Origin of the sequence: Alteromonas sp. ALT199 (genome assembly GCF_018619335.1) — a bacterium.
In the GTDB taxonomy this organism is placed as follows: domain Bacteria; phylum Pseudomonadota; class Gammaproteobacteria; order Enterobacterales; family Alteromonadaceae; genus Alteromonas.
Window position 1 is genome coordinate 1 of record NZ_JAHHDX010000034.1, and the last position, 57,671, is coordinate 57,671.

Sequence of the window (57,671 nt, forward strand, 5' to 3'; positions counted from 1 at the left end):
GAAATAGGCTGGAGTTGATTATTCAACTTCTGACTGAAAGTTTCGGTAAGAATAAGATTGTTTATTGCATTCTTGGACTTATAGAAATTTAGTGAAGCAAATCTTCACTAGCAGATTTTCAGTCCCCTTCGTCTAGAGGCCTAGGACACCGCCCTTTCACGGCGGTAACAGGGGTTCGAATCCCCTAGGGGACGCCATATCGAAAAAACCAGTCATCCGGCTGGTTTTTTTGTTTTTGTCTCCGGAAACTTTGTGGACAGACACTTCTATATTTCCTTAATCACCAACCACTCTTAACTGCCAGTGGACAGACACTCACATTTTCTTCCGCAACAAATAACTATCTAAGTATTACTAAGTAAACCTTTCATTCTTATTCTAGCGTGAACTAATCTTTTGCAAAGGTAAGCCAACATGCCATTGAACAAGTAACTTTTTAGGATACGAAGCGTAAAGATCCTATGTCACAGCTGTCGATTAATCTCTTGTAAAGTAGATACGTAAGCTTACTGAGCTGTTATGATTTCTTAAATACATAAGAGGTGTTATATGCAGAATTATCCAATTGGGACTCCGGGTGAGCCATGGAGCGAGAAAGAGAAATCGCAGTGGAAATCTCAACAGACTGTGAAAAGAAGTTACCAAGAAGAAGTACTCGATAAACTTTTCAATATTATTCCTGAAGGCTTTGAACTAAAGCAGTATGGTTCTCTTCCATACGATTCTGAGCGCTATCCGTTATATGCAGTAGTTCCAAATAACTTTGATACTAAAAAGACTACAGCGCTTGTTACGGGTGGAGTTCACGGTTATGAAACGAGTGGCGTGCAAGGCGCGCTTCAGTTCATTGACACAAAGTTGTCACAGTATGCAGGGCAAGTAAACGTTGTAGTTGTCCCATGTGTAAGCCCTTGGGGATACGAGACGATAAATCGATGGAATCCAATGGCACTAGATCCAAATCGTTCGTTTTATAGCGACTCTCCGGCACCAGAGTCCGCTCAGCTTATGAAGCTAGTGTCTGTCCTAGGGTTGTCGTTAACGCTTCATATCGATTTACACGAAACTACCGATACAGATAACACTGAATTCAGACCAGCGCTGGCAGCACGGGATGGCGTTACCCATGATAATTGGAATATACCCGACGGTTTCTATACGGTCGCAAACACGCCAAATCCACAAATAGAGTTTCAAAAGGCTGTGATCAACGCTGTGAAAAAAGTAACGCATATCGCTCCTGCAGATGAGAACGGCAAGATTATTGGAGCGGATGTGGTAAGTGAAGGTGTTATCTGCTATGACAAAAAGGCTTTGTACCTATGTGGCGGTATGACAGAAGCCAAATACGTTACAACAACGGAAGTTTATCCCGATAGTGATAACGCGACACCTGAAAATTGTAACGATGCTCAAGTAACTGCAATTTGCGCAGCACTCGATTATTTAAAATAGACGCTTGAACGTTTAGACGTCTAGATGTATATTGAAGCCTCTTTCAAAGGAGGCTTTTTGTGTTTACTTATTCTGCGGTTATTTACGACGGTAAAAAACAAAATTTAGTGCGATATGAATGCGGGACAGACACTGAGTTTGCTTCATATCTTGAATCGCGTTTTGGTTGCCACGTTTGTTTATGGTCAAATAAAGAACTGTCGGAAAACACAATGGCGGCTATTGCTGCTTCGCATGCACAAAGTAAAAATGAAGGTTTAGATAAAACAGAAGCTTTATGAACTCAACATCTCCGTGTATCGCCTTGTGTAAATTAAATGAAGATGAAATTTGCGTTGGATGCAAACGTACTATTGATGAAATCGTAAAATGGCGGACATACACTGATAATCAAAAGCTGGCCGTTCTCGCCCGCCTAGAGAGTATAGAGAAGAATACTACTTCCCAATAATGTGATAATGATGAGCTAAAATTTGACGTTGTAACCCAAGTAAGAAACCGTTTTACAACAACCTCCTTTTTAGTGGACAGACACTCAAGCTTTAACTCATCGCTTTAGCCGAAAATCCACATACTCACAGATAGGCTCACAGATAGGCTCATGGACAGACACTTACTCATCATTAGTACAATTCCCTTCAGCAGTGCCGTTAGTCGATTAAAGCGGACAGTCACAAAGTTTATAAACTAAGCAGCAAAACCTGGCTGATATAAACGCTTTTTGCTAAACTCCCGCGCCAATTTTGTGTTCTATTAATCTGAGACGTTTGTAATGAAAGTAATGCTTGCCCCTATGGAGGGCGTTGTTGATCACTTAATGAGAGATATGCTTACTCGCGTGGGTGGTTTCGATCAGTGCGTTACTGAATTTGTTAGGGTAGTTGATCAAAAGTTACCGAAGAAAACGTTTTATAGACTTTGTCCTGAACTCCACAACGGCGGCAAAACTCCATCAGGCGTACCAGTTCGAGTTCAACTATTAGGGCAACATCCACAATGGCTTGCGGAGAATGCACAAACAGCTATAGAACTGGGCTCTCCAGGTGTTGATCTGAACTTTGGTTGCCCTGCCAAAACAGTTAATAAGAGTAAGGGCGGGGCGGTATTGTTGAAAGAGACCCAAACCCTTTACAACATTGTGAAAGCCGTAAGGGATGCTGTTCCTGAGGAAATCCCAGTTTCAGCCAAAATCAGGTTAGGTTTCGAGGATAAGTCTTTAGCTATCGACAATGCGATTGCTATTACCGAAGCTGGTGCCTCTGAGCTTGTTGTTCATGCGCGAACTAAAACAGAAGGCTACAAACCACCGGCTTATTGGGATTGGATAGCGAAGATTAAACAGCACACTACTATCCCCATTGTAGCAAATGGCGAAATTTGGAATGCCGAAGACGCCCAGCGCTGTCAGAACCAATCAGACTGCACTAATCTAATGATAGGGAGAGGAGCTTTAGCAATGCCTAATTTGGCATTGAGTATCAAAGAAGGTATAGAGCCTATGCCATGGTCTGAATTGGCAGCATTGCTGATACAGTATTCTGGCTACGAGATTTTTGGTGATAAAGGCAAATATTACCCTAATCGAATTAAACAGTGGTGCGGCTATTTAAAAAGACAATACCCTGAAGCTGAAACACTATTTAACGACATCAGACGTCTCACGAACTCTCATGACATCGTTGACGTACTGGCTCGCCAAGCTGATATTTAGCTAAATAATGTCGTTGCTTTACCGAATCAAGATAAATATTTCTGAGCATTAGAAACGTTAGGGCGACATGCCCTTTGGCAACACCTAGCAAAATTTTCCATCATTTCTGGGCAGCCAACAGGACCGGTGAAGAGGGTTTCAAAGTTACTGGTCACTAATTGCCAGTTTTCTTTTGTCATCCCAAGTTTATTGAGCAAACGGTTAGGTAGTTTTGGCATTTTATAGCTACTAACATTCCGCTCTGAATTCAACGTATCAGTAACAAGTTGCAAGTAATCTGTAAATGCGAAGGGCAGGCTCACAGCTTGCTTTTTCTTACTATCATTAAACGGCATCAGAAACTTAGGTTCTTTATTCGAACGTTTGGCATTCAGGCGATATTGGATACTTGTATGGTAAGAGTTGCGTAGCGTCGTTGCTATTTTTGCTCGAATAGGATTCAAATCGACGTAAGCCATTACAGTGGCTAGTGCTTTCTCATCAAGTATGGCTTGAGACCTAAACCTTCTTTCCCAGAAGTAGCCTTTACATTCATCTTCTTTGTTAGCTCTTCGAGCAATATATTCATTGAGCATGCGCATAAACCAGCTGATGCTTTGAAGTCGCTCTCGATATATAACAGATAGTGATTTTAATTCTACAAGTTCATCAGATGTTACTGAATCAAAGTTTTCTAAATATCGCTGCACTACAGGGGGACATTTATAAAACATTCTCCATCGAAGCAAGACCTCGTCCATCGTCCAGCCTTCAGCTCTGCCCTTTGCTATATGCAATACCACATGAATGTGGTTGTGCATAACAGCGTAAGCGCATAAGTCGATGGAGAAAGCTTGCGATAGTTTATGGAGCCTGTCTTGAATCCATTTTCTTCTATGCTCATAGTCTATACCAGTGCGGGCGTCGCGACCACAAAGGTAAGATTGCCTCACGCAGCGAGAAATGCAGTGGTAATAAGGCGTAACATCAGAATTTATTTGTTTGTAACGAGGTAAAGGCATGTCCGTATCCCAAATTTGTTTAAAAGTATTATGGGATTTACGGCGTTAATTTTAAGTGGTCTTTGGGACAGTTTTGATGTTGGTAGAGAATGATTGCTTTTAATAAGTGCTATTTGAACCGAACTTCTACGATGATGGCTAGCAAAAATCAAAGAAATAGAATAGAAAATTATGGACAGACACTCGAAGCCGGTAGTGGACAGCTATCAAACATTGCGAAAAACAATTAGATAATAAAAAGGACGGTCACCCATTTTTCTAAGTGTCTGTCCCTAATATTCAACTTATAAAAAGAACTTACACGTACACATCAATGCTAGAACCCACACGTCCATAATTAGTATTTGATGTCTGCTGCGTACTTTGGGGCTGAGTCTCACGATTTTCTTGCACGCTACGCTGCTCAGCCTGCTGAGCAGGTCGCTGAGGCGATTCTAGAACAGTGGAAACTGGCGCAGAGTTAACAGAAGAAACGTCCATAAACAAACCTCGTATTTAAGCGAATTGCCAACTAAGCGTAGCACATTTATTGAGCTTTAAGAATTAAACTTCTTAAGTGTCTGTCCATAAACTCGGCGATTAGTGGTTGAGCGTCCGCATTTGGATGAATACCATCGTTTTGCATTAAGTTCTTATTCAGCGCTATGTCTTCAAGAAAAAAGGGGATTTTTTGAACGTCCTGAGCTTCCGCTACTTTTGTGAAGTTTTGCGTAAACATCTGTGTGTATCGCTTGCCGTAATTAGAAGGAATTTGCATTTCTTGCAGAAATACCACCGCATCATTATCTTTTGCAACGCTTACCAACGAATCCAAGTTACCTTTGATCTTGCCGATATTATGGCCCTGAAGGCCATCATTACCTCCTAGTTCAATTAAAACATGAGTAGGGGTGTGTTGCTCTAATAAACGAGGAAAGCGCGCTAAACCACCGTCAGTGGTTTCTCCGCTTACCGCAGCATTTACAATATCAATCGGAATGTTGTCGTCTTGCCACATTTTTTGTAACAAACTGACCCATCCCTGATGTTGCTGCAATCCATAAGCCGCGGATAAACTGTCTCCTAAGATAAGTAAAACCGCATTTTCGCTTGTGTCGCCCTGCTCGGCTTGATCTGATAGCGCTTGAAAGGGTATTAAAAGAATGAGTAAAAAAGCGAACAAATAACGAAATTTAACAAACACGAATTGATGACCTCTTATGATAAAAGCAAATGCTGTAACCAAAGTAGTGGATACGAGCGAAGGTTCACTGCAGATCCTTCGTCCTATTTCTTTTGAAGTCAAGTCTGGTGAGTCCGTTGCCATTATTGGCGCGTCAGGTTCTGGTAAGTCAACCCTTTTAGGGCTATTGGCAGGGCTCGATCAAGTTACAGAAGGAGAAATATTTCTAGATAACGAAGCACTTCACAGTATGAATGAAGAAGAGCGTGCTATTTTAAGAGGAAATAAAGTGGGCTTTATTTTCCAAAGCTTTATGTTAGTTCAAAGCTTAACAGCGCTTGAAAACGTTATGTTGCCAGCAGAAATCGCAGGCCTTGATAATCCTAAAGCGCTTGCTCTAGATATTCTTGAGCAGGTTGGTTTAAAGCATCGCGCGCATCACTTCCCTAATCAGTTATCGGGAGGCGAGCAACAGCGTGTTGCCATAGCGCGTGCCTTTATTACTTTACCTAAAATACTTTTCGCCGATGAGCCTACCGGCAACCTAGACGCTAAAAACAGTGAAAAAATAGAAGCTCTTCTATTTGAAATGAATAGAGAAAAAGGCACAACGCTTATCCTCGTTACTCACGATAACGAGCTTGCAGAACATTGTGATAGGCAACTCACCATGAATGCGGGAGAGCTTGTTGAAACGACCGGCGCGAACACAATAAACAGAAAAGAGGCAGTGTAGATGTCGACGTCTTTCAATTTAGGTTGGCGGCTTTTCAAGCATGAGGCTCGGCGCGGCGAACTCACCATTATATTGCTAGCTATTGTGTTATCTGTAGCGGCCGTGTTGTCGCTGTCGCTGTTTAGTGAGCGCTTGCAAGGAGCACTTAAGTCTCGCTCTGCAGCATTTATTGCAGCAGATGCTCAGCTTCGCTCAGACGACCCCATAAACGAAGAATGGTTAACTAGAGCGCAAGAACAAGGGCTTGCGACTGCAAAGCAAGTGGCGACACGCTCAATGGTATTTAAAGGCGACGAGATGTCGCTTGTCGATTTGCGAGCGGTAAATAGCGCGTACCCCCTTAAAGGGACGGTCAATATTACCGATCAGCCTTTTGGAGAAAAACGTGCTACTGCAGAACTGCCACAGCCAGGTGAAGCCTGGGTTCAGTCTCGGCTTTTTCAGAGTTTAGGGCTCACTATTGGCGATGACATAGAAATTGGCGATGGCAATTTTACTGTCACGCATGTGTTGGTAGACATTCCTGATGCAGGTTTTAGTGTATTTAACACCGACCCAATCGCTCTTATTAATTTAGATGATTTGGATAAAACCGCGATTACCGGGCCAGGAAGCCGCGCCCGTTATGTTGGCTTTTTTGCTGGCGATTCAGGCGATATAGAAAGTTTCAACACCTGGTTATTGCCCCAGCTGAATGACGATTTACATTCGTGGCGGACAGTCGAAGATGATGAGTCAGCAATAGGACGCTCTGTAGCAAGTGCCGAGCGCTATTTTTTGCTGGCAAGTTTGTTAGCAATAGTATTAGCAGCGGTTTCAATTGCGGTTGCTGCTCAGCGTTATGCCCAGCGTCACTTTGACCCAGTAGCAATAATGAAAACCTTAGGGGCAACAAGCAACACAATCCGAAAAGTGTATTTGTTCCAAATTTTATTCATCACTGGGCTCGGTATTTTTATCGGCCTCGTTGTTGGTTTTATCGGTCAGCAAGTGGTGGTTTCGCTTGTAGCGGATAGAGTGGATGTATCTCTTGACGTTTGGCACTGGCGACCACTTTTGATTGCCGTTGCTACAGGTGCTACCTGCGCTTTGCTTTTTTCTTTGTACCCTCTATTACAGTTATTTTCCGTGCCCCCACTTCGCGTATTGAGAAAAGACATCTCGGCGAATCTTCGCTCCAGAACCATTCAGTTTGTGGCTTCTGGCGGCGCGATATTTTTATTGATGTGGATGTACAGTCGCGATCTAAAAATTAGTGCTATTTTATTCGTGTCTGGTGCCGCGCTCGTTCTGGGGCTGCTTGGAGCAACCTATATCTTGATTGCTATTGGCCGCAAGCTGGGCAGTGGCAGAATGGGCCCATGGCAATTAGCTTGGGCTCGTATAAAGCGCCGAGCTATGGACAACAGTGTGCAGCTTATTAGCTTCTCAGTCACGATAATGCTGCTTCTAGTAGTGCTAGTAATGCGAAATGACATGGTTTCACAATGGCGTTCGCAATTACCCGAAGGTACACCAAACTACTTTTTGATAAATATCACCCCGGACATACGGCCAGAGTTGGACAGACACTTCTCTGACAATGGCGTAAGTATCGAAGAGTTTTATCCTGTCATCCGTGGGCGATTTGTTTCGGTAAATGGGGAAGGGGTAAATACTGAAGTTTCTAAAGAAGACGAGCCAAATCGAGATGGTCGAAGAGGCCTAGGTAGAGAAGCGAACTTAACGTGGGGTAACTCGTTACAAAAAGAAAACGAGATTATCGACGGGAGTTGGCATGGCTACGAGGATAAGCAATACAACGAAGGGTGGTTCCCTGTTTCTGTTGAAGAAGGTGTTGCTGAAAGATTAAATATTGAAATGGGCGATAGGCTTACTTTTAACGTGGGAAGCGAAATTGTTGAAACGAAAGTAACGAGTATTCGTACCGTTAACTGGCAGACCATGCAGCCTAATTTCTTTTTCGTTATTCATCCGGATGCGATGGCAGCGTTTAGCCCGACATACATTACTAGTTTTTATCTGCCCACCGATAGAAAGGCTGAGTTAACGAACCTCCTAAAGCCGTTTTCGTCAATCACAATGTTTGATGTAGACGCTCGAATAAACCAACTTCGAGAGATTGTGGACCAGGTTTCTGTCGCCGTTGAGTTTATTTTGGTACTGGTTTTGATGGCGGGAAGTCTAGTACTGATCGCTCAGGTACAGGCGAGTATGGATGAGCGCAAGCAGGAAATAGCCATACTTCGCACACTTGGTGCTAAGGGCGGTCTAATAAGGAAAAGCGTGATTTTTGAGTTTGTTATCATCGGTGTAGTCGCAGGTTTTATGGCTGCAATGGCCAACGAATTAAGTCTATACTTACTGCAAACCACAGTATTTCAAATGGAAGCGAGTTTGCATCCAGAGTACTGGGCTATAGCACCGAGCGTCGGCGCCATTGTTGTAGGCATATTAGGAGCGTTTGGTTGTTATCGACTGCTCACGCTTAATACTGGTCAGATGCTAAGGAATATGGTTTAAGTCTGCATTTAAAGATTGGACAGTCACTTTATTAAGTAAAGACGAAAGTAAGGCGAGTGGACAGACACTCGATAATGTAGAAGGCAGTCACTCAACTACATAGAGTGACTGTCCACAATCCTTGAAGACTATAGGTATTAGTCGCTGTATATCTCGTTCAACGCCTCTTCAACAGAAGGGAGCTCAAATTTAAAACCAGCAGCGGTAAGCTTTTGAGGAATGACCCGTTGTCCTTCTAGTATCATCTTTGATGACTCGCCCATTGCTATTTTCATAACGAAGCTAGGTACGTTAAAGAAGCAAGGGCGACCCAGCGCTTTCGCAAGAGTTATAGAAAACACCTTGTTCGTAACAGGCTCCGGAGCAGTTAAGTTAAACGCACCGGTACAAGCGCTATGTTCTAACAAAAACGAGATAGCACGGACTATGTCCTGTAAGTGAATCCAAGCTAAGTACTGATTTCCACTCCCCAGTGTACCTCCGGCACCTAGCTTAAACGGTAGTGCCATTTTACCAAGCGCTCCGCCTTTCTCTGTGAGCACCACGCCAGTACGAAGCGTTACTACACGAGTTTTCGTTTGATCTACACCTTGAGCAATAGCTTCCCATTTTGCACACAAATCATGGGTAAATTCATCGTGAGGGGAAGTTTCTTCGGTAACAAGCCTATCACCTTGGCTACCATAGTAACCAATTGCAGAACCCGAAAGGAAAACTGACGGTGGTGTTTCACAGCTGTTTATTTTTGATACTAACTCAGCGGTTATATCCCACCGACTATCGCAAATCCTTTTCTTTTGAGTGTCTGTCCAACGTTTGTCGGCGATAGGTTCACCGGCTAAATTTATAACAGCATCGAAACTCTCGAAATTTTTTATCGATGCAACGTTTTCTACAATATTAACGCTGTTACCTAATTTATCCTTTGCCTTAGCAATGTCACGAGAAATCACGGTAACTGAATGTTTATCTGAACATCGCCGAATAAATTCGCTGCCAATCAGCCCTGTCCCACCGGTCAAAAGAATGTCCACAATAAGCTCCTTGAAGTATGACCTATCCTGATTTATTGCAAGACAGTGTCAGAGACACTGAATCAGAAAATCTAAGGGCGTGTGGTTTATCCACTTCAACCTCAGCGTATCGTACTGATGAGTGCTCGGCAGCGATACTTAGCACATCTGCGGTAAGCTTTTCTAAAAGGGAGAAACGGTTGTCTTCTACGAGCTTGATAATTGCCTTTGTAATCGTTTTATAGTTTAACGCGTCACTCATATCGTCAGTGTTTGTCGCCTTTTCAGCGTCATAATCAATTTTCACGTTAACGACAACGTCCTGCTTGTTTTGTATTTCATCTTCATTGATGCCAATGTATGTGCGTAGTCTTAGGTTTTTAATTTTAATAGTGGCAAGATTAAAGTTCATTGAAGTCTCTTGTTTGTAGTTGTTTATAAGTCGTTGTAAAGTGTTGTCGTTTCAGTCAGGAATGTAGCACAAAATGTCAATGGAACTACGCTCGCCAACAGCAAAAATTCTTATCGTTTTAGCATGTTTAGTGGTGGTGATGGCCGGAATTAAAGCCGCCAGCACAATAATGGTACCGTTTTTTCTCTCTATTTTTATAGCGATCGCGTGTAGTCCAATAATACGCTGGACTTCTAAATTCGGCGTGCCTAAATGGCTCTCTATCACCTTTGTTATACTACTTATTGTTGTTTTTGGTTTTCTTTTAGCTGGCTTGGTTGGTCAATCAATGACCGAATTCAGAGAAAATTTGCCAGAGTATAGAAGTAAGCTTGATACAGAGTTCGCTTGGGTTGTGTCCAAATTGGCTGAATTTAATATTCACATTAATAGAGAGTTAATTGCTTCTCACCTTGACCCAGCAACGGCCATGTCTGTAGCAACGAATTTTATTAGCGGAATGGGGGGCGTGCTTTCAAACCTATTTCTAATACTTTTAACCGTTATTTTTATGCTTTTTGAAGCAGATAGCATACCTCGCCGGTTTCATATCGCACTTGCAGACCCTGGAATGAAGCTTAAGCATATCGACAAGTTTATACGTTCTGTAAACAGTTACTTAGCGATAAAAACTGTGGTTAGTTTAGGTACAGGTCTGATAATTGGACTTTGGCTTTACGTGCTGGGGGTAGATCATTTCATGTTATGGGCCGTCTTGGCTTTCATGCTCAATTTTATTCCAAACATCGGTTCTATCATCGCGGCAGTGCCAGCAGTTTTAATAGCCTTTGTTCAACTTGGCCCAGCCTCAGCTGGCTTCGCTGCACTCGGTTTTGTACTTGTAAATACCATCATGGGTAATATGGTAGAGCCAAGATTGATGGGTAAGGGGATGGGACTATCGACGCTTGTGGTATTTCTTTCGTTGATATTTTGGGGGTGGTTACTGGGAACCGTTGGAATGCTGCTATCGGTACCTCTAACCATGGTAGTAAAAATAGCACTTGAATCTCGTGAAGAAAGTAAGTGGCTTGCGGTGTTGTTATCAAGTGAAGGTGAAAAATCGACGTCGTAAACCAGAATTAATAAAGCGCATCAAAAAATAGTGGACAGACACTTGCTCGGATTTGTGCAAAGTACTTTAGAGGACAGGCATTTTTTGAAGGAAGTGACTGTCCATTACAAGCTGACTGTCCATTTTAAGCTGCTGGTTCATAGAGCCTTAACGAGAAAGTAGTAAAAAGGACAGACACTCACATGTTTTGAGCAACCGTAATGTCGCATAGCTAAACAGTAAATTTAAAATGTGTCTGTCCGGTACTTTTTGCGAAAAATTAAGTGTGTGTCCACTTTTAAGCCCGCGTTTAATCAGTAAAGGCTCACTGATTTATGAGTTAGCCTGTGAGCTCTTCACAACTAAACGTGATTCGGAAATTGAATAACGATCCGAGCGCCGCCAAGTACGCTGTCTTTGATAAGCATTCTACCTTCGTAGATTGAAACTAGGTCTGTGGCCAAGGCCATTCCAATTCCGTGGCCTTCGGTGTAGGTATCAAGACGAGTTCCTCGCTCTAGTAAAAGTACTTTTTTGTCGTCAGGAATACCTGGCCCGTCGTCTTCAACGTTGATTGTGAGCCAACCCTCGTTCGTTTTTGCAGATATAACAATTCTATCCTGAGCCGCTTTACATGCGTTGTCTAAAAGATTACCGCAAAGCTCCATAAAATCTGTTTCGTCCCCTTTGAACTGGATATTGTCATCCATTTCGAATTCAATGGTTAGGGCTTTGTCTTGATAAACTTTGTCCATAGCATCAGCAAGTTTGTGCAATACTGGCAAAACATCAATAGCTTGTTGCCAACCAGATTTTCCTGCACTCGCTCTTTTCAGCTGCCGTTTAATAATTCTGTCAATTTGCTGAAGCGACTCCTTTACTTCAGTTGGTAAATTACTATTCCCCGAAGCTACTGCAAGTGGTGTTTTCAAGCTATGTGCTAGGTCACCTAAGCTATTCTTATATCTTGCTCTTTGAGCTGCTTCAGTTTGAAGCAATCCGTTAATAGACTCTTTCAAAGAATCGAATTCGACTGGGTATCGCGATTCTAACTCGCGTTTATTGCCGCTAGAAGTTTGTGAAATCTCGTCAATTAGCTTTCTAACAGGTTGAAGCACTAAGCTTATGCCTATGATAATAAAAACTAAAAGTGCAATGCAGAGCGTGACTATCCATTGCCACGTTGTACTCAAAAAAGTATTCCGCTCAGCTTCAAAAAGTGCTTTGTTGTTAAATATATAAAACCTTACAGGCTCGAAATCTCTGCTTGATGCAAACTCAGCAGTAAAGGCATATACAAAAAATTGAGACTCGTCCTCAAATGTGGGTGTATAGGAATCCAAGAACAACTCGTTACCTACAGCGACGTCTATTGCGGGAGGGGAAAAGGTATACTCAAGAGCGGAAGCTGATTGCCAAATCACTTCATCTCGAAATACGATAACGCCAAGATAGCCTGAGCCAGGTAGATTGAGCTGTTCTTCGTATAAAATTTCAGGCATATAAGGCAGGTCGCCATCTAACTCGAAAGCAGATAACAGCCCTAAGTTCATCAACCTAAGTTCACTCATCTTGGCTTGTGTAAGGCTATCGGTATAAGCCTCGTCCAAAATGACAACAGTGAAAGGTGCAAAAAGTGCAAGTAAAACTATCGCTAGAAAAATACTTCGTAAACGAAGCGACAATTGCCTCATAAACTTCTATTTATCCTGTAGCCTCTACCTCGAAGCGTTTCGATAGGCTTCAATTCACCTGATGGGTCTAATTTTTTGCGCAGTCTTCCTACAAAAACTTCAATGACGTTGCTGTCTAAATCGAAATCTTGATCGTAAATATGTTCGGTTAGCTCTGTTTTAGAGATGACCTTCTGCGGATTAAGCATAAGGTACTCCATAACTTTGTATTCATACGCGGTTAAATCAAGGGTCTCACTGTTTAGCGATAGCTCCTCGCTTACTGTATCCAGCGAAATAGGACCGAACTGAATGGTAGGGTTTGCTTGACCTGAAGCTCGTCGAATTAGGGCTTTTGTCCGAGCAAGTAGTTCTTCGTTGTGAAAAGGCTTAGTAAGGTAGTCATCAGCACCTGCATCAAGTCCTTCAACCTTTTCTTGCCAACGATCTCTCGCTGTTAGAATAAGTATGGGGCATGCAATGTCAGCTTGGCGAGCTTTTCTTATAACCTCAAAGCCGTCAAGTTTTGGCATGCCAATGTCGACGATAGCCAAGTCATAGCTATATTCTTTAATAAGAAAAAGCGCGTGTTCTCCGTTATCAGCTAAATCTACGCTGTAACCGTTTTGTTGAAGCAGTGTATCAAGTTGAGTTAATAATCTGCTGTCGTCTTCCGCTACCAGAATGCGCATGTTAGTCCTTATCTTTGCTTACTTTTACCTTGCCGGAACGTTTGTCTACATCTACCGATACTACTCGTCCCGACTTTTTGAGGACTTTAACACGGTAATTTTTCGAGGTTTTTTCCACTTTTAAAACGCGTCCATTTGCGGCAGCGCGAGCTCGCTCTGCAGCTTCGCTTTTTGAGATATCGCTCCCAGAGCCTTGCAACGCCATAGCGGGCGCTATGTTAGACGTGGCTAACACTAAACAAACTACTGCAACACGAAGCGATAATGTCATACAACCTCACAATTATTATCCCACTTAGGCCAAACTAAAGATAAGTATAAACTTGGTTAACTGAACCCATTCTGAACTAAGTTCAGTCTACCTCGCGGATTGAAAACTGTATATAAGCCTTAAGTAAATTGCATTTACAAAATAGGGGAGAGTCGGATTTATAGTGGACAGACACAGAGAAAATTAATTAGCAGCGTCAACAGCAGAAAAAACGAGGAAGTAAAGTACAGGTATGGACAGACACTCTAATTAAGAATGCGCATAAGTAGCAGGTTTGAAATTAATGTGTCCGTCCACAGTTTGCATGGTTTGGTTAAAAAAATCCTTCGTAAGGGACCACTAGTGCAAAAAGTTAGGATGTCATTTGCGTTTAAGGTTATTGAGTAATCTTTACTTTGGCTTTGAAAAAGTGTCTGTCCACTGTATTTATTTTCTGATACAGCAAAGGGAGGAATTGAGCTTTTGAGTGACTGTCCATCATTTTCATTAAAACTTTTTAGAGATGAAATTGATAAGAGAGTGTCTGTCCGAACCTGTACTTATCTGGCGGCAGGTGGGAGTGACGATATCTCTTAATATTGTTTTTGGTAAGAAAATAGGTTGGTTTCTATTTCTTTGGCATGCCATGTGCGAGAGACAGGCTTCAGATAAACCAAAAGCTTGAAAGTAATGTGTTTGTTCACCTGCTCAAGATAGTAGAGACGTTGGACAGACACTTTACGTTCAACAAGGAGGAACAATGTCTAGCGATATTATGAAAACAATGTGGAAAGCAATGTCAGATAGCCCAAAGGTGATGGTAGGCCTGGTTGGTGAGGATATGCATGCAGAGCCCATGTATGCTCAACTAGATAAAGACGCTGACGGCGAGTTTTGGTTCTACACGAGTCGCGACAACCGTATTGCTAAAGGTGGGAAAGCAATGGTTCACTTTGCATCTAAGGGGCACGATGTGTTTGCGTGTATCCGAGGAAACCTTACCGTTGAATCACGCAAAGAGGTGATTGATAAATATTGGTCTAACCCTGTAGAAGCATGGTTTGAGAAAGGTAAAGATGATCCTTCATTATTAATGCTTCGCTTTGAGCTTATAGATGCGGAGGTGTGGGATGCTGACCCTTCACTAAAAGGCATGTTTAAGATGATGACCGGTAAAACGGTGAAGCCAAAAGAGATGGGTGATCATGAGAAGGTAGACCTTTAAATACCATATTTAGGGCCAACGGCATGACGCAGTTTTGAAAAGCTAAGGAAATCGCTCAGTCAAACAAGTGTCTGTCCACTATTGTCAGTGTCTGTCCACTATTGGCTTTCAAAGTCACTTGGATTAGTGTTATAGCAACAAAAAAGCCCCTGAAAATTCGGAGTAAACCGATTTTTAGGGGCTTCTGCTATTTGTTGTTTACAATATAGCGTTAGCTAAAACTAAGGTAAAACCTTCTTGTAAGGTTTAACTACAACGCTTTCATAAACGCCTGCATCGATATACGGGTCGGCCTCTGTCCATGCTTGAGCTGCTTCTAGCGAATCAAATTCTGCTACCACTAGCGAACCAGTGAAACCGGCCGGGCCTGGATCTGGGCTATCTACAGCAGGGAAGGGGCCAGCCATGACTAAACGGCCCGCATCTTTTAACGCATTCAAACGTTCAAGATGAGCAGGGCGTGTCGCAAGGCGTTTTTCAAGACTATCCGCTACATCGGTAGCACAAATCATGTATAGCATACGTTTATCCTTTTTCCGTAGCGGCTTTCATGCTCTCAACAAAGCTGCCTAGCTCGCTTAGCATTTTGTGACTGTCCGATAAATTGCCAGCGATGATGTTTACCGTCGCTGAACCGGAAATCGCGCCAGCGGCTCCTGCATCAATAGCAGATTTAACCTGTTCAGGCGTAGAGATACCAAAACCTAGCAATGCTGGAGCAGCTTGGTGTTTATTCAATCGCTCAATGAGCTCTGAAGCTGGGACGTTTGCGGCAGTTTCTGCACCGGTAACGCCCGCACGGCCTAATAGGTAAGTATAACCTTTTGAGTATTCGCCGATTTTTTCCATTGTTTCATCGGTAGCATTCGGTGGCGCAATCAAAATTTGTGAAATGCCCGTTGCTTCCGCCGCTTTCTGGAAAGGTGCCGCTTCGCGAATTGGCACATCAGCAACCAAAATAGAATCAACGCCGGCCTCTTGCGCTTTACTGTAAAAATTCTCTACGCCCTGGGCCATTACCAAGTTGCTATAGAGTAGCAAGCCGATAGGCACATCTGGATATTTTGCGCGAACGCGTGAAATTACACCCAAACAATCCGCTACTGTTACCTTGTTGCTCAATGCGCGAATGGCTGATGCTTGAATAGTAGGACCATCAGCGATAGGGTCAGAGTAAGGGATTCCTAGCTCGAGTGCGTCAGCGCCGCTTTCTACCAACTGGCAAATAATGGCTTCAGATTGCGCTAAATCAGGGTCACCAACCATAACGAAAGGTACGAATGCGCCCTGGTTCTTTTCATCAAGGCCTGCAAACATTTGTGCATATCTGTCCATTATAAATCGTCCCCTAAAATGTTGATAACGTGCGCTAAGTCTTTGTCACCACGACCTGATAAGTTAACTACGATGATGGTTTCTTCTTCCGCTTCATCTGCCATGTTAAGTGCATGCGCTAGAGCGTGGGATGATTCAAGCGCAGGAATAATACCTTCCTTTCTCGCCAGTAATTGGAATGCGTTTAGCGCTTCTTCATCGGTCGCCGCTACGTATTCGGCGCGGCCAATGTCGTGAAGGTATGCATGCTGAGGGCCTACCGCTGGGTAGTCGAGCCCCGCCGATACAGAGTAACTCTCTTCAATCTGGCCTTCTTTGTCTTGCATAATGAAAGTGTAAGCACCGTGAAGAATACCTTTTGTTCCCGTCACGATAGTTGCACCGTGCTCTTTGGTGTGTACACCTTTACCCGCAGGCTCAACGCCCACTAAGCGTACAGAAGGCTCATCAATGAAGTCTGCAAACATACCAATAGCATTTGAACCACCACCTACACATGCCACTACAGCGTCAGGTAAGCGGCCCTCTTTTTCCATAATTTGTGCGCGAGTTTCTTCGCCAATCATGCGGTGATACTCACGAACAATAGTTGGGAACGGGTGAGGACCCGCGGCAGTGCCTAGTAAATAATGCGCTTTATCATAGTTTGCTGACCAGTCGCGCATGGCTTCGTTTACGGCATCTTTAAGGGTACCAGAACCTGCGTTTACAGGAATAACCTCTGCGCCCATTAGCTTCATACGGAACACGTTTGGCGCTTGACGTTCAACGTCTTTTGCACCCATGTAAATACGTGCTTTTAGCCCAAGCAACGCACATGCTAAGGCGGTTGCAACACCGTGCTGGCCCGCGCCAGTTTCGGCAATAACTTCTTTTTTACCCATGCGCTTGGTAAGTAGCGCTTGGCCTAATACCTGGTTAGTTTTGTGTGCGCCACCGTGAAGTAGGTCTTCACGCTTTAGGTATAATTTTACCTTTGGGTTGCTCACTAAATTGCGTGTTAACGTCATTGATGTGGGGCGACCGGCATAGTCTTTTAACAAAGATAAAAACTCTTCGTTAAACGCTGGGTCATCTTTAGCATCCAAAAATGCTTTTTCCAGTTGGTCTAGCGCCGGAATAAGTAATTCGGGCACGTACATGCCACCAAATTCGCCAAATTTTGTATCTAACTGGTTCATTACGTTGTCCTGTATTTAAATTAGTAACGGCGGCAAATGGCAAAAAGCGCGTCGAGTTTTTCTTCGCTTTTCTCGCCGGGTGCGGTTTCCACACCTGAATTTACATCAATAGCACCGCTTCCGGTTGCAATAGCATCTGCAACGTTCTGGGCGTTGATACCGCCAGCAAGCACTAACTTATGCTTCGCTTCGATATCATTTAATAACTGCCAGTCGAACGCTTCGCCTGTACCGCCTTTCGCATCGCCTACCTGGCAATCTAAAAGCACGCGGCTTATAAGGCTGTTATTTAAGTGTCTGTCCACTGTTTCTGGAAGAGTGTCAGACGACGTTGCTTTAACGCCTTCAACTTTCCAAATTTCACAACCTTCTGGGAGCTTGTCTGCAAGCGCGGAAATGTAAGTTTCGTCTTCGCTACCATGTAGCTGAACGGCAAACAAATTGAGTGAAGCAGCAAGGGAAGCAACAACATCAATCTCATGATTGACAAATACGCCCACAAAAGCACCATCAACGCTTTGCGTTATGGTCGAAGCCTGGGCTTCACTCACACAGCGTGACGATTTTTCTGCGAAGATAAGCCCGCCAAAGCTAGCGCCTCTATCAAACGCCATTTGTGCTTGTTCTGGGCTGGTTAGCCCGCACACTTTAACTGCGCCATTTACCAGTGTTTTCACTGCTCGTGGTAGGTCTGCCTCTGCCATTAGCGCGCTGCCCACTAAAAAGCCTTGGGATACAGGCGCTAAGCGCAGCACGTCTTGGTGCGTGTATATGCCCGACTCTGAAATAACCACATACTCGTGCTTAGCTTTTTCTAGCATGGGCACAAGGCGTTCGGTTGTAGCTAAATCGGTAGAAAGGTCGCGCAAATTGCGATTGTTAATACCAATGATACTAGCTTCAAGCGCTATTGCGCGCCCCATTTCTTCTTCATTGCTTACTTCCGTAAGAATGTCTAATGACAGAGCGTTAGCAACGCTTTCAAGCTCTCGATATTCGTCGTCATCAAGTACGCTTAGCATTAGTAAAACAGCATCAGCGTTGTAGTGACGAGCTAAATACACTTGATAGGTATCAACAAAAAAATCTTTGTTTAACACAGGCTGAGCAACGCGCTCAGTAACGTATGCTAAGTATTCAAATTTACCTTGGAAGTACTTCTCGTCTGTCAGCACAGAAATACCGGCAGCGTATGGCTTATATGCTGCTAAGATTTCGTCTAGATCGAAGTGCTCTCGAATAAGGCCTTTTGAAGGCGATGCTTTTTTGCATTCAAAGATAAAGCCTGCGTTTGGCTCACTTAGCGCTGCAAATAAACTCTTTTTAGAAGGAACTAGATCAGCTTTGAAACTTTCTAGCGGAAGCGCCTCTTTGCGCGCAGCCACTTCTTCGCGTTTGTCTGCAACAATTTTCTCAAGCACATTAGCCATTCGTGCTTACCTCCTGAGTAATTTTGGCAACTTTCGTTAATAATTGCATGGGCAACCCTTCGGTCATCGCATTCATCGCCATTTCAGCCCCTTCTTTAAAGGTTGAGGCTTTGCCGGTTACTTTCAACAGTGCTCCGCAGTTCATCGCGATAGCAGCACGGTGCGCCTCTTTGCCTTCACCGTTCAATGCAGCTTCAACAAACTGTCTGTTTTCTTCAGGTTCACCGCCTTCAATCGCCGAAAGCGGATAATGAGGTAAACCGAAGTCTTCCGCGGTAACGGTAAGCTTGCGTATATCGCCATGCTCAAGGTCGTAAATTGTTGATTCGCCGTGAAGTGCTAGCTCATCTAAGCCGTCGCCGTGCACAATCATTGCGCGATGTTGGCCAAGCAGCATAAGGGTTTTTGCGTAAGGTTCAAGCAGTTCGGGAGAGTATACGCCGAAAACGCCATGAGTTGGACCCGCTGGGTTCGCCAGTGGCCCTAGTATATTAAATAGGGTTCTGGTCTTCATCGCAGCACGTACGGGGGCTGCGTGACGCATACCAGCGTGATAAACCGGCGCAAAAAGAAATGTGAAATTTGCTTCATCTAAGCACTTGCGGGATGTTTCTGGGCTTATTTCCAAATTAAGGCCAAACTGGCGAAACAAATCGGCTGAGCCAGACTTACTCGATACACTTCGATTACCATGTTTTGCCACCTTTACACCACACGATGCGGCGACTACCCCAGCTGCGCTGGAAATATTAATGGTGTTGTGGCCGTCTCCTCCTGTACCAACGATGTCGGCAAACTCGTAAGATGGCGTTGGGAAAGGAAGGGCATTAGCCACCATTGCGCTCGCTGCACCCGCAATTTCACCGGGTGACTCTTTTTTCATTTTAAGCGCGGTGAGTACAGAGGCAATCATTACTTCGCTTTGTTCACCGTGCATAATGCTGTTAAATAAGCTGTACGCTTCGGTTTGCGACAGTGATTCTCGCAACATAATTTGTTCTAGTAGAGGGCCTGCGTTAAGCATGGTTCGCTCCCTGTAACGTTAAATAATCAATACTTTGTTTTAACAGCAAACTGCCGTTGGCTGTTAAAATAGATTCTGGGTGAAACTGAAAGCCCAACATGCGATCTTCGCTATTGTAAATTGCCATAACGGCTTCACTGCCGTCATCGTTTATTGTAGATGCGCAGACAGTAAGGCTTTCAGGTAAAGTATGTGCCACTAAAGAGTGGTAACGTGCTACATGTAAGGGCTGCTGCAAGTCTTTAAACATAGCATCTTCAGAGTGGGTAATGGCAGAAGACTTGCCGTGCATAACCTGAGTTGCACGACCTACACTACCGCCGTAATGCTCAACAATGGCTTGGTGGCCTAAGCAAATACCAATAACGGGGAATACGCCGTGAACTTTTTTAAGCAGTTCAGGCATACAGCCGGCTTCGCTTGGTGCCCCTGGACCTGGCGACAGCATAAGAAGCACAGGGCCTTTCGTTGCTTGTTCCTGCATTCTTTCAAACAATGCGTCTGCAGATACCGTGTTGCGATATACTTTTATATCTAGGTTTAAGGTACGCAATTCATCAACAAGGTTGTAGGTAAAAGAATCTACATTGTCTAGTAGAAATAGGGTGGTCACTTGCTGGTTCATACGTTGCCTCCTTCATTTAACGCAACGTCATTATTTTCAGCTTCTTCTTGAAGCGCGGCTTTGACTGCACCAATCACCGCTTGTGCTTTTGCACGTGTTTCGTCTGCTTCGGCTTGTGGTATTGAGTCATATACTACGCCAGCACCTGCTTGAATATAAGCTGTGCCGTTCTTCACAAAGGCGGAGCGGATAACAATACAGGTGTCCATATCGCCTTGGCCATTTAGGTAGCCTACTGCACCGCCGTAGCTGCCGCGGCGCTTTTCTTCTACTTCACGAATTAATGTGGCCGCACTTACTTTTGGTGCGCCAACTAGGGTGCCCATATTCATGCAGGCTTGATAAGCGTGCAGTGGATCTAAGTCGTCACGTAGCTGGCCAACCACACGCGACACCAGGTGCATAACGTGAGAATAGCGATCTACTTTAAGCAAGTCTTTAACATAGCGCGTGCCTGGGCCACTTACCTTTGCAACATCGTTTCGCGCAAGGTCAACAAGCATAATGTGCTCTGACTTCTCTTTGGTGTCTTCGCGAAGGTTTAGTTCTATGCGACTGTCCAAGTCTCTATCAATACTGCCATCAGGGCGCTTGCCGCGAGGACGTGTACCTGCAATCGGGTAAATCTCTACCTGATTACTTTCTCTTTCGTATTTAAGCGCTGACTCGGGAGAGGCGCCAAAAATGCTAAAAGCAGCATCTTGCATGTAAAACATGTAAGGGCTTGGGTTTGATTCTTTAAGTTTGGCGTAAGCAAGTAGTGGCGACGGGCAGGGGAGAGAGAATGTGCGCGAGGGCACAACCTGAAAAATGTCGCCGGCTAAAATGTGCTGTTTTAGGTCGAGCACGTGATTGCAAAACTGTTCATCACTTAAATCAACGCTAACTTCAATATTTGGGTCAAAAGAAGAGTGTGACTGTCCGTTTTGGTTGTCTGAGTCGGGAACGAGTGACTGTCCACTTTCTACTTTAGTAACCTTTACCGCATTTTTATTTACTAGCACGGGCTTGGCAGGCATATCGTGTAGCTGCTGATGAATTGCTTCTAATCGCTGGGCTATAGAAAAGTATTGCTGAGCGACATCTTGTCCGCTAAACACACTGCCAATTAGATGCGTCTCGCGGGTTTGATGGTCAACGGTAATTAAGGTCTCTGCCAGGTAAAACACAAAGTCTGGACAGTCATTTTCACCTTCAGCTACGTCAGGTAACTTTTCAAAGCCTGCCAGCATGTCGTAGGCAAATACGCCGCCTAAAAATATAGCGTGGGGATGTTGGCGAATAGGCGTTATTTTATTGATAACAATGCGAAGTGCGTCCATTACGCTTGCGGCCTTTAAGCGGCTGTCTTCGTCAAGCTCGCCGTCAGCTTCATCACACACCATCGTAATTGAAGTGTCTGTCCTTTCTTTAACATGCAAGCCGTCAGGGGCATGGGTAGCAAACAAAGGCAGTACCGAAGCGCCGTTGCCCGTCAGTGCTTTAACTTCTACACGGTTGCCTTGGCATTCCATGCGTAGAGCTGCATCAACCATTAATAGGCTTTGTAAGTCGTCTTTAGAGTCGATTTCTGCAGATTCCAAAAGCAGCGCGTTGCTTTTGCTTCTGCACAGATGGGCAAACGCGGCAAGTGGGTCGTCTACATAGTGTCCCACTTGCTCAATTGTCTCTACCTTGCCTGGGGACGTCCCCAGTTCCGCTAAACTCATTTTTGCTACTCTCCAACTGCAAAAAGATAAAAAAAAGGCCCGTATAAACGGGCCTTTATGTGTTTTCATTCACGCACTACAGTGCACACCGCCCGTTAAGTTAGGGAGTGCCACCACCAAGTTGCAACTGTCATTGCTGTCGAAATGTCGTATGAATGCATGAATTACTCGTTGTTTTTCCAAACTTCAATAGGATTTGAAGCAGTTAGTACGTATACTTTGTGTGTATAGAAGAAAACAAATTGCCCTTTGTGTCAACCTAAAATTTGCATAAGACATTGAAAATAGATCTACATAGCCACACAAAATTCTCTGATGGCCACTTAACGCCAGAAGAGTTAATCCTTCGCGCGCACACCATGCAGGTGGATGCGCTTGCCGTAACTGACCACGATACCGTTGCCGGTTTAGAAGAAGCGCACGCTACTCAAGCCAAGCAAAAACGAGCACTAACCATTATTGATGGTGTTGAAATTTCCACCACTTGGCACAGTTTCGATATCCATGTAGTTGGATTAAATGTGGACAGACACTGCCCAACTTTTCTAGAACGCTTGCAGGGTCAGTCACAAACCCGTGAAGCTCGGGCTGAAAAAATTGCTAATAAACTTGAAAAGTGTGGGTTTGAAGGTGTTTTAGCGCGGGCGAAAGCATTAGCAGGGGTTGGTCAGGTAACCCGAGCTCACTTTGCGAGAGTACTGGTTAATAATTACGGTGTACCGAGCATGGACGCCGCATTTAAAAAGTATCTGGGCAAAGGCAAACGTGCGGCGGTAAAAGCCGAATGGCCAAGCATTGAAACAGCTATTGAGTGGATTCAGGATGCAGGTGGTCAAGCGGTACTGGCTCACCCAGCCCATTACGACATGACAGCAAAATGGCTTAGGCGCTTAGTTGCTTTGTTTGAACAAGCGGGTGGTGATGCCATTGAAACCGCGTTTCCTGGCATAAATAAAACCAAGCAAGATCTTATTAATGAACTTGCACAAACCCATCAGTTGTTAGCATCAGCGGGCTCTGATTTTCACTTTCCGTCTCGTTGGACAGAGCTGGGTAAGAACTTAGGCATTAGCAGTAAGCTCACTCCTGTATGGCATGATTGGAAACAATTTGAAGGGCAGATGGCTGAAGGTTAAGAAAATCTAATTTGCTAAGTTCGTGGTATAAACCAGTGATTAAAGTGAAATGGTTATGCACAGTTAATAAGCGCTTTCGCCAACACATGTAATAACCGTGAAGTGCACTCACAGAAAGTGTAGCAGCGAGCCGAGTAAGTGCCTGTAAGTGGACAGTCACTCACCTTTGTAGCGTTACGGCAATATCGGTCTGCACTTTTTTAGAAAAGGAAGTATTTATGAGTCAATTTTTCTATGTACACCCAGATAATCCGCAAAAACGCTTAATTAGCCAGGCCTGCGATTTAATTCGAGAGGGTGCTGTAGTTGTATATCCGACCGACTCAGGCTATGCCATAGGCTGTCAAATTGAGGATAAAAAGGCGCTTGAGCAACTTTGTCGTATTCGCCAAATCGATAAAGACCACAACTTTACCTTAATGTGCCGAGATATGTCTGAGCTATCGATTTACGCCAAGGTAGACAATACGGCGTTCAGGCAAATTAAAAACAATACGCCAGGGCGCTACACATTTGTGTTGAAAGCAACGCGCGAAGTACCCAAGCGTTTGCAAAACCCTAAACGTAAAACCATTGGTATTCGAGTACCCGACAACGCGATTGCGCTTGCATTATTGGAAGAGCTGGGTGAGCCATTGATGTCAACGTCGTTAATTCTGCCGGGCAATACCATGGCCGAGTCAGACCCGGATGTCATCCGTGATAACTTAGAAAAGCAAGTTGGGCTTATCATTCACGGTGGTTACATTGGTGAGCAACCTACTACCGTGGTGGATTTGTCGGAAGATACACCAGTTATTGTGCGCCATGGTACGGGTGATCCGTCTCCCTTTGAGTAACTTTCGTTTGGCTGTTTTTTTGAAGTAGCTTCTTTTGCCAGTTGCAGGTGAAAGTTATAGTAGGAAACCGTAAGCTAAGTATCTTGGGCCTGTCGTTCACTAATGTTCTCTGTTGTTTTCTAATGTTCAACAAGGTTCAACGGGTCCTAGCATGAACGCGTAAATAATAATTTTAATAATTGTCGCTTTGATAGCGCGTGAAAACGGTTGTGAAATAGTGTCAGAGCTTGTTGAAGAAAATAGTAAAGATCACAAAGCCTCTATTGAGAAGAAGCTTGCGACACCTGTTCAGCAGCCGTTGCCACTTGCGTTTATTAATGGCGAAGCGCTAATTGAAAAACCTGAAGATCTTTTCATTCCCCCGGATGCGCTAGAAGTTATATTAGAAACCTTTGAAGGTCCTCTCGACTTATTGCTTTACCTTATCAGAAAGCAAAAGTTTGATATCACCACACTGCCTATTGCCGATGTTACCAAGCAATATATGGAATATGTGGATGCCATGATGTCGCTGAAATTAGAATTGGCGGCAGAGTACTTGTTGATGGCAGCCATATTGGCAGAAATTAAGTCCAGGCTTCTATTGCCCAAGCGCAGTGATGATGCTGACGAGGAAGAAGACCCTCGTGCAGAGCTTATTCGCCGATTAAAAGAATACGAGCTGGTAAAGCAAGCGGCAGAAGATTTAGATATTCAGCCAAGGCTTGAACGGGATATTTTCACCACTCACGTTGAATTAAGTGAGAGTGTGGCGCCAATTCGCATTGAGCCTGATGTCTCTCTCGCCGAAATTGTATTAGCGTTTAGCGCGGCCATGAAGCGCGCCGAAGCATTTGAACATCATACTATTGCGCGGGAAGCGTTAAGCACACGAGAGCGCATGTCGCTTATTCTGTCGTTACTTACATCGACGGAATATACGCCGCTTGAACGACTGTTTACAGTTGAAGAAGGTAAAGCTGGCGTTGTGGTTTGCTTCTTAGCAATTTTAGAATTAGTAAAAGAACAGCTAATTTTATGCATTCAGGCAGGTCCTTATGCAAAAATTCATGTAAAATTAGGTGCCCATGAAGAAAATTAACACGGCGCAGCTTAAACAATTGGTCGAGGCAGCAATATTCGTCGCTGATAAACCTATTTCAAAGCAGCATTTGAAAGATACGGTGCTTAATGAGTTTACCGTTGCTGATAGAACCTTGAGTAAGGTGCTAAACGAGCTAAAGTTAGACTATCAGCCAAGAGGCATTCAACTGGTGGAAGTAGCAAGTGGCTATCGCTTTCAATCGTTAGATGCGTTAAGTCCGTGGTTAAGTAAATTGTGGCAGGAAAATGCGCCAAAGTATTCTAGAGCAATGCTCGAAACCTTGGCACTTATAGCCTATCGTCAACCTATTACGCGCGGAGAAATAGAGCAGGTAAGGGGCGTGGCGGTAAGCAGTAATATTATAAAGACACTCACAGAACGAGACTGGGTAAAGGTAGTAGGTCACAAAGAAGTGCCTGGGCGACCAGCGCTTTACGCAACTACCAAAGGCTTCTTGGACTATTTTTCGATGACGTCGTTGAGCGATTTGCCCAATGCTGATGCTTTCGAAAACATGGCAAAAAGCGTTGCATCAGACTCGCCGCTTAAGGTGTTAAATGAGGCACCGTCAAAATAGACCGTGCGACCGTAAACAAGCAATTAAAGAGTGAAAAACCATGACTGAAAAGTTGCAAAAAGTACTAGCAAACCAAGGGCTAGGCTCGCGACGAGAAATGGAACGTTGGATTGAAGAAGGCCGAGTATCGGTTGATGGCACCAAAGCTACATTAGGCGATAGAGTCGATCATACTGCACAAATTCGTGTAGATGGTCACTTGCTCTCTCGTCAGACAGAACAGCCGGTCTGCCGCGTGTTGATGTACAATAAACCTGAAGGCGAATTATGCAGCCGTCACGATCCTGAAGGTCGCGATACGGTATTTGACCGTCTTCCCGCTATACGACAAGGGCGTTGGATAACCGTTGGCCGTCTAGATATGAATACCAGTGGCCTACTGTTATTCACTAATGACGGTGAGTTAGCGAACCGTCTCATGCACCCTAAGTGCGAAGTGGAACGTGAATACGCGGTTCGCGTGTTTGGTGAAGTTACCGGCAAAACGCTTCACACGCTGCAAAAAGGTGTAGAGCTAGAAGATGGAGAAGCTAAGTTTCTTACTATCTCAGGTGCGCCCACGCCTCAGCACGCTGAAGATGAGAGCATGAATCGTTGGTATAACGTTACGTTGAAAGAAGGACGCAATCGAGAAGTTCGTCGTCTTTGGGAGTCTCAAGGCGTTCAAGTTAGTCGCTTGATCCGTGTTAAGTACGGCCCAATCGAACTGCAAAAGCGTCTACCGCAAGGTGCATGGGTTGAATTAGGATTGGAAGACGTGAACGCGCTTCGTAGCCATGTTCAACTTCCTGATGAAACGCAAACCATGGTTAACGTACGCCAAGGTAAGCTTGATCACGTCCGCTTAAGCCGTATGCGCCGTTCTGTTAAAAAGCACAAAGTGCGCAAGCAACAAGGCTTGAACAAACGTGCTGGGCGCCCAGGCAAACGTAAATAGTATCTAACTATATCTATGTGAATACTTAAGGCCGCGAGCAAATGCTAGCGGCTTTTTTTATGCCAGCAACAAACACACGCTTAATAATAATCAGAGTTGGTAAGTTAACTCTACTAATCAATAAGTGCGTTTCGATCTTCTTTTCAAACGATGGCGTAGGAAATTATGAATGTGCTACATCAAGTAGTTAAAGGCCACACGGAATAGGAGATTGTTATGAAAGACATGCCTCAACTAGGAATGGGAACGTTTCGTTTAAAAGGTGACGAGGCCCGTGAATCAGTAAGTAAAGCGCTAAAAGTAGGTTTTAGGCACATTGATACCGCACAATTTTACGGCAACGAAGCTGAAGTTGGCGATGCCATAAAAACCAGTGCGTTAGATAGAAGTAAACTATTCGTCACCACCAAAGTGTGGCACGAATCCTTGGGCGACGACCATTTTATACCAAGCGTTCACGAAAGCTTAGAAAAGCTAAAGCTAGAGTATGTGGATTTACTTCTCGTTCACTGGCCATATCCAGGTAATGACATTTCACTAGAAAGTTATTTAGGCAATCTTGCAAAGGCGAAAGAGCTAGGGCTTACGCGTCATATAGGCGTATCTAATTTCACTATTGATTTGCTAAACAAAGCTGAAGAAATTTTGGGTGAAGGCGAAATTTACACGAACCAAATTGAAATTCATCCTTTCATGCAAAATAAAAAAGTTGTAGAAGCTGGCAAGGAAAAAGGCGTCAGAGCCACTGCGTACATGCCGTTTGCTGTTGGGAAAGTAATGAAGGATGAAACTCTGTTGAGTATCGCTCAAAACCACGACGCAACGCCGGCGCAAGTGGTATTGGCATGGATGGAGAAACGCCACATTTACGCAATTCCTTCATCAACCAGCGAAGTACACTTAGCGGAGAACTTGGCTTACGGTGGCGTACAGCTTAGCGAAGAAGAGCTTGTTCTTATTGATCGCCTTGATAATGGCGAGCGTATTGTAAGCCCTGATTTCGCGCCTAACTGGGATTAGGGCTTTGCAGAGTTGATATTTTGTTAGGGTATATATAATAAGGTGAATAAGGCTAGCGTTGAGTTTACTAGCCTTGTCTCGTTTCGTTGTATTCGACATCAATTTAAGGCCGCGTTATTGGTTACATCCGCGGCCTTATAATACTTCTGATTTCAGCAAATAAAATCGAATTAACGAATGAGGTTAATGGAGAGCTCGTTGAAAAAGGCACTGTTCAGAAAAGCCCCGTTTAAAAAAAAGGCCTCCTACAAAAGCTTCATTTATAAAAAACTTTCATTCATAAAAGCATCGGCTAACTTGTTAAACACTTTGTTCAATTGGCTCAATCTTTTTGATTACTTTGGCTGGGTTTCCGCCTATGACCACATTGTCTCCAAAAGGTTTAGTCACCACCGAGCCAGAAGCCACAACCACATTATTACCCAATGTCACACCAGGGTTTATAACTGCCATTCCACCAATCCAGCAGTTATCGCCGATAGTAATGGGCTTGGCGAACTCTATACCTGTTGCTCTCTGCGCTGGGTCTATGGGGTGTGTGGCTGTGTAAAGCCCTACCTGGGGCGCTATCATACAGTTGTCACCAATGGTCACCTTTGCTGCATCTAAAATGACACAATTAAAATTGGCATAAAAGTTTTCGCCAACGTGGATATTTTCGCCATAATCGCATTTAAACGAAGATTCGATGTACAGTCTTTTCCCTGTGTTGCCAAACAACTGTTTTAGCAATCTAATACGCTTTTTGTGGTCACTTTGGCAAGTTGAATTAAGCTCGTCTAATTGAATACGGCATTGCTTACGCAATGCCGTTAATACTTTATCTGAAGGATAGTATAGATCGCCAGCAAGCATCTTTTCTTGTTCAGTCATGTAATTCCGAAACGTTAGGCTTTAATATTTGAGCCGATAAGTTACTGCGCACCACTGTAGCTTACAACGACTTTTTGCTTTAACTCGTCGTTTTCGATATCTAAATTAACGGGGCGATGCAAAATGATGTTTCCATCTACAGTAACAGAGGCACTGATCGATAGAGTGGGTCTGCTATCTGATTTTTTGCCCCACGAGCTTTCACTTTCTTTATATACGATATCGCCTAAAACGTGAGATGAACCAGACAAAGTAATATCGCCGTTTAGTGTTTCGATGTGTTTTTCTATGTTCGTATCAACTGCCGTGATATCACCGTTCACGGTTTCAACGCTAGCGCCAATTGTACTTTGTTTAGGAAGCGTAACATCTCCATTTACCGTCTCTATGCCCTTAACCACGGTCAGGTTCGAAGCCGCGCTTACATCGCCATTTACAATGTCAATATTTCGGACAGTCACATAGCTTCCCATTTCAAGGTTACCATTAACGATGCTCACTTCATCAGCTCCAGCATGATCGCTAATTTCCACATTGCCGTTTACAGAAGATATGTCGCCGGCGTGCTTTCCTTCGGCAATATCGATATTACCCAAAATTGAGCTGAAATCACTGCCTTCCAAAGCGCTTGCGTTGCCGACATGGATAACGCATCCGCTTAGTAAAGAAGCAGAGAGTAAAATAGCAGCGCTGGCAATTATCGACTTTTTCATTTTTTTATATCCTTGATTGTTTCTATATATTTTAGATAGCACGCTTTGATGATGTTGGTGCCAAACACAATTTTTGATGTGTCGTGTAATGTGTTTATCACGTATCGTGCCATTCTATAAAAATTAATTAAATCATAAGGTTAGTGGGTTTTACTGATGAGGAAGAACAAGCGTATTGGCGAGATGATTAGTTTTATAGCTTTTACTGCCAATAGATAGCGAATTTGACCATGCGATTTAACATGCACTTAAGGATAGAAGTGGATAGAAGTGGACAGACACCCGCTTATTTTAAGGAAATGAGCTGAATGCGTTAACTTAACAGCAATGTCGTCAAACAAGGTTGGTAATCCGAACGTCTTTTTGCGAAGCATTTAGCTTAAGGAAGAATGAGTGTGTGTCCACGAAGTGCAGGTTCACGGAGAGTATCTAACATGCACTTAAGGATAGAAGTGGACAGACACCCGTTTATTTTAAGGAAATGAGCTGAATGCGTTAACTTAACAGTAATGTCGTCAAACAAGGCTGATAATCCGAACATCTTTTTGCAAAGCATGTAGCTTAAGGAAAAATGAGTGTGTGTCCACGGAGTGCAGGTTCAGGTTCAGGTCTTTAGTTGGTAGAAAAGTAAGTGTGTGTCCACGAAGTGCAGGTTGTGTAATCGGTCTATTTGAGTGTCTGTCTTCAAATCTAAATAGTATGTTGGTATTTGTAGTTTTTATTTTTATGTGGAGGTAAGTAACGATGATAAAGATTTATCACAACCCGGAGTGCGGTACGTCTAGAAATGTGCTAGCGGTTATTAGGGCGGCGGGATATGAGGTGCAGGTCGTTGAATATTTACTTGTTGGGTGGGAACGTGATCAACTAACTTATTTATTGAACGCAGCTAACCTAACCCCTCGACAAGCACTTCGAACAACGAAGCCATTTTTGAATTGATGTTGAAACACCCAATTTTGGTGAATAGGCCTATTGTTTGCATTCCTAGAATTGAATATGAAAAAACCGCCTCTTAGTCTACGGAGCTAGGTGACGATAGCGGCGATACTGAAAACGCTCAAGAAATAGTGAAACTATGTCGCCCCAGTGAAGCCATATTGGATATTTTACCTGTATGGCCAAAAGGCTCTTTTTCTAAAGAAGATGGCACACCATTAACTGACCAAGATGGTAAACGAGTAATTTAAACGGAGCAGTTTATGCAGGACAAATACGCGCAGTTGAATAAAGCTAAAAGGCTTGCATTGGCCTGTTTGATTTTTGCCGCAGGTGTATTTGTCTTAACTGTGTTGCTTCCCAAGTTTTATCCAAGCTTACAAGGAGCATGGTGGTTGGGGCTTATTAAAATGGCCAGTGAGGCGGCACTTATTGGTGGTCTCGCTGACTGGTTTGCTGTAACTGCACTGTTCAAGCCAATACCAGCACAGTACCCCATTCCCCATACCAATATCGTGGCAAGTAATAAGTCGGTTATTGCTAATAACTTGTCGTTATTCGTTAAAGAAAAATTCTTTCACCCCGAAGCGATAGAAAAGCTCATTCGAGACAGCGACCCTGCGAAAGGCGCAGGGAGGTGGTTGTCACAAGAAAGAAACGCTACTCGCTTGAGCCGTTTTCTATGTGACGCCTTTGCCGGTGTATTACGCGTGCTTGATGACAAACCCGTAAAAGCTTTTATCACCAAAACCGCACAGAGGGGAATTAACCAACTTGATCTTAGGCAGCTAATGGCAACCTCGTTAAATGCTGTGACGAAAGAACGCCAGCACCAAGTTGTGCTCGATAGGGTATTAGGCAAACTAGCTAAACTGCTTGCAGAACAAGAAACTCAAATTTATATAGCAGATACGTTAGTGGTCTGGTTAAAAACTGAGTACAGCCGTATCGAAAAGCTATTGCCGTCAAGCTGGCTAAGCGAGCAGGGTGCGCTCATTGCTGTTAAAGCCGTTTCAAGTATTTTAGAAGATATATACGAGGATGAGCACCATCCTATTCGCCATGCCTTCGACGAGCAGGTGCATGAGTTTTTATACGAGCTACAACACAGCCCGTTAATGGAGAAAAAGGTTAACAGCTATCGCGAAAAAATCATCAATGACCCAGCATTAAATACCTATGTTCAGCAATCATGGGCTAAATTCCATCAATGGCTTTTGACGTCGCTTGAAGAGCAAAATGGTAAAGCAGAAACGAAAGTGTCGGGTCTTTTAAATGATTTAGGCACTACCTTGACGCAAGACAGTGAGTTAGCAAAAGCGTTTAATAAGCATATTGGTGAAGCTGCAAAATATATGGCGCCAGAGTTGGCTGAGTTTCTGACGCGTCATATTCGCGACACCATCAATAGTTGGGATGAACGTGAGATGGCGGAGCAGGTAGAGCTAAATATTGGTCGCGACCTTCAAAAAGTGCGCATTAATGGCACCATCGTCGGTGGTTTAATAGGTGCAATATTGTTTGGGGTTGAGGTGTTGCTAGGACTGTAGACGCTGCCCTTAGCAACATTATTGGCAATGAAAGCAGTAGGGCGCAGCAGTAGTAGCCCTTTAAATTTGAAGTAATTGCATTGGTTTAAACACTATATACCTGCAACAAAAAACAACAATAAAACTTACTTTGCTGTTAGTGCAAATACCAAATTATCAGCGTCTACTTTTCCTTTTAAGCCACCTTCAAGTACTGAGCGCTCTAACCTTTTAATGTCATAGTCGCCAGAGTAAAGCGAATCAACGGTTTTTTCATTTACGCTAAATGGAGGGCCGGGCATTTCATTCTGGTCATACTCGAATGAAATAATTAGCTGAGGGGCGCATTGAGTAATAGCCATTAAATGCGCAGCATATTGCTCGCGAAGCGGACTGGGTAGTGCAACTAATGCCGCTCTATCGTAAACCCCCGAAACATTACCAAGGTCGCTTGAAGTGAGTTTAAAAATATCGCCCACGTAAATGGTTAAACCTTCTTTTGTGTAAACTTTACCGTTTGCAGTAGAAGTAACAGTAGGCTCAGCACCCAGTTCTTCAAATAGCTGTATAATAGCCATTTCACTAAGTTCAGCACCTATAACCTCGCAACCTTGAGAAAGTAGCCAACCGATATCTCGGCTTTTTCCACAGAGAGGGACAAATATACGTGGTAAAGATGAGCTTAGTTTTTCGTCGCCAATCAGAAAAGATGCATACTTTACGAGAAGCGCATTGCCCTCAGGTTCGTGAAATCCAATTTCGTTTTTATGCCATTTACTGTGCCAAAAACTGTGTTCCATATAGACCTCAAACAGGTAAGCGATTTAACTCAAAAAACAGGCGTAGTTACTATGGGTATCAAAATTAAAAAGGTAGCGTGAAAAATGCTACCTCTTTAAATATGATTAGTTATCAAGCGGAGTGTTGAAGTCTTCAGATAACTCGAAGTCACCTTCAACTGTTGTAACCTTGCCATCGGCAAAGTTAATTACCATCTGCTTTTGAAAATCTTCGCCGCGCTTTTTCATACCGCGCTTCATATCGTATACGTAGTACCAAGTGTCATCGTCGAACGAGTCTTGAACAACAGGGTTACCTAATACATAAATAACTTGTTCTTTTGTCATCCCAACGCGCAGCTTTTCTACGTCTCTTTGATCAAGGAAGTTACCTTGAGGAACGTCGATTCGATAAATCCAGTTCGAGCAAGCGGTTGATGTAAATGTGATACCAAGAATTACTAATAGGTGTTGCAACTTCATGCGTTAATTTGTCCAGTATTGCCTTTGTTAGTGCCAACGAACTTCGCGAAGGCGAATTTCGAGACTGTTTTATTGCAAGCGCGAAGGCATGCTACATTGACAACTATGACCAATCAACTGCATTTTAGTTCGATGCTGCGCTTTTAAGCAGTTCTTTTGCGTTAGCTAAGGCCGATTTGGTTACTTTGTCACCGGCTAGCAATCTTGCCAACTCATCAATACGGTCTTGCTTAGTAAGCGGTAGCATTTGCGTTTCTGTGCTTTCCCCATCAGTAAGCTTGGTAACAAACAACTGGTTGTGCGCCTGCGCAGCTACTTGTGGTAAATGCGTTACACACATTACTTGTGATTGCTTGCCCAGTTTGCGTAGAAGGCCGCCAACAATTGATGCCGTTGGCCCGCTAATACCTGTATCCACTTCATCGAAAATCATGGTGGGCGTGGCGTGGTTGTCACTTGCAATTACCTGGATAGCTAGCCCTATACGCGACAGTTCACCACCAGACACCACTTTTTCTAACTTGTCTGCATCCTGACCAGGGTTGGTAGATACTTTGAACTCGACAGTATCAAGACCTGTACTAACTGGCTTCTTAAGCTCAACGTACTGAATTTGAATGTCTACTTTTGCATGAGGCATATTCATTTGACGTATCTGAGCTTCAATATCTCTACTTAACTTACCTGCAGCACGTTGCCTACTTTCAGACAACCCTTTGGTCGCAGTCAGGTACGTTGCTCTCGCTTCTTCTACTTCACCTTCAAGTGTCCCTAACAGCGTTTCTTGTTCAGATAATGAATTGAATTCGGCAGCTAATTCTTGATGGTATTGATATAGCCCTTCTGGCATCACATTGTGTTTGCGCGCAAGTTCCATCGCCTTAGCATAGCGCGCCTCAACTTGCTGAAGGCGAAGTGGATCGATCTCTAACTGATCGCAGTAGCTACGCAGCTCCCCCGCAGCTTCTTCTACTTGAATTGCTGCGTCGTTTAATAACGCTATCATAGGCGTTAAGCTTGCATCGTGGGCTTCTAATTCACCTAAGCGCTCAATACTGCTTTGAATCACTGATAATGCGTTGCCTTCGTCGCTCTCATATAGGTTGTACACACTAGTCTGCGCTTGTTCTAAAAGACTTTGACCATTGCTCAATCGCTTGTGTTCTATTTCTAACTCTTCGAACTCGCCCTCTTCAATAGCAAACTCATCAAGTTCTTGAACCTGATAGGTTAACAGCTGAATTCTATCTTCACGCTGTTGAGCTTGCTCTTGAAGTGCCTTTAGTGTGCGTTGCTTATCACGCCAGAGTGAGTAGGTTTCTGTTACTTGCGCCAACAATTCGTCATGCTTAGCGTAACCGTCAACCAGCTCTCTTTGATGATCTTCTTTCAACAGTTGAAGGTGTGTGTTTTGACCGTGAATGGCCAACAAATACTGGCCTAAGCCTTTTAGCTGCTGAAGTGAAGCGGGAATACCATTGATGAACGCTTTTGAACGACCTTCTTTAGAAATAACTCTGCGAATAAAGCAGCTGTTTTCATCCTCGTCTGAGGTTAACTCATGCTCGTCGAGAAATGCTCTTGCTAATGCGTTACCGCTTAAAGAAAAATGTGCGATGATCTCAGCTTTCGCACTGCCCTTACGTACAGCATTCGCGTCGGCACGTTCACCTAAGCACAAGCTTAACGCATCAATAGCAATTGATTTACCTGCGCCGGTTTCACCGGTTATTGCAGTCAACCCGTTTTCCAGTTGAACCGATAATTGTTTTACAACAGCAAAATTAGAAATAGAAAGATGCGCTAACATAACCACACTCGAAAAAGTTGAACATGATGATATATACAGTAGCTGATAATATATACAGTATTTTGTCTGTGTAAAGTTAAGTCGATAAAAAATTACGCTAAAATGAATGTGTATATTAATAAACTTAATAAAATCAATATCATAAATTTGGTGTGTTATGTGTGGGTTATGAGTAACTCGAAAAGTGAAGCTAAACACGAAGGTGTGCTTTAAAGAAACTTATACAGTACTAAATCAATTCAAATTTCAATAGCGAAAATCATATCTGCAAATAGGTTTGTAACCCGATACGTTAACCTACCTTAAGCTCTATTGAAGACAAACCAGCAAAAAGGAGAGCCTAAGCTCTCCTTTGGAATTTTAACTTTAATTAAGTCATAAAACGTCTGATGACTACCTAAAAGTCAATGGTAGAAGGTTATTGCTGCAATTCACCACTACCAGACTCAATATGAGCGCGCACAAACCACTGGAACTGTTCCAAATCTGCCAGCTGGCCAGTGATCATATCTTCCGATACAGGGTCTATCTCACCAAGTAGCTCTAGCGCTTTCCTATGGTCGCCATTTACGCCATCATACACAGCATCAAGTGCTTTAAGATGGTCAAGAACTAAGCCCTTGCCTAATTCATAGTCTTTCCAGCTACGACCTTCTACAATAGCTTTTGGTGTACCTTTTGGTACGCCACCTAATGTTGCGATACGTTCTGCAATGGTGTCGGTCATTTCGCGTACGGCGTCTACCTGAGGGTCTAACATCTCATGTACGCCAATAAAATTAGGACCTACCACATTCCAATGAATATGTTTTAGCGTTAACTGTAAATCTAATAGTGCAACCAATCGCTGATCCAATACCTTAATTGTTTTGGCAGCTGCATCGTTATCCATTCCTGGGGCTGTAAATTTGATATTGGTGTTACTCATGATATCTCCTATTGAATACAAAAAAATTAGCACGATGTAAAACATCAAGAGGGTTTAAATCTCATTAACCCTGCGCCAACAACTTACTTCAACAGTTGCAACGGGTGTGCCGAAATCTGAGATATTTATAAGTATAAGTTTTTAATGGAGAAATCTATCAAGATTAAAAAATCTTTATTTTTCAAGCCTGTAGCGATTAAGAAAAAGCTACAGGCTAATGTAATAAATGCACATAGGAACAAACGGATGGGGCAGTGAGGCTAGTAAAGTTTACTGCCCCAACCTAACTTTTTGCGAAGTACGTTGAAGTAACTGTAGCCTTTGGGGTGAACAAGGTGAAGCTTATCTATGCTCTTGCTGATGCGTATTTCATCGCCCGGTAGTACGGGTAGAACAATGTGGCTGTCGCAACTCACTTGCAACGAGTCACTGTTTACCTTTGATACTTTCATCGATACCTGACTGTCTGCATCAACAACAATGGGACGACTGCTCAATGTGTGAGGAAACATAGGTACCAAGGTAAGTGCATCTAGCGTTGGCATGATGATGGGACCGCCTGCGGATAAAGAGTAAGCTGTAGAGCCTGTAGGTGTGGCGACAATTAATCCGTCGCTACGCTGACTAAATACAAATTGCTCATCGATATAAATTTCAAATTCCATCATGTGGGCAACTTTACCGTGGTGCAGCACCACTTCGTTTACGGCAGAGTTGTTACTTTTGAGCTTTTCGTGCCGATAAACTTCGACTTCAAGTAAGAAGCGCTCTTCAACCACGCATTCACCATTAAAGATAAGGTCAAGCTGTTGAACAATATCATCAGGGTGAATGTCTGTTAAAAAGCCGAGGTTACCTCGGTTTACGCCCACAACATGAATGTCAAAGCGAGCGAGTACGCGCGCAGCACCTAGCATGCTGCCGTCACCACCTACTACAACGGCAAGGTCAGCCTCTTTACCAATAGTAACAAGGTTACAGCTTTTGAGGTTTTCAGTTTCAAGCTCTTCAGCAATATTTTCCTCAACCAATAGTTTGCAGCCTTTTGCCAAAAGAAATTCGGCAAGAATATTCAAACTGTCATGAGTTGCAGCGTGCTGAGGTTTTCCAATTAAAGCAACGGTTTGATAGGGCATGGAATGCTAATGTCCTTTCATTTCCAATGGTCGGACATTAGCACAGGTATTTTGCAAAAGAAAAGCGTAAAACGTTGCAGAGCGCCAGGTTTAGCGATCTTCTAACCGATTATAGTCGAGAAGGCCGCCTTCAATAGAGTAGTGCTCGCTAGACCACTGAATCAATTTGTCGCTTTTTATTTGGCTGAAAAGTACTTTGCTCTTAGCTACATAACAAGAAAAATCTAAGTAAAGAGGAGTAACAATATTTTTACATTATCATTGCTTTAGGAGTTGCGGTAGGTATGCTTAAGAAAAGAAATCATAGCGAGGGAAGCATGTCTCATCAAATTATTCTGCCAAGAGTGATGCACATAGGGAAAAGGTCGAGCCAGCGGGTTGTTGAAACGCTTAAAGGGCTTAATTGCCATAGACCACTATTGGTTACCGACAAGGTGATGGTTGAATTGGGATATAGCGGGGCCATAGTGCAGGTACTAAACGAAGCAGGAATAAGCGCAGAAGTGTTCGCTGATACCGTCCCAGAGCCCACGGTAACATCAATTAATCGAGGTGTAGATGCGTTTAAAACCCAAGCTTATGACAGCATTATTGCCTTAGGTGGTGGAAGCCCTATCGATAGCGCAAAAGCCATAGCCATTTTGGGTAAATACGGCGGCGAAATGCGAGACTACAAATTCCCTCGAGTTGTCGATGAACCGGGGGTGCCTATTATTGCCATTCCCACAACAGCGGGAACGGGCTCAGAAGCAACGCGATTTACCATTATTACCGACGAAGATACCACGGAAAAAATGTTATGCGTTGGTTTAGGGTTTATGCCAACGGCGGCGTTGGTCGATTATTCGTTAACGCAAAGTTTGCCTGCCCGCGTTACCGCCGATACAGGCATTGATGCGCTCACTCACGCTATTGAGGCGTTCGTAAGCCGCAAAGCCAATCTTTATAGCGATGCACAGGCACTGTCAGCCATGGCATTAATCGCCCCCAATCTGCGTACCGTATTTGCAGATCCAACAAATGAGACAGCAAGGGAATCAATGATGCTGGGCTCAACGCTTGCGGGTATTGCGTTTTCAAACGCATCTGTGGCTCTTGTTCATGGAATGAGTCGACCTATTGGTGCCGCGTTCCATGTGCCCCATGGTTTGTCTAACGCCATGTTACTACCTGCGGTAACCGCCTTTTCTATTCCAAGTGCACCAGTGCGTTATGCACAATGTGCTCGTGCTATGGGTGTTGCAACGCAGGGCGACTCAGATGATGTCGCTACCCAAAAGTTTATCAACGAGCTAAAAGTACTTAATGCTGATTTGCAAGTGCCAACACCAGCCGAGTTCGGAATTGATAAAGAGACGTTTTTCGCGTCGACCTCAACAATGGCAGAGCAAGCTTTGGCATCGGGATCTCCGGGCAATAATCCACGTGTACCAACTATTGAAGAGATGGTAGCTATTTATATCTCGCTTTGGGAATAGTGTTTTTGCGAGAACATAAAACAAAAAAAGACTGCTCTTTGCAGTCTTTTTGGTACGAAGTGAAATTTTTTACAACAATAAATAGTAAAGCGTTAAGACGACTGTCAACTACCGAGCCGTCCACCCACCATCAAGCACCATGGTTTGACCGGTAATATTCCGAGCGCTGGGCGACATTAGGAAGCTCGCGGTATCTGCAAGCTCTTCCACGCTAACAAATTGCTTTTTAGGCATGGGCTCTAACATTATTTTTGTTACTACCTCTTCCTCGGTGAGGTTATTCTCTTTCGCTTGCGCGGCAATTTGTTGTTCTACCAAGGGGGTTTTAACATACGCGGGGCAAAGGGTATTAATGGTTACATCACAGTCACCTGTTTCAAGGGCGATGGTTTTTGCAAAACCTAAAAGACCGTGCTTCGCCGCAACATAAGCAGACTTATAGGGCGAGGCCACCAGTGAGTGGATAGAGCCTACATTAATAATGCGTCCGTAGTTTTGCTCGCGCATTGCTGGTAAAAAGGCTTGGGTTAACAGAGCTGGGCCAACAAGCATTATATTGATAAGTTGCTGCCACTTATCTGAAGGGAAGTCCTCTATACGAGAAACGTGTTGTATTCCTGCATTGTTAATAAGTACATCAACCGTGTGTTTCCCTAATACGTCGGGTAGCGCAGCAACTTGCTCTGCATTGCACACATCTACAGCAACGGCACTCGCCGAACCGTCTAAATGTGCAAGCTTGGTCACAGCGTCTTTCGCCGCCTGTTCGTTTATGTCGGCTACGATCACGTGATGACCTTGTCTCATCATTGACTCGGCAATGCCATAGCCAATGCCGCTTGCACCGCCTGTGATAAATACTGTGCGCTTACTCATTGGTGCTCCCTGCGACTTTATTCGATGAAGGTGCACTATTTAATGAAAACAGCAGCTTTTTTACAGCCCTTATTTGTGCGCCGTCTCTGTTTGCATAATCGCTAGACGCATAGCCCCACCAATCCCAGCACCCCTGCGGGTTTAACGGCATAAATAGCGACTTTTTCGTTTGTGGGTACAGCACAACAATATTGTTGTCATCAGCCCATTCATTTAGCCCAGTTTGAGTGGTGTAGGCATCGCCTACAGCGTCTGCATACTGGTTACATCCATGAAAGCTGATATGGGCTCTGCAATGCTCGCCTTGTGCACAACTTTCTGGAACGTACACAAAGCCCTCGCTCGCAAGTGTTTTGGCGTCGCTTCCGGCTATTTTTTGCTGGTCTATCGAATGTATTTGTCCCGACAGTTTCTCATTGGGAACTGAAAGCTCTTCAACAAGGTGGGAAAGCATAGCGCCAGCTGCATCATAGTCGCAGTTTCCAATGAAGGGGCTTTCTGATTTCATGCAGTTCACGCCGTTATTTTCGGTGGGAAACAGGTGTGCCATGGGTTTATCGTTGATGTAGCTAATACTTTGTGTGTCTGTCCACAATTTGTATTGCTCAAATAACAAATCGCTGACTTGCGAAATTACTCTTGTGTCTTGCGTGCCGTGAAAAAGCCAGACTTTTGTATCTTTCATATTAGAAAGCGAAGCTATTTTTCCCTCAGCTTCATACTGCGCGGCTTTTTTGTTTAACGCTTCAAGGTCTATCTCTCCTTCTACCTTGTTCACGCATTGTGCGAGGGCGGTGGTTATATCACCTTGTGCACAAAAGTAAGGGCCGCCTGCAATGACACCAACGCCTTTCACCCAGTCACTGTGTGCTAGTTGAAATTGTGTTGCCATGTAACCGCCTGAGGATAAGCCAGAAACGGTGACTTTCTCTAAATCGAGGGTAAGAGGAGGGACAGCTTTCTGCGTCGACGACTCAGCGCTGAAAGCTGGCGCACTGAGGCTCAATGCGCCAGCGCTTAACATAGAAAAACACATCGCGTGGCGTAAAAAAGGTTTAGATTTCATCATTGCATTGCTGCCTTATCATTTTCTAAAAATTGGCGAATGGCCTTGGCTTGAGCCGATATGTTAGTTACCCCTTCTAGATGCCCTAATTTGCCATCCAGCGTAACTAATGTGCTGTCATTATCAGTTGAAACTAATGCTTGGTGCGCACCTTGCGATAAGTAAGGCATAAGCAGCAAATCAGTTTGAGCCGGAATAAACAGTGTTTTAGCCTTTATCGACGCAAGCCCTTGCTCTAGATTATCTTGATGCCCAGTCACGAAGAGCTGGCAAGCCCGAACCAAATATAAAAGATGGTTAGCATCCATGGTTTTTGCCCGACTCTTTGCTCGCTCGCGCAGCCAGTTCACAATACTGTGCGTCCGACGTATATCATTAAGCGGCGCCGACTCAACATTATTAAACCCTAGCGTACTGCCCTGTTCATTAAAAAACGAAGGGGTAAGAGCATTTTGCGTAATTAACATAAGCGAGGCCGCTAAGCCATCGAGGGGCGCTTGCTCTTTAGTGTAAGCACCATTGTTCCAGTTTTTATCAAGAGTAATTGGCGTAGACCAGTGTTCCAGTGCTGCGGTAGTCCACGCATCGCTTTGACCAGCACCGATAACGGAAATCATACGCTCAACCCAGTCAGGGTAGGCGCTCGCCCAATCGATAGCCTGCATAGACCCCATAGAAGGCCCGATAACCGCGTAGAGCTTGCTAACACCCAGGCTTTCAAGTAACGCTTTTTGTACATTTACAAAATCTCGTATTGTTACTACAGGAAAGTCTAATCCATAGGGTTTTCCCGTGTCTGGATTTATCGACGCAGGACCGGTTGTAATAACGTGCGGGTCATAAGCATTTAAATTTGCCAGCGTATCTACGCTAACTACGTAAAAGCGGTCTGTATCAATGGCTTTCCCCGAGCCGATAATGCTATCCCAGTACCCAGGCGCTGCGTCGTCTGCGTTGTACTTTCCTGCTGCATGAGAAGAGCCAGAAAAATAGTGGGTAATAAGTATAACGTTGCTTTTTGTGTCGTTTAATGTTCCGTACGCCTCCCAGCCTACTTTTACATTTTTGATTGTTTTGCCGTTAAAGGTCGTGAAGTGAGTCATTTCAAAAACGCGTTTTTCTACCTTCAGCGAAGCTTTTGAGTGAGCGGCAGACGACAGCGAATTTTTTGGCTCAGTCTCGCTCGCGATAACCTGGTAATGTAAGGTCATCATTAATGCTGCGAGTAACCCCAACAGAGGGCGCAACCTTCTAACTAAGCGCACCATTACCAACTTTGGGGATGTCATACCATTATGCGTAGATAAGACCCGACGCTTTTTCAACAGGTTGCTGTTGTGCTTTTTTTTATTCCACATTAGCGTTTGACCACACAAAACTTTCCAGTTCATACTCTTTAGTCCTTTTCCATAGCACAGTCTTTCTTCGAAGAGCTGTTACTTTTAAACGCGATCCGAGCAAAGGCTTTTCTGCGCCTGTGCTTTCGATATTTAGGCGAAGCCCATTGGTATTTTTGAGCTGATCTCGTAGTGCAGGGTTTTGCCGATAGCTATCACCATCGCTTTAACTATTATCAAAACTTCCTACATCGCGTACTTTTGTTCTAACCAGATTGGGCACATTACATTACGCTGAACAAACCAACGGCCATGGCAAGGCCAATAACTGGCACTACGACGGTTAGTGCGCCAACAGCCCAGTACGCAGCCTGATGGGTTTCGTTGCAAATAGCGCGTATGGTTGTCACTACATAGCCATTATGAGGTAACGAATCTAATGCACCTGAAGATATAGATACAATTCTATGCAGCTGGTCTGGCTCAACGCCTTGGTCAAGGTAGTGGGGGGCCACCAAAGGTAAAGCAATGGCTTGTCCGCCTGATGCACTTCCTGTTAACCCGGCTATAACGCTTACTGCAATAGCGGCACCAATAAGCTCGTTACCAGGAATTTGGGTCATAAGCGCAACCGTTGTTTGAAATGCTTCGGTGTTTTTCGCAATTGAACCGAACCCTACAACAGCGGCCGTGTTACCTATGGCAATTAATGCTCCCGTCGTGCCCGCATTAATGGCTATCGGTAAACTGTGAAAATGTTTGTAATTAATAGTCAACAAGCAGAGTACGCCGCCACCTAATGCAAGAATAAGCGCCAGTTGAGCAAGCTCTTCGTGGAATAAAAATGAGATGACGAGCACCACTACCAAGGGCACAATACCGGTGAGCGGGTGGGGTAACGCTCTTTCTCGTACTTCAGGGTCGCTTGCTCTGGCTTCAAACACTTCGCCGTTATTTATGGCTTTTCTGATCATTTTAGCAAGCCACCAGTAGCCAAAACATGCCATGAATATGGCTACGACAAGACTGACTTCCCATGCAGCAAAAGGGGATGTACCCAAATATTTAATGGGGATCCAATTTTGAATTTCGGGTGAGCCCGCCGAGGTCATAGTAAATGTTACCGACCCAAACGCCATCGCTGCTGGTATAAAGCGACGGGGTAAGTTGGCATCCTTAAACAAACTAACCGCCATAGGGTAAACAGAAAACGCGACGACAAATACGCTCACACCGCCGTAGGTCAAAATAGCGCAAGCTAGCACAACAGCTAATACAGCGCGTTTGTAACCAATTTTGGTGATGATCCAGCGGGAAACAGCATCCGCAGCTCCTGTATCTTCCATGAATTTACCGAATAACGCACCAAGTAAAAACATGAAAAACCAAGAGGCGATGAAGCCCGAGAAGCCACTCATATAGGTTTGAACAAAATTTACGTCGCCAGTGAATACGCCAATATTATTGGTGATGGCAACGACAAGCGCACACAAAGGTGCAGCGATAAAGAGGTTCATTCCGCGTATTGTCAAAACAATAAGCAATAACAGACCGCCTACTAAGCCAATCATACTTAACATAGTTATAATTCCTTAAAAAATCTGTGACCGCAGATGATCCGAAACAGTTAAGTCGATTAAAAATTCGTCCGCACTGAAAAACACAAAGTGCATAAAAATCAAATGAAAAGCCTTCATAACAGACATTAAGTTTGACGTTACTTTTTCCAAAATCCCATAGTACGATGGTACTACATACTATTAACAATTAATTAACTAAAGTGTTTTTGACCGTAGGCAATACATCCGACAGTGACGTGAGCCTATTGCTCTTCGAAGTTTTGAAGTACAGCAAAGAGCAACAGGCCCTAGAACTTAGAACAACAAGGACTCACTATGTCTAAATCAACACACATTAATGACTTGGTTTCACCCTCAGCCGCAGTTAAAACGAAAGGGCTTGAAAGAGTCTCTTCTAAACACCCAGTACGCAGTTTATGTGCCCTTGCGGTGGCAAGCGTACTAAGCTCAGCACCAGTATTCGCTCAGGATAATCAAGCCAGTGCGGATGCTGAAGAGCAAAAAGGAAAGCTAGAGCGTATTGAAGTGACGGCACGAAAAACCGTAGAGTCACTACAGGAAACGCCGGTTGCTATTACATCTATTGGCGCCACTGAACTTGGCGAGAAAGGCATAAGCGTACTGACCGAAGTACAGCAGTTTTCACCCAACACTACGTTACAAACCAGTCGAGGTACCAACTCAACCTTAACGGCTTTTATTCGCGGTCTTGGTCAGCAAGATCCGCTATGGGGCTATGAGCCAGGCGTAGGTATTTACGTTGACGATGTCTATATTGCTCGCCCACAAGGGGCAGTGCTAGATTTGTTGGACGTACAGCGCATTGAAGTTTTACGCGGCCCACAGGGAACACTCTACGGTAAGAACACCATTGGCGGCGCGGTTAAATACGTCACAAAGGAGATGACGGGCGACACGCAAATGAATGTTGAAGCTACAGTAGGTAGCTATAGCCAGCGTGATATCAAAGTGACCGGCCAAATTCCACTAATTGAAGACACCGTATACCTTGGCGTTGGCTATGCCAATTTAAACCGCGACGGTTTTGGCGAGTACTTGGTAAGCGCGTTGCCAAATCAAGATAAAGAGAACTATAACAAAGATCTTTGGGCGGCCCGTGTAACTCTTGAGGTTCACCCGAGTGAAGATTTGTTTTTCCGTATCGGCTGGGATAAAACTGAAGACACATCAAATGCGAAGGGTGGTTACCGCTTACTTCCCAGCATTTTAACAGATGCACCGGTACCAGATTCAGTGTACGACTCCTATACCAGCTTACCAACGTGGAACAAAGTCGAGTTAGAAGGCTACAACTGGCTTGCCCGCTACAACGTTAATGATGATTTGGAGCTTAAATATATTGGTTCGCATCGAGAGAGCTATTCACCTACCAATATTGATTTTGACAATACGCCGCTGCCTATCTTTGATGTGCCCGCAGAGTACGACGACAGTAACGATACTCACGAGATTCAAGCGAATTATACAGGTAGCGCATTTAGCCTTGTATCAGGCCTTTATTTTTACGATGGCGAAAGCTGCGGTAATTTTGATGCAATTTTAGGTGTGTTAGGACAAGCTCTTGGCGCTACAGGCCTGACTCGCGAAGTTACGGGGTGCAATAACTCAGAGAGCTGGGCCGCTTACGCGCAAATGAACTACGACGTTACCGAAAAACTATCTCTTTCGCTTGGTGCCCGTTACACCGATGAAGAAAAGACCGCGTTCGTGAATAATGGGTTGGTCTTCGCCAATGTTTATCCTTATACCGATTGGATAGATGGCTATGTGCGCCCTGATGGACAATTAGTGCCGCAAGTACTTGGGACAGACACCGATGGCGATGACCTGTTAGATGCCCCAGCGGTAGAAAGTTGGTCTCGCTTTACTCCTCGAGTGGGCGTGGAGTATCAAATGGACCGCGATACCATGTTCTTCGCAAGTTATTCACAAGGCTTCAAATCGGGCACGTTTAACCCTCGAGCTCAAACTAACGAGCCTGGTGTTGAACCTGAAGTCGTAGACAGCTTCGAAGTTGGTGTGAAGAGCGACTTAACCGATGCACTTCGCATGAATGTCACTTTATTTTCATATGATCACAAAGATCGTCAGTATATTGGTGTAGAGGGTGATTTATCTGACCCTACCGCACTTGACCAGCGACTACGCAATGCAGCAGAAACTGCTGCAAAAGGTGCTGAGTTGGAGATGACGTGGGTAGCCACGGATAACCTTCAGTTTGACGTTGCTTATGGTTATATCGACTTTGAAATTAAAGAAAACAACGCCACGCCGCCGTTAATTGGTTTGGCTAGTACGCCAGAAAATACCTTTAACTTTAATGCCAACTACTTACTAGAAACGAGTTTTGGGGATGTTACTTTCAACGCCAACTATTACTATCGCGATGATTACCTTATCTTTGAAACTAGCGACCTTATCCAACAAGATGCCTATGGTCTGGTGAACTTAAGCGCCCGTTGGGAAAGTGTTGAAGGCGACTGGTATGCTGGATTGCACGTCAAAAACCTGACCGATGAAGAGTATCTGGTTGGCGGTTATGACTTTGTCACTCAAGACGGTGAAGGTAACTTTGGCCCGGGCCTTGGTGGCGATACCACACTTATCGGTTATTACGGTGACCCGCGTACTGTTCATCTTACGGTAGGTTATCGCTTCTAAACGATATACTTGATAAAAATTAATGCCACTTTTCACGCCTAGGCAGTTGCGCTTAGGCGTGCTCACTTTTACTAGACTCGCTTCTGTGAAAATGTTGACTAGCGGATGTGTAGATCAGTGAAGAGTGTCATGTAGATTATTGCACCAATAACATTACCTTTTTTAACCGGCGTGTTAGTATGTTAATTAACAAAGTGGTTACAAGTTGATAGCATTATGTCCGTGAAAATTTTGATTGCTGACGATCATCCTCTGTTCAGGGCCGCGATGTGCCACGCGTTAACTAGTGTGGGACATATTGAGCTTGTAGAGACGTCCACATTCCCCGATACGCTTACTTACCTTGAGTCAAATGACGACATCGATCTACTTTTCTTAGATCTCACCATGCCCGGCAATGAAGGGTTGAATGGCCTTGCGGAAGTACATGCGCGCTACCCTGATGTTCTTGTTGTTGTGGTTACTGCGCAAGAAGAGCCTGATGTGATGGCAAAGTCGTTTGCGTTAGGCGCAAGTGGGTTTGTTCCTAAATCTGCCTCAGTAGACTGTATCATTGAAGCGGTAGATACGGTGTTAGATGGTGAAACTTGGATCCCGTCTTCAGTCCACATGGCATCGACCAAGATGCATAATTCCTCTGCATCGAACATGAAGGGTCTTTGTGATGAAGATGATTTCACAAACCGATTAAAACAACTTACGCCACACCAACTTAAAGTGCTGCGTATGGTTTCAGATGGCTTGCTCAATAAACAGATAGCTTTCGAACTGGCTATTTCAGAATCTACTGTTAAACAGCATGTTTCTGCCGTACTAAGAAAGCTTGGTGTCATCAACAGAACCAAGGCTGGCATAGCGTTCAAAAATGCTATGCACTTAAGTTAGAGCTGACCTGCAAAACGTAAAAAACAAAACGCAAAACGCAAAACGGCACCGGTATACCCATCGCACAAATTACTACTAACGGCGTTTCACTATGGCTTCGAATAGATACGGGAAATGCTGGTACAATTTTAATTGCCGACGTGCTGCTTGAAAAAGTATAGGGGCAAGCCCCTCGTTTGGTGGCAATAGTTCAGACGTAGGCGAATTCGCCATATCAGATGAAGGTAAAGTTTGGTCGCTTTGAGATTAGTAACGTTAAAATGAGCTTTCGCGCAGAAGAGCAAACTACTCACCCTCTGCCATAATCATTCTGTGCTAGTCGGGCTTCAGTGATGGCGAGCTAACGATTGCTTGAGTAGTCGTTTTAGTGCCGCTGGTTTTAACGGTTTAGGCAAGTAGCTAAATTGATGTGCTGCCGCTTCTTCTCTCACTTCATTGCTACGATTGGCGGTGACCAGTACTTTCAACATAAAGCATACGTTTTCATTAGAAAGTTTTTTCGCAACGTCAAAACCGGTTTCTCCATAGTCTAGGTGGTAATCAGCAATGAGTACGTCAAAGCGCTGGTGCGAGACAGTCGATGCCTCGGCTGCACTTGTTATCAACGTTGTGTCTGCTCCCCAATCTCGAAGAAGGGCACACATTGCATTTGCCACTTGCTCATCGTTTTCTACCAGTAGAATGCGCGTTTCTCTCAAAAACATCTTGGCGTTGTTTTGTGCTAAAGTATCTGCGTTATGAGGGTTAGCAGTATGTTCAGCTTGGGCAACACTTTTAAGCCCAACATTTAAGTCCTTAGCACTACAATTTATGAAGCTTTTACTAAGTTGGGTTATGCGTGTTGCTGTAATGCTAAAACAGCTTCCTTTTCCCAGTAATGAAGTAAGTTCCACTTTATGGTCGAGCAATCGACAAATCTTATCTACGATGGTGAGACCTAATCCAATCCCTTCACCTTTGTTGTTGCTTTCAAGCTGGTGAAATTCACTAAAAATTTCATGCTGTTGATGAAGAGCTATTCCTGAACCCGTGTCGTAAACGCACAGTTTTATCGTACGCTCGGTATTTTGAAGTTTTAATCGTCTTACTCCAACTAATACCCTACCTTTAGTGGTGTAACGAACCGCATTAGACAATAAGTTTTGCAACACACGTCGCAACAAATTTTTATCTGAATACACTATTACATCGGTTTTTACATAACTAAGCTCAACGCCCTTATGCTTTGCAATAACACTAAACTCTTGTACTAATGAAGACAAAATATCGTCGATTGGAAATGCAGCTTTTTGAGGTGTGAGTACGCCAGCGTCTAACTTCGTCATATCAAGCAACATTGAAAGTAAACTTTGTGCGTTATCTAATGAATTAACTACGCCTTCCGACAGCGTTGATAGTTCACTACCTTGCGTTTTTTTGCTCAGCATACTGGCGAACAATGTGGCAGCGTTAAAGGGTTGCATGAGGTCGTGTCCCGCTGCTGCTAAGAACTTGGTTTTACTTTCGTTAGCTTTATCCGCTTGGTATTTTGCTTCTTCTAACTCAGCAGTACGCTTAGCAACCCTTTCCTCCAAATCTTCTTTTGCACTTTCTAGTTCTTTTTGAATGGCTATGTATTCGGTGATGTCACTATAAGTGGTTACATAGCCGCCGCCTGGCAGCGGCGCCCCGTTTAACTCTATGACTTTTCCATCAGGCTGCTTGCGAATATGTTTATAGCGCGTACCTTCGAGCATGTAGCTCACTCGTTTATCAATAGAGGAGGGGCTAAAAAGCCCTCGCTGTGCATTATAATTGAGTATGTCAGCTATCGGCATTCCAGCTTTTAAGAATCCTTTCGGGTAGGCGAATAGCTCTACATATCTGTCATTCCATGCCAGCAACTGTAGTTTGTCGTCGAGTACGCTAATGCCTTGTTCAATATTTTGTACCGAAGACTGAAGTACCTCGTGGTTGAATTGAAATGACTGAGATGCTTCTTCTACCCAGTCAACTAATTCTGGCAAAGTCTCGCTGCCGGTATCTGCTATGGCGCCTAGTAGTATTCGGGCGCTAGGGGCACCCACTTGTGCACTAAGTAATTTATTTACTCGGTCGATAAGTGCCTGACTGGCGTAACCACTGCTGGATGCGCGATCAACATCAATTGAAAGTTGCTTTACAAGTTGTGAATGCGTAGCGCTTTCAAGTACTCGTTCTGTTAGGGCCATCAAGTCACGCACTTTAACAAGTAAATGAGGGCCTAGGTTAATTTGAAGTGCTGCAGCATCTTGTTTCGCGTCGTGTCGCGATGAAATGAACGCGACAATAACAAATGTAAAGCAGTTAGCTAATAATGAATAGGCGAAACCTAGACCTAGCTCCTCATCAGTGGGAGCCGGATTGAAATAGTAGCTCGACAATAAACTTGGGTAGAGCAGAAATATCGTCCAACAAATAAAGCCTGCTAGTAACGCGGAAATAGCAGCTGCCTTGCTGCTGCGCTGCCAATAAATACCAAACATAAGTGCAGGCATGCACTGCCCCAACAAAGCAATAGCGATAACCCCACTTTTAACCAAAGGTGCAGCTTGGCTTATATTTAAGTGGTACCACAGTGCAATGCTAAGTACCACTAACACAGTAAGCCGCCGAATAGAAAGAATTTTACTTGGCTCCATAGAACGAGTAGGTGATGTTTTTAAGCGTGCCTTTAACCAAAAGGGCGTAATCACGTTATTTGAGATCATGATCCCTAACGCTAGCGTGGCTACAATTACCATGCTGGTGGTTGCAGAAAGGCCACCGATAAAGGCAAAAGCCGACAGAGCGATATTGTCAGCATATAAGGGAAGTGCAAGTACATAGGCATCTGAGCTTGTTGTTGCTGGCAGCAGCATTTTACCGGCAAGCGCAATGGGGATTAGAAAAAGAGTCATACCAAATAGATACAGTGGAAATAACCACCTTGCGGTTTTAAGTTCACTTTCACCGTTTTGTTCGACAAAATTCATATGAAACTGTCTTGGTAAAACAAACATAGAGCAAACGCCCAGAGCAACATGTGATACATAAACCCAAGGTGCGCTATCAGCATAAATGACTTCTCGGGCACTGGAATTTGAAGCGGCGTTTGACACCAAATCCAAGACGCCATCGAATAAAAAGAAGCAAACAAAAACGCCTACACCGCATAAAGCGACTAACTTTATTATCGATTCAAAAGCTATGGTAAGCAGCAAACCGGGGTGCTTATCAGTTAAATTTAGCGTGCGAGTGCCGAAGGTTATAGCAAAGATGGCGAGCAAACTGGCTACGTAAATACTTAGCCAAGGTGTGGTGGTTTGGGGTTCACCAGTGAGTAAATTAATAGATTTTGTAATAGCGTCTAGCTGAAGTGCTATATAGGGAACAACACCAAAAAAACACAGCAAAGTGATAAGAGCGGCAATTAAATGAGAGTGCTGGTACTTCAGTGATATAAGGTCCGCCAGCGAGCTAATGTTGTGTTGCTGGCATAGCCTACTTATATGAAGAATTACGGGAAAGGCGAATGCCATGGTCAACATAATACCCAAGTACGTAGGGATAACTGCCCAGCCGTATTGTGCCGCTTGCGATGTAGTGCCGAAAAACGCCCAAGAGGTACAGTGCACACCTAAACCAAGGCTATAGAGAACAGGGTGCTGCCGATTATCGCGTAGACGCTTGTCGCCCCAAAATGCTAAAGCGAAAAGCGCGAGAAGGTAGAAACCGACGATAGTTCCCACCGTCCATATACTTAGCATAGGAAGTCCATATAATAGATAGTCCGTGCAGTTGAACGCATAAAACAGTGCTCGCCAAAGCTATTTTCTTTCTCTATTTACATTAACATGGTTTTCAAATGCGGCACATCTTCTATGATGGGCATTAGGATTAGCAACCGTTTCAATGTTTGCATGCCCCGTAATATCTGTTACTGTTGCTCATGCAAAAAGGTGTCTTTATTGAGCGGTAGGACATTAGCTAAAAATGTTTATGGCCAACGCGTCAAACAATAAAAAGGAATTTCTATGAATAAACGTTCAGTAAACACAAGCTTCTTTCGCATTACACTTCTCATTACCGCTATTTTGTCTGCATCAGCGGGAGCCATACCTAATCAACCCGAGTGCGTAGACGAAGATTGCTCTCTTGCTAAATTGAATACGCTTCGCGCGTTAGCATCCAGAGGTCATGAGCAAACTAGCTTTTCTCTTGGCCATATCTTTATGAACCCAGAATCTGGCGTTAAGACAGATTTAGAGAACGCTTTCTTTTACTTTAGTAAATCTGCTAAACAAGGCTTTCTACCTGCATATCGACAAACTGCCGGTATGTTGGCGCAAGGTATCGGCACAGAAAAGGATTTAAGCGAAGCTAAGCGGCTAATGAAAAAGGCAGCCGATAAGGGCGTAAACAGAACGGCGGAAGAATACGCTGTATTGGTTTTTTCTGATAAAGCATCGACGCAAAAAGAGAAAGACAATGCAGTCATATATTTAGAAGCGGAAGTTGAAGAGGGAATGAGTTACCTTGCCAACTATTTGCTGGCGATCCTTCACATCACTGGAGAGTTTGTAGAAAAAGACATGGGGAGAGCGAAGTCATTATTAGCATTTCCAGCGTCAGGTAAATACGCCAATTCTGTAGAGCTACTACAACAGTTAAATGGGCAACCCGTTGTTGAACACATTAGTGATGATTCTCAGCGCAACGCCGGCCTTAGTAGCGATATTGAAACCATCACCGTTACTGGAATTAGTACCAATATGGTTGATCTTCATGCTTTGATGTTAAGTGAACTGAGACGAAACCACGGACAAACGGGAAGCCGAATAAAAGGCAACGGTTGCAAAGCAGATGAACCTACCTGCGTGATAATGGACAGTGGCTCTATCCGCAGCAAAACGTTTTGGACTACTGGCGCTAGGTAGGTCGCATTGACTATCGAACGTAGTTGTCTGTTACGTTTATACAATCCTGATGTGCAGGTACGAAAAAGTTTATATTAATCGTGTCTTCTATGGAGTGATATTCGTGAGGTACGTTCGCTGGAAAGATAATGCTGTCACCCGATTTCATTAGTGGTTTTTCAAGTACTGAGGTTGCAGAAATAGAGACTAGCAAGCTAAAAAAATAAAAGGCTTGTAAGACCAAGCGCTTTTTTCATAATTTACTTACGTGAATTTAGCTGTTAGTAGGAGTGAGGAGCTGATTGCTCCTCCCGGGATGAATAGGGTGAATAGGTTTTATTCTCTATCCGTATTTACTGTTGAAGGCGGAAGCGATAAAGCACATAGGGTGGTTTAGCACTACCTAGCCCTTGGCTGAAAGCTGGGTGCTGGTGCAGTTGGTCTTGGGTGACGTAAACATAACCATTGCTTGTTGCGAGGCTATCAGGCCAAGAAAGTCGCTTGTCTTGGATAAGCGTTTCATACTTACCTTTAGACGTTAACCCTACCGCGTTGTTTTCTAAATCAGTGGCCAATACACCGCCTCCAGGCGCCAGTGTAATGCCGTCACTAGGGTTTTTCGGGCCGAACACCTGGATAGATTTCTCTAGTTCAAGGTCTGACAACGACGCGTCGTCGATAACGGATGTTGATATTTGATAGATTTTGGTGCCGGTGAATGCGCCAAAATAAAGTGTGTCAGAATCAGGATTTAACGCTATTGGGTTCAAACCAAATTTGAGCGGATTGGGTTTGCCCCCTTCGGTTTTAGATGCAAGTAGCGATGCTTCGATCACAAGCTCTCTATCTTCAGGCATAAGATAAGCGCTACCTTCTAACACACGCTTAGATTGGCCAGTCGTTGTGTCGACAAAGATGATTGCAGGCTTTGTTGCACCAGCAAAGTTGCCAAATGTCATGTCTGCGATATAAATTCTGTTGTGCTTTTCATCTATAGCAAAGTCTTGAACAAACGAGTTTGCTTTAAGTGCTTTGCTATCAAGTTCAATGATTTTCACCAGCGTATTTTCATTGCTATCCCACGCAACGAGTTTGGCTGGTGAGGTTTCACTTCCCATGTCTAACATCCATACAATGCCTTTACTATCGCTGTGTATACCATTAACGGCACTAACACCCACATCGCCTAATTCAGGACCATCTGCCCAATCTAAATTAGGGAAAGGTTGTTTAGTACCATTGGCCATTACCTCAACAACCTTTAGCTTTGGGTTATCAAGCGGGTGCATGCTAACAAGCAATCGGCCAGACGGAGTAATTGTAATACCTGCACCTCTCGCGTTTTCAAATGTGGTGACTGGCTCTAAGAGCCCTACTTCAGTAGAAGCGAAAGCGCCGCTGCTTAACATGCTAAGTCCAACAGTTGTAGCGATAACAAGTTGCTTTAATTTGATCATCTCTTTTCTCCAAATTTCGGTACAAGGTTAAAAGCTGGTACAGCGTTAATGTGACTGATAGGAGAAGTGTAGAGATTTTATTTGCAAACGGTTACAGGCTTATTTTTGAATCTTTATCAAATGTATTTTGATAATCGGGAATTAAGTAAGAACATTCATGAGGCGTTGGCTTGCTAAGTCGATTCTGAGCATAAGAAAATTAAAAACCGAAACCTAGTTTTCTCAGATTTTTAAAAATCATCCACAAATTTATTGTGGATACCCTTGATCACCTTAAAACTAGCCCCATAACTAAGCGCAACGAAGTAATTCCCAGTAATTTGAGTGTTATTGGGCATCGCCTAATTTAGAAAACGTTTGGAGGTAGGCATGAGCGACAATCGCGACGTGCAGGCAGATCAAGAAAATACAGTGGATGAAACTGTAGTTAACACTGAAGACGCGCAGGTAGAAGCGTCAGAAGTAGAAGGTGTAGAGCTAGACGAAAATGCGCAGCGCATTTATGAACTAGAAACTGCACTTTCTGAAGCTCAAGCAACCATTAAAGAGCAGCAAGACGGTGTGCTTCGCGCACGTGCAGACGCAGACAACGCTCGTCGTCGTGCTGAAGGTGAAGTAGAAAAGGCACGTAAGTTTGCTCTTGAACGTTTTGCTGGCGAGTTGCTTCCGGTTATCGACAACTTAGAACGTGCCATTGAAATGACCGATGGCGAAAATGAGGCTGTTAAGCCGCTTTTAGAAGGTGTGGAAATGACCCACAAAACTTTCTTAAGCACTATTGAGAAATTCGGATTAAGCCTTATTGATCCGCAGGGCGAAACCTTTAACCCTGATTTGCATCAAGCAATGTCGATGCAAGAAAGTGCAGACCACGAGCCAAATACGGTAATGGCGGTTATGCAGAAAGGTTATCAAATTAACGGCCGTTTGTTACGCCCTGCCATGGTTATGGTATCGCGTGCACCAAGCGGCGGTGTGGATACGCAAGCTTAATACGCTTTTTTGCGACAAAAGCACCAAAATGTCAGTTTTTTTACTGGCATCTATTGAAAAGGCGGGGAAATAACCCCACTAAAAGTACAGCATTAAGAAAATCATTCGGAGACACGAAATGGGTAGAATCATTGGTATCGACTTAGGTACAACGAATTCATGTGTCGCAGTTCTAGACGGCGACAAACCTCGCGTAATTGAAAACGCGGAAGGCGATCGTACAACACCTTCAATCATCGCTTACACAAACGATGGTGAAACGCTTGTAGGTCAATCAGCGAAGCGTCAAGCGGTAACTAACCCGACCAATACATTATTCGCAATTAAGCGTTTAATCGGTCGTCGCTTTCAAGATAAAGAAGTGCAGCGCGACATCGACATCATGCCTTTCAAAATTGTAGGTGCTGATAACGGTGATGCGTGGGTAGAAGCGAAAGGCGAAAAAATGGCGCCACCGCAGATTTCTGCTGAAGTACTTAAGAAAATGAAGAAAACCGCTGAAGATTATCTTGGCGAAGAAGTAACTGGCGCAGTTATCACTGTTCCTGCTTACTTTAACGACTCACAGCGTCAGGCAACGAAAGACGCTGGTCGTATCGCAGGTCTTGAAGTTAAGCGTATCATCAACGAGCCTACTGCTGCTGCTCTTGCTTACGGCATGGACAAGAAGCAAGGCGATAACGTTGTTGCAGTATACGATTTAGGTGGTGGTACATTCGATATCTCTATCATTGAAATTGATGAAGTAGATGGCGAGCACACGTTTGAAGTACTAGCGACTAACGGTGACACACACCTTGGTGGTGAAGACTTCGATAACCGTGTTATCAACTATCTTGTTGAAGAATTCAAGAAAGACCAAGGCATTGACCTTCGTAAAGATCCGCTTGCTATGCAGCGTCTTAAAGAAGCCGGTGAAAAAGCGAAAATTGAGCTTTCTTCTTCTCAACAGACAGAAGTTAATCTGCCTTACATCACGGCTGATGCATCAGGTCCTAAGCACTTAGCCATTAAGCTTACTCGTGCAAAACTTGAGTCTTTGGTTGAAGACCTAGTAAAAAACTCGCTTAACCCGCTTAAGCAAGCACTAGCTGATTCAGACCTATCTGTAGGCGACATCAACGACATCATCCTTGTTGGTGGTCAAACGCGTATGCCGCTAGTACAGAAGTATGTAACTGAGTTCTTCGGCAAAGAGCCACGTAAAGATGTTAACCCTGATGAAGCTGTAGCAGTAGGTGCGGCAATTCAAGGCGGTGTACTTTCTGGTGACGTTAAAGACGTACTACTTCTAGACGTTACGCCTCTGTCTCTAGGTATCGAGACAATGGGTGGTGTAATGACTGCGCTTATCGAGAAGAACACGACTATTCCTACTAAGAAGTCGCAAACCTTCTCGACAGCAGAAGACAACCAGTCTGCTGTAACGGTACACGTACTGCAAGGTGAGCGTAAGCAATCAAGTGGCAACAAGTCTCTTGGTCAGTTCAACCTAGAAGGTATTCGTCCAGCAGCGCGCGGTGTACCGCAAATCGAAGTAACCTTTGACCTAGATGCTGACGGTATCCTACATGTGTCTGCGAAAGATAAAGACACAGGTAAAGAGCAGAAGATCACTATCAAAGCTTCTTCGGGTCTAAGCGATGAAGAAGTAGAAAAAATGGTAGCAGACGCAGAAGCGAACAAAGAAGCTGATGCGAAGTTTGAAGAGCTAATTCAAGCGCGTAACCAAGCAGATGGTATGATCCACGCTACACGTAAGCAGCTTGAAGAAGTTGGCGATGCACTAAGTGCAGAAGACAAAGCGCCAATTGAAGAAGCCCTTACTGCGCTAGAAACAGCGTCTAAAGGCGAAGACAAAGCAGAAATCGAAGCGAAAACGCAAGAACTTATTCAAGCGTCTAGCAAGCTGATGGAAGCGGCGCAAGCTCAACAAGCAGCTGCTGGTGGCGCAGAAGGCGCTGAGCAGGAAGCTTCTTCTGGTCAAGCAAACGATGATGTTGTTGACGCAGAATTTGAAGAAGTGAAAGAAGACGACAAGAAGTAAACTGTTGTGTCAGGCCCGTTAATTCAAAAGTTACGGGCCGTTTAAGCAGTTCAGGCGCATCAGGAATTTCTTGTTGCGCCTTTGTTGTGTAAATAACTTGGTGCAAATAGCTTGGTGTAAATAGTCTGGCGCTATTGAGAACCAATCAGGTTATTTTCACAACAGTCAGATGTAGATTCGACAAGCATTACATGCTTGTCGACAAAAAAGTAGGATATGTAAACGATATGTCGAAACGAGACTACTACGAAGTACTCGGGGTAGATAAAAGCGCGGGCGAACGTGAAATTAAAAAAGCGTACAAAAAGCTTGCGATGAAGTATCACCCTGACCGTACGCAAGGCGATAAAAGCCTGGAAGATAAGTTTAAAGAAATCCAGGAAGCCTACGAAATTCTGTCAGATTCGCAGAAGCGTGCTGCATACGACCAATACGGCCACGCAGGTGTTGATCCAAACCGTGGTGGTGGCGGCTTCGGTGGTGGTGCCGACTTCGGCGATATCTTTGGCGATGTTTTTGGTGACATCTTTGGCGGCGGTGGTCGCGGTGGGCGTCAGTCGCGTGCTCGTCAAGGTTCAGACCTTCGTTACAACTTAGAGCTTAGTCTAGAAGAAGCGGTTCGCGGTAAGAGCGTTGATATTCGTGTCCCTACGCTGGTTGAATGTGAAGTGTGCGACGGCTCTGGTGCGAAAAAAGGTTCCTCACCTAAAACCTGTCCAACCTGTCACGGCAACGGTCAAGTTCAGATGCGCCAAGGTTTCTTTGCCGTACAGCAGACCTGTCCGACATGTTCAGGCAAGGGCAAAATTATTGAAGATCCTTGCAACAGCTGTCATGGCCATGGTCGTAAAGAGAAGACCAAGACCCTTAACGTTAAGATTCCTGCAGGCGTAGACACAGGAGACCGTATTCGTCTCTCTGGTGAAGGTGAAGCGGGCGAGAACGGTGCACCAGCAGGTGACTTGTACGTTCAAGTACACGTTCGTGAACACGACATTTTCCAACGCGATGGCAACAACCTGTACTGCGAAGTACCGCTTAGCTTTACAACAGCAGCGCTTGGTGGCGAACTTGAAGTCCCTACCTTGGACGGCAAGGTTAAGCTGAAAATTAGTGCTGAAACGCAGACTGGCCGTATGTTCCGCTTACGTGGTAAAGGCGTTAAGTCTGTTCGAAGCGGAGCTATGGGCGACTTGATGTGTAAGGTTGTGGTTGAAACACCAGTTAACCTTTCATCACGTCAAAAAGAGCTTCTGCAAGAGCTTGAAGAGTCGATGGGCAAAGCGTCAAGCAAGCACAGCCCGAAGGCACAAGGCTTCTT

Annotated in this window: 50 protein-coding genes, 1 tRNA gene and 1 pseudogene (1 of these 52 running past the window's edge); 24 read left to right on the forward strand and 28 right to left on the reverse strand. The window is 44.2% G+C overall.

Annotated features, from left to right (window positions below; genetic code table 11):
• Window positions 1-121 precede the first annotated feature (121 nt).
• From KL866_RS03570 to dusC, 5 genes are all read left to right on the forward strand, one after another.
• A tRNA-Glu gene (locus KL866_RS03570) sits at window positions 122-197 on the forward strand.
• 352 nt (window positions 198-549) lie between these two features.
• Complete coding sequence (locus KL866_RS03575; RefSeq protein ID WP_214993395.1) at window positions 550-1,455, forward strand: succinylglutamate desuccinylase/aspartoacylase family protein; 906 nt, start codon at window positions 550-552, stop codon at window positions 1,453-1,455.
• A gap of 59 nt (window positions 1,456-1,514) precedes the next feature.
• Entirely contained in the window at window positions 1,515-1,736 is a 222-nt protein-coding gene (locus tag KL866_RS03580; RefSeq protein WP_025254684.1) for a hypothetical protein, read from the forward strand.
• On the forward strand, window positions 1,733-1,906 hold the full coding sequence (locus KL866_RS03585) for a DUF1289 domain-containing protein (protein ID WP_081765822.1): 174 nt from the start codon (window positions 1,733-1,735) through the stop codon (window positions 1,904-1,906). The genes KL866_RS03580 and KL866_RS03585 overlap by 4 nt, the downstream gene beginning before the upstream one ends.
• Window positions 1,907-2,227: 321 nt before the next feature.
• Window positions 2,228-3,166, forward strand: coding sequence for a tRNA dihydrouridine(16) synthase DusC (dusC, locus tag KL866_RS03590; protein WP_214993403.1), 939 nt, complete (start codon window positions 2,228-2,230; stop codon window positions 3,164-3,166).
• 26 nt (window positions 3,167-3,192) lie between these two features.
• On the opposite strand, the gene KL866_RS03595 is transcribed toward dusC, so the two are convergent.
• From KL866_RS03595 to KL866_RS03605, 3 genes are all read right to left on the reverse strand, one after another.
• The gene (locus KL866_RS03595; RefSeq protein WP_214993405.1) at window positions 3,193-4,167 is read right to left on the reverse strand and encodes a transposase; all 975 of its coding nucleotides are present in this window, start codon (window positions 4,165-4,167) and stop codon (window positions 3,193-3,195) included.
• A gap of 297 nt (window positions 4,168-4,464) precedes the next feature.
• Entirely contained in the window at window positions 4,465-4,647 is a 183-nt protein-coding gene (locus KL866_RS03600) for a hypothetical protein (protein ID WP_214993407.1), read from the reverse strand.
• A gap of 46 nt (window positions 4,648-4,693) precedes the next feature.
• Window positions 4,694-5,350 (reverse strand): arylesterase, encoded by a 657-nt coding sequence (locus KL866_RS03605; RefSeq protein WP_214993409.1) that lies wholly within the window; start codon window positions 5,348-5,350, stop codon window positions 4,694-4,696.
• 16 nt (window positions 5,351-5,366) lie between these two features.
• Between KL866_RS03605 and KL866_RS03610 the strand changes: the two genes are divergently transcribed.
• Window positions 5,367-6,065, forward strand: coding sequence for an ABC transporter ATP-binding protein (locus KL866_RS03610; protein ID WP_214993411.1), 699 nt, complete (start codon window positions 5,367-5,369; stop codon window positions 6,063-6,065).
• Window positions 6,066-8,588 (forward strand): ABC transporter permease, encoded by a 2,523-nt coding sequence (locus tag KL866_RS03615; RefSeq protein WP_214993418.1) that lies wholly within the window; start codon window positions 6,066-6,068, stop codon window positions 8,586-8,588.
• Window positions 8,589-8,725: 137 nt separating this feature from the next.
• Here the strand turns inward: KL866_RS03615 and KL866_RS03620 are convergent, their stop codons facing one another.
• Window positions 8,726-9,622: a TIGR01777 family oxidoreductase gene (locus tag KL866_RS03620; RefSeq protein ID WP_214993427.1), complete on the reverse strand. Its 897-nt coding sequence runs from the start codon at window positions 9,620-9,622 to the stop codon at window positions 8,726-8,728.
• A gap of 22 nt (window positions 9,623-9,644) precedes the next feature.
• The gene (gene folX / locus KL866_RS03625; protein WP_025254692.1) at window positions 9,645-10,013 is read right to left on the reverse strand and encodes a dihydroneopterin triphosphate 2'-epimerase; all 369 of its coding nucleotides are present in this window, start codon (window positions 10,011-10,013) and stop codon (window positions 9,645-9,647) included.
• A 73-nt stretch (window positions 10,014-10,086) separates the two neighbouring features.
• Between folX and KL866_RS03630 the strand changes: the two genes are divergently transcribed.
• Window positions 10,087-11,127 (forward strand): AI-2E family transporter, encoded by a 1,041-nt coding sequence (locus tag KL866_RS03630; RefSeq protein ID WP_034325236.1) that lies wholly within the window; start codon window positions 10,087-10,089, stop codon window positions 11,125-11,127.
• Window positions 11,128-11,468: 341 nt separating this feature from the next.
• Here KL866_RS03630 and KL866_RS03635 read toward each other — a convergent pair whose 3' ends face one another.
• From KL866_RS03635 to KL866_RS03645, 3 genes are read right to left on the reverse strand one after another with little or no spacing between them, the layout of a single operon-like run.
• Entirely contained in the window at window positions 11,469-12,800 is a 1,332-nt protein-coding gene (locus KL866_RS03635; protein ID WP_214993429.1) for an ATP-binding protein, read from the reverse strand.
• Complete coding sequence (locus KL866_RS03640; protein ID WP_214993431.1) at window positions 12,797-13,471, reverse strand: response regulator transcription factor; 675 nt, start codon at window positions 13,469-13,471, stop codon at window positions 12,797-12,799. Before KL866_RS03640 ends, KL866_RS03635 begins: the two co-directional genes overlap by 4 nt.
• 1 nt (window position 13,472) lies before the next feature.
• Entirely contained in the window at window positions 13,473-13,742 is a 270-nt protein-coding gene (locus tag KL866_RS03645) for a PepSY domain-containing protein (RefSeq protein WP_214993438.1), read from the reverse strand.
• A gap of 739 nt (window positions 13,743-14,481) precedes the next feature.
• On the opposite strand from KL866_RS03645, the gene KL866_RS03650 reads away from it, so the two are divergent.
• On the forward strand, window positions 14,482-14,946 hold the full coding sequence (locus KL866_RS03650; protein ID WP_214993440.1) for a pyridoxamine 5'-phosphate oxidase family protein: 465 nt from the start codon (window positions 14,482-14,484) through the stop codon (window positions 14,944-14,946).
• Between the two features lie 221 nt (window positions 14,947-15,167).
• On the opposite strand, the gene KL866_RS03655 is transcribed toward KL866_RS03650, so the two are convergent.
• From KL866_RS03655 to KL866_RS03685, 7 genes are read right to left on the reverse strand one after another with little or no spacing between them, the layout of a single operon-like run.
• Window positions 15,168-15,467 (reverse strand): YciI family protein, encoded by a 300-nt coding sequence (locus tag KL866_RS03655; RefSeq protein WP_214993448.1) that lies wholly within the window; start codon window positions 15,465-15,467, stop codon window positions 15,168-15,170.
• A 4-nt stretch (window positions 15,468-15,471) separates the two neighbouring features.
• Window positions 15,472-16,281 (reverse strand): tryptophan synthase subunit alpha, encoded by an 810-nt coding sequence (gene trpA / locus KL866_RS03660; RefSeq protein ID WP_214993456.1) that lies wholly within the window; start codon window positions 16,279-16,281, stop codon window positions 15,472-15,474.
• Window positions 16,281-17,462 carry a tryptophan synthase subunit beta gene (gene trpB, locus KL866_RS03665; protein WP_014978831.1) on the reverse strand — a complete coding sequence of 394 codons (1,182 nt, stop codon included), beginning with the start codon at window positions 17,460-17,462 and terminating at the stop codon, window positions 16,281-16,283. Before trpB ends, trpA begins: the two co-directional genes overlap by 1 nt.
• A gap of 20 nt (window positions 17,463-17,482) precedes the next feature.
• Window positions 17,483-18,892: a bifunctional indole-3-glycerol-phosphate synthase TrpC/phosphoribosylanthranilate isomerase TrpF gene (trpCF, locus tag KL866_RS03670; RefSeq protein WP_214993464.1), complete on the reverse strand. Its 1,410-nt coding sequence runs from the start codon at window positions 18,890-18,892 to the stop codon at window positions 17,483-17,485.
• A complete protein-coding gene (gene trpD, locus KL866_RS03675) occupies window positions 18,885-19,916 on the reverse strand; it encodes an anthranilate phosphoribosyltransferase (RefSeq protein WP_214993466.1) in 1,032 nt (343 codons plus the stop codon). The genes trpCF and trpD overlap by 8 nt, the downstream gene beginning before the upstream one ends.
• Window positions 19,909-20,541: an aminodeoxychorismate/anthranilate synthase component II gene (locus KL866_RS03680; RefSeq protein ID WP_025254702.1), complete on the reverse strand. Its 633-nt coding sequence runs from the start codon at window positions 20,539-20,541 to the stop codon at window positions 19,909-19,911. The genes trpD and KL866_RS03680 overlap by 8 nt, the downstream gene beginning before the upstream one ends.
• Window positions 20,538-22,250, reverse strand: coding sequence for an anthranilate synthase component 1 (locus tag KL866_RS03685; protein ID WP_214993468.1), 1,713 nt, complete (start codon window positions 22,248-22,250; stop codon window positions 20,538-20,540). The genes KL866_RS03680 and KL866_RS03685 overlap by 4 nt, the downstream gene beginning before the upstream one ends.
• A gap of 278 nt (window positions 22,251-22,528) precedes the next feature.
• On the opposite strand from KL866_RS03685, the gene KL866_RS03690 reads away from it, so the two are divergent.
• From KL866_RS03690 to dkgB, 6 genes are all read left to right on the forward strand, one after another.
• Complete coding sequence (locus tag KL866_RS03690) at window positions 22,529-23,386, forward strand: PHP domain-containing protein (protein ID WP_214993470.1); 858 nt, start codon at window positions 22,529-22,531, stop codon at window positions 23,384-23,386.
• Between the two features lie 218 nt (window positions 23,387-23,604).
• Window positions 23,605-24,225 carry an L-threonylcarbamoyladenylate synthase gene (locus KL866_RS03695; RefSeq protein ID WP_214993476.1) on the forward strand — a complete coding sequence of 207 codons (621 nt, stop codon included), beginning with the start codon at window positions 23,605-23,607 and terminating at the stop codon, window positions 24,223-24,225.
• A gap of 217 nt (window positions 24,226-24,442) precedes the next feature.
• Window positions 24,443-25,306 carry a ScpA family protein gene (locus KL866_RS03700; RefSeq protein WP_214993478.1) on the forward strand — a complete coding sequence of 288 codons (864 nt, stop codon included), beginning with the start codon at window positions 24,443-24,445 and terminating at the stop codon, window positions 25,304-25,306.
• The gene (gene scpB, locus KL866_RS03705; RefSeq protein ID WP_214993486.1) at window positions 25,293-25,886 is read left to right on the forward strand and encodes an SMC-Scp complex subunit ScpB; all 594 of its coding nucleotides are present in this window, start codon (window positions 25,293-25,295) and stop codon (window positions 25,884-25,886) included. Before KL866_RS03700 ends, scpB begins: the two co-directional genes overlap by 14 nt.
• A gap of 40 nt (window positions 25,887-25,926) precedes the next feature.
• Window positions 25,927-26,823 carry a 23S rRNA pseudouridine(2605) synthase RluB gene (gene rluB / locus KL866_RS03710; RefSeq protein WP_214993488.1) on the forward strand — a complete coding sequence of 299 codons (897 nt, stop codon included), beginning with the start codon at window positions 25,927-25,929 and terminating at the stop codon, window positions 26,821-26,823.
• Between the two features lie 216 nt (window positions 26,824-27,039).
• Complete coding sequence (dkgB, locus tag KL866_RS03715) at window positions 27,040-27,843, forward strand: 2,5-didehydrogluconate reductase DkgB (protein ID WP_214993489.1); 804 nt, start codon at window positions 27,040-27,042, stop codon at window positions 27,841-27,843.
• A 300-nt stretch (window positions 27,844-28,143) separates the two neighbouring features.
• On the opposite strand, the gene KL866_RS03720 is transcribed toward dkgB, so the two are convergent.
• On the reverse strand, window positions 28,144-28,716 hold the full coding sequence (locus KL866_RS03720) for a sugar O-acetyltransferase (protein ID WP_214993491.1): 573 nt from the start codon (window positions 28,714-28,716) through the stop codon (window positions 28,144-28,146).
• 41 nt (window positions 28,717-28,757) lie between these two features.
• On the reverse strand, window positions 28,758-29,429 hold the full coding sequence (locus KL866_RS03725) for a hypothetical protein (protein WP_214993493.1): 672 nt from the start codon (window positions 29,427-29,429) through the stop codon (window positions 28,758-28,760).
• Window positions 29,430-30,173: 744 nt separating this feature from the next.
• Here KL866_RS03725 and KL866_RS03730 point away from each other — a divergent pair.
• Together KL866_RS03730 and KL866_RS03735 are read left to right on the forward strand one after the other, a co-directional pair.
• Window positions 30,174-30,619 (forward strand): annotated as a pseudogene (locus KL866_RS03730) (ArsC/Spx/MgsR family protein).
• Window positions 30,620-30,631: 12 nt separating this feature from the next.
• Window positions 30,632-31,918: a DUF445 domain-containing protein gene (locus tag KL866_RS03735; RefSeq protein ID WP_214993495.1), complete on the forward strand. Its 1,287-nt coding sequence runs from the start codon at window positions 30,632-30,634 to the stop codon at window positions 31,916-31,918.
• A 125-nt stretch (window positions 31,919-32,043) separates the two neighbouring features.
• On the opposite strand, the gene tmpT is transcribed toward KL866_RS03735, so the two are convergent.
• The 5 genes from tmpT to nadK all read right to left on the reverse strand — a co-directional run bounded on the left by tmpT (window position 32,044) and on the right by nadK (window position 37,033).
• Window positions 32,044-32,697, reverse strand: a complete 654-nt coding sequence (tmpT, locus tag KL866_RS03740) for a thiopurine S-methyltransferase (RefSeq protein WP_214993501.1) — start codon at window positions 32,695-32,697, stop codon at window positions 32,044-32,046.
• 105 nt (window positions 32,698-32,802) lie between these two features.
• Entirely contained in the window at window positions 32,803-33,159 is a 357-nt protein-coding gene (locus tag KL866_RS03745; RefSeq protein ID WP_025254715.1) for an outer membrane protein assembly factor BamE, read from the reverse strand.
• Window positions 33,160-33,283: 124 nt separating this feature from the next.
• A complete protein-coding gene (gene recN, locus KL866_RS03750) occupies window positions 33,284-34,969 on the reverse strand; it encodes a DNA repair protein RecN (protein ID WP_214993503.1) in 1,686 nt (561 codons plus the stop codon).
• Window positions 34,970-35,387: 418 nt separating this feature from the next.
• On the reverse strand, window positions 35,388-35,897 hold the full coding sequence (gene dps / locus KL866_RS03755; protein ID WP_025254717.1) for a DNA starvation/stationary phase protection protein Dps: 510 nt from the start codon (window positions 35,895-35,897) through the stop codon (window positions 35,388-35,390).
• A gap of 260 nt (window positions 35,898-36,157) precedes the next feature.
• The gene (gene nadK, locus KL866_RS03760) at window positions 36,158-37,033 is read right to left on the reverse strand and encodes an NAD(+) kinase (RefSeq protein WP_214993505.1); all 876 of its coding nucleotides are present in this window, start codon (window positions 37,031-37,033) and stop codon (window positions 36,158-36,160) included.
• Between the two features lie 317 nt (window positions 37,034-37,350).
• Here nadK and KL866_RS03765 point away from each other — a divergent pair, with 317 nt between their 5' ends.
• The gene (locus KL866_RS03765) at window positions 37,351-38,511 is read left to right on the forward strand and encodes an iron-containing alcohol dehydrogenase (protein WP_214993507.1); all 1,161 of its coding nucleotides are present in this window, start codon (window positions 37,351-37,353) and stop codon (window positions 38,509-38,511) included.
• Window positions 38,512-38,619: 108 nt separating this feature from the next.
• Here KL866_RS03765 and KL866_RS03770 read toward each other — a convergent pair whose 3' ends face one another.
• The 4 genes from KL866_RS03770 to KL866_RS03785 form a co-directional block, all read right to left on the reverse strand.
• The gene (locus tag KL866_RS03770) at window positions 38,620-39,387 is read right to left on the reverse strand and encodes a 3-hydroxybutyrate dehydrogenase (protein ID WP_025254720.1); all 768 of its coding nucleotides are present in this window, start codon (window positions 39,385-39,387) and stop codon (window positions 38,620-38,622) included.
• A complete protein-coding gene (locus tag KL866_RS03775; protein ID WP_214993509.1) occupies window positions 39,380-40,456 on the reverse strand; it encodes a prolyl oligopeptidase family serine peptidase in 1,077 nt (358 codons plus the stop codon). The genes KL866_RS03770 and KL866_RS03775 overlap by 8 nt, the downstream gene beginning before the upstream one ends.
• Window positions 40,453-41,844 (reverse strand): homoserine O-acetyltransferase, encoded by a 1,392-nt coding sequence (locus tag KL866_RS03780; RefSeq protein ID WP_025254722.1) that lies wholly within the window; start codon window positions 41,842-41,844, stop codon window positions 40,453-40,455. The genes KL866_RS03775 and KL866_RS03780 overlap by 4 nt, the downstream gene beginning before the upstream one ends.
• Before the next feature lie 230 nt (window positions 41,845-42,074).
• Window positions 42,075-43,370 carry a GntP family permease gene (locus KL866_RS03785; protein ID WP_025254723.1) on the reverse strand — a complete coding sequence of 432 codons (1,296 nt, stop codon included), beginning with the start codon at window positions 43,368-43,370 and terminating at the stop codon, window positions 42,075-42,077.
• A gap of 315 nt (window positions 43,371-43,685) precedes the next feature.
• Between KL866_RS03785 and KL866_RS03790 the strand changes: the two genes are divergently transcribed.
• The gene (locus KL866_RS03790; protein ID WP_025254724.1) at window positions 43,686-46,052 is read left to right on the forward strand and encodes a TonB-dependent receptor; all 2,367 of its coding nucleotides are present in this window, start codon (window positions 43,686-43,688) and stop codon (window positions 46,050-46,052) included.
• 216 nt (window positions 46,053-46,268) lie between these two features.
• Window positions 46,269-46,937 (forward strand): response regulator, encoded by a 669-nt coding sequence (locus KL866_RS03795; RefSeq protein ID WP_025254725.1) that lies wholly within the window; start codon window positions 46,269-46,271, stop codon window positions 46,935-46,937.
• Between the two features lie 326 nt (window positions 46,938-47,263).
• On the opposite strand, the gene KL866_RS03800 is transcribed toward KL866_RS03795, so the two are convergent.
• Complete coding sequence (locus KL866_RS03800) at window positions 47,264-50,704, reverse strand: sodium:solute symporter family transporter (protein WP_025254726.1); 3,441 nt, start codon at window positions 50,702-50,704, stop codon at window positions 47,264-47,266.
• A 267-nt stretch (window positions 50,705-50,971) separates the two neighbouring features.
• Here KL866_RS03800 and KL866_RS03805 point away from each other — a divergent pair, with 267 nt between their 5' ends.
• Window positions 50,972-51,874, forward strand: coding sequence for a tetratricopeptide repeat protein (locus tag KL866_RS03805; protein WP_025254727.1), 903 nt, complete (start codon window positions 50,972-50,974; stop codon window positions 51,872-51,874).
• A gap of 332 nt (window positions 51,875-52,206) precedes the next feature.
• Here KL866_RS03805 and KL866_RS03810 read toward each other — a convergent pair whose 3' ends face one another.
• Window positions 52,207-53,310: an L-dopachrome tautomerase-related protein gene (locus KL866_RS03810; protein ID WP_025254728.1), complete on the reverse strand. Its 1,104-nt coding sequence runs from the start codon at window positions 53,308-53,310 to the stop codon at window positions 52,207-52,209.
• 369 nt (window positions 53,311-53,679) lie between these two features.
• Between KL866_RS03810 and grpE the strand changes: the two genes are divergently transcribed.
• The 3 genes from grpE to dnaJ all read left to right on the forward strand — a co-directional run.
• Window positions 53,680-54,303 carry a nucleotide exchange factor GrpE gene (grpE, locus tag KL866_RS03815; RefSeq protein ID WP_025254729.1) on the forward strand — a complete coding sequence of 208 codons (624 nt, stop codon included), beginning with the start codon at window positions 53,680-53,682 and terminating at the stop codon, window positions 54,301-54,303.
• A gap of 118 nt (window positions 54,304-54,421) precedes the next feature.
• A complete protein-coding gene (gene dnaK, locus KL866_RS03820; protein WP_025254730.1) occupies window positions 54,422-56,350 on the forward strand; it encodes a molecular chaperone DnaK in 1,929 nt (642 codons plus the stop codon).
• Window positions 56,351-56,577: 227 nt separating this feature from the next.
• Window positions 56,578-57,671, forward strand: the 5' portion of a protein-coding gene (gene dnaJ, locus KL866_RS03825) for a molecular chaperone DnaJ (protein ID WP_025254731.1). Its footprint extends 40 nt past the window's final position; the window shows 1,094 of its 1,134 coding nt (coding positions 1-1,094); the start codon lies at window positions 56,578-56,580; its stop codon lies beyond the right edge, outside the window.

Excerpts from the sequence above, each read along its gene's own strand:
- KL866_RS03575 (WP_214993395.1), top strand. The coding sequence starts at position 550 with ATGCAGAATTATCCAATTGGGACTCCGGGTGAGCCATGGAGCGAGAAA.
- KL866_RS03585 (WP_081765822.1), top strand. The coding sequence starts at position 1,733 with ATGAACTCAACATCTCCGTGTATCGCCTTGTGTAAATTAAATGAAGAT.
- dusC (WP_214993403.1), top strand. The coding sequence starts at position 2,228 with ATGAAAGTAATGCTTGCCCCTATGGAGGGCGTTGTTGATCACTTAATG.
- KL866_RS03595 (WP_214993405.1), bottom strand. The coding sequence starts at position 4,167 with ATGCCTTTACCTCGTTACAAACAAATAAATTCTGATGTTACGCCTTAT.
- KL866_RS03600 (WP_214993407.1), bottom strand. The coding sequence starts at position 4,647 with ATGGACGTTTCTTCTGTTAACTCTGCGCCAGTTTCCACTGTTCTAGAA.
- KL866_RS03610 (WP_214993411.1), top strand. The coding sequence starts at position 5,367 with ATGATAAAAGCAAATGCTGTAACCAAAGTAGTGGATACGAGCGAAGGT.
- KL866_RS03615 (WP_214993418.1), top strand. The coding sequence starts at position 6,066 with ATGTCGACGTCTTTCAATTTAGGTTGGCGGCTTTTCAAGCATGAGGCT.
- folX (WP_025254692.1), bottom strand. The coding sequence starts at position 10,013 with ATGAACTTTAATCTTGCCACTATTAAAATTAAAAACCTAAGACTACGC.
- KL866_RS03630 (WP_034325236.1), top strand. The coding sequence starts at position 10,087 with ATGTCAATGGAACTACGCTCGCCAACAGCAAAAATTCTTATCGTTTTA.
- KL866_RS03635 (WP_214993429.1), bottom strand. The coding sequence starts at position 12,800 with ATGAGGCAATTGTCGCTTCGTTTACGAAGTATTTTTCTAGCGATAGTT.
- KL866_RS03640 (WP_214993431.1), bottom strand. The coding sequence starts at position 13,471 with ATGCGCATTCTGGTAGCGGAAGACGACAGCAGATTATTAACTCAACTT.
- KL866_RS03645 (WP_214993438.1), bottom strand. The coding sequence starts at position 13,742 with ATGACATTATCGCTTCGTGTTGCAGTAGTTTGTTTAGTGTTAGCCACG.
- KL866_RS03650 (WP_214993440.1), top strand. The coding sequence starts at position 14,482 with ATGTCTAGCGATATTATGAAAACAATGTGGAAAGCAATGTCAGATAGC.
- KL866_RS03655 (WP_214993448.1), bottom strand. The coding sequence starts at position 15,467 with ATGCTATACATGATTTGTGCTACCGATGTAGCGGATAGTCTTGAAAAA.
- trpA (WP_214993456.1), bottom strand. The coding sequence starts at position 16,281 with ATGGACAGATATGCACAAATGTTTGCAGGCCTTGATGAAAAGAACCAG.
- trpB (WP_014978831.1), bottom strand. The coding sequence starts at position 17,462 with ATGAACCAGTTAGATACAAAATTTGGCGAATTTGGTGGCATGTACGTG.
- trpCF (WP_214993464.1), bottom strand. The coding sequence starts at position 18,892 with ATGGCTAATGTGCTTGAGAAAATTGTTGCAGACAAACGCGAAGAAGTG.
- trpD (WP_214993466.1), bottom strand. The coding sequence starts at position 19,916 with ATGCTTAACGCAGGCCCTCTACTAGAACAAATTATGTTGCGAGAATCA.
- KL866_RS03680 (WP_025254702.1), bottom strand. The coding sequence starts at position 20,541 with ATGAACCAGCAAGTGACCACCCTATTTCTACTAGACAATGTAGATTCT.
- KL866_RS03685 (WP_214993468.1), bottom strand. The coding sequence starts at position 22,250 with ATGAGTTTAGCGGAACTGGGGACGTCCCCAGGCAAGGTAGAGACAATT.
- KL866_RS03695 (WP_214993476.1), top strand. The coding sequence starts at position 23,605 with ATGAGTCAATTTTTCTATGTACACCCAGATAATCCGCAAAAACGCTTA.
- scpB (WP_214993486.1), top strand. The coding sequence starts at position 25,293 with ATGAAGAAAATTAACACGGCGCAGCTTAAACAATTGGTCGAGGCAGCA.
- rluB (WP_214993488.1), top strand. The coding sequence starts at position 25,927 with ATGACTGAAAAGTTGCAAAAAGTACTAGCAAACCAAGGGCTAGGCTCG.
- dkgB (WP_214993489.1), top strand. The coding sequence starts at position 27,040 with ATGAAAGACATGCCTCAACTAGGAATGGGAACGTTTCGTTTAAAAGGT.
- KL866_RS03720 (WP_214993491.1), bottom strand. The coding sequence starts at position 28,716 with ATGACTGAACAAGAAAAGATGCTTGCTGGCGATCTATACTATCCTTCA.
- KL866_RS03725 (WP_214993493.1), bottom strand. The coding sequence starts at position 29,429 with ATGAAAAAGTCGATAATTGCCAGCGCTGCTATTTTACTCTCTGCTTCT.
- KL866_RS03735 (WP_214993495.1), top strand. The coding sequence starts at position 30,632 with ATGCAGGACAAATACGCGCAGTTGAATAAAGCTAAAAGGCTTGCATTG.
- tmpT (WP_214993501.1), bottom strand. The coding sequence starts at position 32,697 with ATGGAACACAGTTTTTGGCACAGTAAATGGCATAAAAACGAAATTGGA.
- KL866_RS03745 (WP_025254715.1), bottom strand. The coding sequence starts at position 33,159 with ATGAAGTTGCAACACCTATTAGTAATTCTTGGTATCACATTTACATCA.
- recN (WP_214993503.1), bottom strand. The coding sequence starts at position 34,969 with ATGTTAGCGCATCTTTCTATTTCTAATTTTGCTGTTGTAAAACAATTA.
- dps (WP_025254717.1), bottom strand. The coding sequence starts at position 35,897 with ATGAGTAACACCAATATCAAATTTACAGCCCCAGGAATGGATAACGAT.
- nadK (WP_214993505.1), bottom strand. The coding sequence starts at position 37,033 with ATGCCCTATCAAACCGTTGCTTTAATTGGAAAACCTCAGCACGCTGCA.
- KL866_RS03765 (WP_214993507.1), top strand. The coding sequence starts at position 37,351 with ATGTCTCATCAAATTATTCTGCCAAGAGTGATGCACATAGGGAAAAGG.
- KL866_RS03770 (WP_025254720.1), bottom strand. The coding sequence starts at position 39,387 with ATGAGTAAGCGCACAGTATTTATCACAGGCGGTGCAAGCGGCATTGGC.
- KL866_RS03775 (WP_214993509.1), bottom strand. The coding sequence starts at position 40,456 with ATGATGAAATCTAAACCTTTTTTACGCCACGCGATGTGTTTTTCTATG.
- KL866_RS03780 (WP_025254722.1), bottom strand. The coding sequence starts at position 41,844 with ATGAACTGGAAAGTTTTGTGTGGTCAAACGCTAATGTGGAATAAAAAA.
- KL866_RS03785 (WP_025254723.1), bottom strand. The coding sequence starts at position 43,370 with ATGTTAAGTATGATTGGCTTAGTAGGCGGTCTGTTATTGCTTATTGTT.
- KL866_RS03790 (WP_025254724.1), top strand. The coding sequence starts at position 43,686 with ATGTCTAAATCAACACACATTAATGACTTGGTTTCACCCTCAGCCGCA.
- KL866_RS03795 (WP_025254725.1), top strand. The coding sequence starts at position 46,269 with ATGTCCGTGAAAATTTTGATTGCTGACGATCATCCTCTGTTCAGGGCC.
- KL866_RS03800 (WP_025254726.1), bottom strand. The coding sequence starts at position 50,704 with ATGCTAAGTATATGGACGGTGGGAACTATCGTCGGTTTCTACCTTCTC.
- KL866_RS03805 (WP_025254727.1), top strand. The coding sequence starts at position 50,972 with ATGAATAAACGTTCAGTAAACACAAGCTTCTTTCGCATTACACTTCTC.
- KL866_RS03810 (WP_025254728.1), bottom strand. The coding sequence starts at position 53,310 with ATGATCAAATTAAAGCAACTTGTTATCGCTACAACTGTTGGACTTAGC.
- grpE (WP_025254729.1), top strand. The coding sequence starts at position 53,680 with ATGAGCGACAATCGCGACGTGCAGGCAGATCAAGAAAATACAGTGGAT.
- dnaK (WP_025254730.1), top strand. The coding sequence starts at position 54,422 with ATGGGTAGAATCATTGGTATCGACTTAGGTACAACGAATTCATGTGTC.